Genomic DNA, 57,671 nt, shown 5'->3' on the forward strand with positions numbered 1-57,671 from the left:
TTTTATAAATACTCTCTGCATCTTTGACCGTAAACTCTTGTAGGTATATATCTCCACAATCTATTCTAAATATATTAGTCAAACTCTTTTCTTCCATTTTAATCCCCCTTACTTACGTTAAAGCGCCTTAATCTGCTTCGTAAGTTCTATAAACCGTTCATCGAGTTCTTTATATTCTTTGTCTTTAGAAGTTAAAAAGCTTAATTTCCCTAATACTTCTTGTCTTTCTGTTTCTAACGTTAAACGAATCTCTTCAATTTCATCTCTTGTTTTAATAGGTTTCTCTAGCTGCTTTTGTATCGTATTATTTGAAAACACAAGTTTCGTGTTAGTTGTTTTCTCTAGAAAATATCGATCGTGAGAAACTATAACTAGTGTTCCATTATACTCCGCTAATGTATTTTCAAGCTGTTCACGCGAAGGAAGATCAAGGTGATTCGTCGGTTCATCTAAAATAAGCACATCTTTTTCATCCAAAATATAAGCCATTAGCTTACATTTTACTCGTTCACCCATGCTCATATGTTCAATCGGCTCTTTCCATTGAGAAGCTTGGAATCCTAAATGTTTCATTAAATTTTGGACTTTTCCTCTTTCTTCAAACGTCTCTTTAAAAAATAAATCTTCTGGTGTTTTATCAAGTGGTAAATCAAATACTTCTTGTGTTAAATAACCGATGTTTGCAGATGGTGAAATCCATATATCCCCTTTAGCCATTTCTGTTCCCATAATCATCTTCAATAAGGTTGTTTTCCCGCAACCGTTTGGTCCAATAATCGCAACTTTCTCACCGTGCTGGATTGTAAAATTAACGTTTTCAAATAATATTTGTTTATTAAATCCTTTCCTCAATTGTTTCACTTCTAAAAAGCGTTTTCCTACTTTTTTATTCGCTTGAATAGAAAATTCAACAGCATACTCTTCTTTAACTCGTTCTACTTTCGATTTTTCAAGCTCTTTTTCAAGACGTTTTCGTTTTGACTTAACTTGTGCATCCGTTCGCTTCGCTTTTACACGATAAAACTCTTTAAAACCTTCTTGTTTTGTAGACTGTGCATGCGCTTTTTGTGACCATGAACTTAATTCTTTTATTTGTGATTCTACAAGTTCAATACGTTTTTGTTGTTTTTCATATTCACGCTGCTGCGTCAATCTTTTTTGCTCACGAACTTTCATATAACTTGTATAGTTCCCGCTATGGTCGATTAATTTTTTATCCTCAATTGACCATATTTTTGTTGCGACAACATCTAAAAAATATCGATCATGCGATACGACGATAACGGTACCTTTCATATTTTTTATTTGTTTAATGAGAAATTCCGTACTCATCTCATCTAAATGATTTGTCGGTTCGTCTAATATTAAGACATTAGGATTTTCAGCAAATCCTTTAGCTAGTCGAACTTTCAGCTTTTCACCACCACTTAACGTAAGAAAATCGTTCGTTGGCACGCCCCATTTCGCAAGAAGTTCTGCTTCTTTTGCAATCACATCATTACTAATAAAGGATTCTATTTCTTGTTCAACATATGCTGTTGTCACATCCATTTGCTGCCATTCAACAGTACCTTTTGATGGCTCAATCTTCCCATTTATTAATTGAAGCAACGTTGATTTACCGGCACCATTTTTACCAATTAATCCGATAACATCCCCTTGTTTTACTGTAACATTCATTTTCTCTAACAAAGTATTTTCCATTATTTCAACATAAACATCATTTAATTTTAAAAGTTCTTTCATATTACCGATCCCTTTCATTAAGGGAGAACAAAAAAATCCTCCCAAAGTAATTTTGGCAGGATTAGTCGTTACATTATTTATACCCAAATAAGCTATTACGCAAATCAAATAGCAATACCGTTGAATGGAATCGGGCAGACTAATCCTATTTTTTACAAATTGAAATTTATTTAATTTCAACATTTAAAAATAAGATTAGTTAATCATCGTCCACCCATCATTCCTTTCCGTCATTAGTAACCATATTATACCATAGTGGTATTGTATACGTAAATATTATTATATGTACTGCAAAAAAACTTTTCCCTCTTTGCACTTCATATCAATAAAACACAAACTACAATTTCATGTTCTTCTTGCTTTAGATTTCCCTATCTATAAACTTCTATATACTCCTCCTTATATAATTTTTATATAAATTTATCATCAATTATATATTATACATATTGAATTTCAGTTCTTATAATAAAGATATCATTTTTAAGGGGGCATTCTACAATGGAATTTAGCAAACTAGGAAACAGTGGATTAACAGTAAGTAAGATTGCATATGGGAACTGGATAAACCATGGTGGAAAAGTAAACGAAGATACTGCAAATGATTGCGTGAAAGCCGCACTAGATGTAGGAATTACAACGTTCGATACTGCTGATGTTTATTCGGACACGATAGCCGAGAAAGTATAGAACTATGTACAAAAGTATGTCATCCGACTGGAACTGGAAAAAATGATCGTGGATTATCGCGAAAACATATTATAGAAAATTGTAATGCATCATTAAAACGGTTGCAGACAGACTACATTGATGTCTATTATGCACATAGATTTGATACAACAACTCCCCTTGAAGAAACGATGTTAGCTTTTGGTGATCTTGTAAGACAAGGTAAAGTCCTTTACTTAGGCGTAAGTGAGTGGACATCAGAACAAATTACCCGCGGTGCAGCACTTGCACGAGAATTGAACATTCCACTTATCGCTAGCCAACCTCAATATTCGATGTTGTGGCGAGTTATTGAAACTGATGTAATACCAACATGTCAACGTGAGGGACTTGGTCAAGTTGTTTGGTCTCCCCTTGCACAAGGTATTCTCACAGGAAAATATCAACCTGGTAAACCCTTGCCGAATCAATCCCGTGCTAACTCTGATGCTGGTAAACCATTTTTCCAAAAACTCGTGCAACGTTGGATGAGTGATGATGTACTCACTGCAATTCAGAAACTTAATCCCATCGCGCACGAAACTAATCTTACCTTATCTCAACTCGTTGTTGCTTGGGTACTACAAAATCCAGCTGTTTCCTCCGCGATTATCGGTGCTTCAAATCCGGAGCAAATAAGAGAAAACGTAATTGCTTCTAGTGTTAAATTGCAACCTGAAATTATGGATCAGATTGATAGTGTACTAAAAGGTTTCATTGAGTATGATCCGAGCAAAACAGGTTGAAACATCAGTGAATTCTCCCTATAAAGAAGCTTTCCTTTCCAAATCCACACTGCCCATCCTATAAAGATGGGCTTTTATCTTTTAAATTCACATTGTGAAGTCGTATAAACCTCTCTAATAACTGTTAAAAAGTTCTCTAACACAACAGACTTTTCATCTAGTCTCCATCCAACATATAAATTTATTTTCGGGGTATTTTCTTGAATTTCTTTATATATGACTCCCGATTTTTTATAACTTTCCACTGATGATGGAACGACAGAAATCCCCATTCCTGCTGCAACTAAATTCACAATCGTTTGCATTTGAATCGCTTCTTGAACAATATTTAAACTTACTCCATGTTCCCAAAAGTAACTAATAATTAAATCGTAAAAATTTGTACCAAAATGACGTGGAAATAAAATAAATGGTTCATCCACTAATGATTTGATTGGAATTTTACGTAACGAAACGAAAGGGTGCTCTTCATGCAAAACCAGTTTTAAATATTCTACAGAACAAACTTCGGAAGTTAATATTTCATTATTCTGCTTGGAACGAATAAATCCAATATGAATTTGTTTTTCATAGAGCGCTTTTATTTGTTGATCTGTTGTCATTTCGCGTAATATGAGCTGGATTCTGGGGAACCGTTCTCGAAATTTTTTTAATACATTTATAACGGTTTCTGTAGAATCGACAAAACCGATTATTAAATGTCCTATCTTCCCTTCATTCGCAAGCTGTGTTTCTTTAATGGTTCTATCTACTTGAAGTAACGTTTGTCGTGCACCTTCTAGAAATATTTTTCCAGCATCGGTAAGTTCAACCATCCTTTTCGTTCGATGAAAAAGTTGAACTCCTAATTCTTCTTCTAATTTACGAATTTCTTGACTTAAAGGTGGTTGTGCCATCATAAGACGTTCTGCTGCACGGCTAAAGTTTAATTCTTCTGCCACCGTTATAAAATATCTCATTTTCCGAATATCCATTTCAAGCCCCCTATCATTCGCAACTTATAAAGGATTCTATTTTATTATTAAAAAGCGTTTATGTATGTAGTATTTCATTTATTCTTATCGGATTCGTTTTGCTTCTCTTACGTATATAATATTTCATTCTCCAATTTTATCAAGGGTACAAAACAAGGCTAAAAAACTTATCTCAAAAGTTTTTTAGCCTTGTTTACTTTTTACACATTACAAAATTTAATTCGTACAACGGTACCTTTATCAACTTCTGAATGGATTTCTACACTATGTCCTAATTGTTTTGTAATTTCATATACAAGATATAGCCCCATTCCAGTTGATTCTTTAAAATCTCTACCATTTTCTCCTGTAAAGAAAGGTTTAAATACTCTTGGCAAATCTTGCTTCGGTATCCCTACGCCACTATCAATAATTTCAAGTACAACTGTATTACCTTCCCTACCTGCTTTCACTTTAATCTTTTCTCTACTACCTGATGAGTATTTAATCGCATTCGATATAATTTGTCCAATTAAAAATTGCAACCATTTCGCATCACTTTCTACAGTAATACCTTTATCAATTTCAAGCTCTGGATATACAAAATTCCGGATAAAGAAGCGTTTATGTTCATGCACGGAATCATTTACTACTTTATGTAGTTGTACTCTTTCTACATAAAAATCTTGTGTGAATGCTTCTAAACGTGCGACATATAATGCCATCTCTAATCCCTTTTTCAACCGATCTGTTTCCTCATTAATACTTTCAAAACGTGAATCCACTTCATCCTGTGTAATTAATTCTATTACAGATAGAGGTGTTTTCATTTGATGAATCCACTGATTCATAAAGGTTAAATGATCATTATTTTTTCTCTCTTGTAATTGCAGCTGATTTTGATAATGACGATATTGTGCATCAAGCAGATCTTGAAGTGCAGTAGATAAAACTGCAAAATCAGATTTTTGAACAGATTCATCCAAAGATTGCAATGGATTTGCTAAACGTTCATAAAAAGAACGATGTGTAAAATAACGAAAAACTAAATAACTTACCATAAAAAAAGCACCTAAAAACATTGCATATAATGCCGTTGAAATATGATTATGCCCATCAAACCAATAAACTAGGAATATGGCTAGTAGTTGGATCGCTGTAAAACAAATGAGTGGTATATGATCACGTATAAACAGCTTTATCATTTTTCCATACCAGTATCCCAAGTAATATGCAACCTATATCCAACACTACGAATCGTTTCAATTGCTCCTTCAATTTGTAACGTTTTTAACTTTTTACGCACACGTGTGGTATTTACACTTAATGTATTGTCATCAACATAGGATTCACTATCCCATAATTTATTTAATAATACTTCTCTACTCACAACACGTGGATAATTTTTCATTAGCGTCTCTAATAAAATAGCTTCGTTTCTCGTTATATCAATCTCTTGACCCCTAAGTTTTAACACAAGTCTTTCTGGATATAAACAAAGACCTTGTTGCTCAACCATTCGTTCTTCTAGTTTCGGTGCATAGTCTCCGTAAGCACGTCTTAAATGACTACGAATTTTTGCCATTACAACTTCATAATGAAAAGGCTTCGGAATAAAATCATCGCCACCATTTTCTAACGCCATAACTTGATCCATCGTACCTTCACGGGCCGAGATAAATAAAATTGGACATGTGGAAACCGCACGAATTTGACGACACCAATAGTAACCGTCAAAGCTTGGTAAATTAATATCTAATAAAACTAGCTCTGGTTGTTCTTCTAAAAATATGTCTAACACATTTTGAAAATCCGATATAACAATTCCTTGGTAACCGTATTTCGCAACATAAGTTGATAATAGCTCCGCAATTTTCATATCATCTTCTACAATCATAATTTTAACCATTTCTGAACTCCTTTTTGATCCACAATCTCAAATATACTTATATAAATAAATACTACCTCTTTTCACAAAATCCGTAAAATAGAAAAAGAATACTTTTATACAAAAGTATCCTTTTTCTATTTTTTTTATTTAATATGAAATTGACTTAGAGAAAACCCTAACTTCTCCACATATTCCCTTCCTAGTTCCATCCGCGCTGTTTTCAGTGGATCCACAACTTGGCATACTTTTAAATTACCTGCTGCTGATAATAAAAGAGTTGCATCAGCTTTAGACATTTCTAATTCTTCATGTAAAAATGTCACCATATTACGTACAGCACGATTCGCTGCATTATCTAACAATTTCTCTGAAGCAATTGTCATTATTTTTTCTTTTTGGATCGCCATCGGTAGTGGCCATTTCTTTTCTTTTATAATTTGAACAGTTACAGTTACCTCACCAGCAACCTCTACTCCACTAACACCAATTTCACCATCACCCATCGCAGCGTGTAAATCACCTAATGCTAAAAGAGCACCAGGAACATTTACAGGTAATAATAACGTTGTTCCTTCTTTAATCTCTTTACAATCCATATTCCCGCCATGATCATGCGGTGTGCCACATGAAATACTCTCTTCTTTCGGTGCAGTACCAATCACACCAATCATTGGATTAATCGGAATTTGCAGTTCTTTTGAAAATGAAACATGTCCATTATGTATTGGGACAATTTTCACTATATTTTCATTTAACTTATCACCCATTACACCAAGGTTCGCACCTGTCGTTAAAACGCCTTGCCCTGCAATTTTAATTTTTTCAATCATTACGACTAAAATATCGCCAGGTTCTGCACCTTTAATATATACAGGTCCAGTTGCTGGATTAATTCGATTCCAATCTAACTCTTGAAACACAACATCTTCAGAATCAATTTGATTTTCAAAGCAATCATATGTTTCAAATACAAGACGGCTCCCAATTTCTACTTCAATACATGGATTATTTTCTGGTGACATTGCGTAAATGATATGTTCTTTATGAATACGATGCATAATACCTCTCCTTTTTCGTTTTTATCTTCTATATAATAGTTAGCTTTTATCTGTATAAGCTCCTTTTTAAAATTAGTAGTTATTTTCAAGAAAAATGCACTTAGCTCATTTTGAAACATACACTCTTTACTATAACAGGTAAAGAAAGGTGGTATTACAATGCCCCTTATTCCATACAACGAAAGTGACGTTGATTTATTAGCACGTTTAATCCGTGCTGAAGCTGAGGGTGAAGGCCGACAAGGTGAACAACTTGTTGGCTGCGTTGTCGTAAATCGTGTGTTTTGTGATTGTTTAGATTTTAAAGAGCTTCGATCTGTGCGTGATGCAGTATATCAAAGCCCTGGCGGATTCGAAGCTGTTCAATACGGTTACTTTTATCAACGTGCCCGTGAATCAGAAAAAGAAATCGCAAGAAAAGTTTTACAAGGTGAATGGCGCTGGCCAGCACGATGGGCTCTTTGGTATTTTCGTCCAGTTGGAGCTTGTCCACCCGAATGGTATAACCAGCCGTTTGCAGGACAATTTAAAAGCCATTGTTTTTATGAACCACGTGGTGATGAATGTCCGAAAATGTATTCAAGATAACTAAACTTAAACAACGCAAGTACTTATTTTTTTGAGTACTTGCGTTGTTTTACTGTAGTTTAGAAATCTAATAATGTGATGAATCTTCTGATGCCTACCACATGTATTAATAACGGTATACGTGGACCACTTGATTGATTCATAACGAGCCTATAAATAATGGTAAATAATTGTTTTTGATTTTCTTTCATTATTTTTTTATTTTCATGATGACAAATCGTATACAATTGCTCCATTAGTTTAGAATGATCGTTATTAGAACGAAGTATTTTACAAACTTCTACTAGCCATTTTTTCTGCCTTTCATCCAATGTGTTATAAAACTCCGTATTTTTCTCTTTATTTACCGCAATTAATTTTTTAGATTGAAAGTTTCTTATCCAATACTCAGCACGATTACTTATCGCTATCATTTCAGGTAATGCATAGCTCCTATCTATTTTCTCTAATATATCTTGTAAAATAGATGAATCAAAATTTAATAACGGTAAAGTTCCTGCTACTTGATTAAACTTTGGATATTCTTTAAATCGGCTATCTAGTCTAGAAAGTTTAATTGCATCAAATAAATCTTCATTTTTGAGTGTTTTATTTTCATAACTATCCTTCAATCTCTCATACTCTGTATAATTGCGAATTACATCTTCATCAAGTCCAATGTGAAAAGCTGCGCCGGGCCTATATTTTGCAAACATAAAAAGAATTACTTCTGGTACATACACTTTTAATAAGTCGCTAGGTGTAATACTATTCCCTGAAGAACTGGACATTTTTTCATGATGCCCTTTAATTCCAATAAAATCATAAGCAACGTATTGAGGGGCTTCACAATTGAATATTTTCCTTGCAATTTCTTTTGATACATTATAACTACCGGTTTCCGATGAATGATCTCTTCCGCCCGGTTCGAAAATAACATCCTCTATCATCCATCTCATCGGCCAATCGATTTTCCAATTCAGTTTCATTTGACTTGTATTTAATACGGATAATTTATTTTGATTTCCACATTCACAGTCATACCGAACTGTTTTTAATACTTCATCAAAATGGGTAATAGTTGTTGCATCTTTCCCGCAGCTCTCACAATATAACGTAACGGGATAAAAGTTTTCTCTATCTTCTTCTCGGTGTATTCCTGTTTTAAAACCCATTAAAATATCATATATTTCTTTTCTTTTATACAAAGACTCTAATATGTTTTCGTTATACCTTCCGCTTCCATATTCAGCATGTTGATATATGAATTCCACTTCAATCCCAAATGCTTGTAGCGATTTCTCAAACTCTTTTTCAAAATGCTCTGCATATGAGTTATGACACCCATGCGGATCAGGAATATCACAGTACGGCATACCAATGTATTGTGCAAAAGATAGATCAATATTTTTGGGAACTTTTCTAAACCTGTCGTAATCATCCCACGAAAAGATAAAACGAGTCTTCTTCCCTAAATCTTGAAGCGCCCTTACAACAAAATAAGTCGTTAATATTTCACGGAAATTCCCTATATGAACAGAACCAGATGGACTAATTCCAGATGCACAAACAAAGGTTTCTTTGTTTGGATTTTTTCTAATCAATTCATGTGCTACTTCATACGCCCAATGCATATGTTACTCACCTCAATTGTATTTTTGTTTTCACATTTTCAGTTTTATGCAATAAAAAAACTCCCACCCCCAAGATTATTCATCTTGAGGACGAGAGTTATTAACTTCGCGGTACCACCTCAGTTTGTTAATACGTCACCATATTAACCTCTTCAGGTACGGCAAAACATGCTTATACCCTATCTCTATAACGGGAGAACCCGTCGCACCATCCCTAAATGAATTAGTTCCTTGCGCAGCTCTAAGTCTTTTTTCATTAAGATTTTCACCTCTCCTTCTCAGCTACCGGAGCTCTCTGTATGTATTCATTCTTAACTACTCTTCTCTTCAATGCCATTTTGAATATTGATTTTTACATATGATAATTTATAACAAATACTTTGTCAAATTTTTCTGAACGAAAACAAATAGCATATAACTATCTAAAAAAATGTTTTATCGCTTCCAGTTGAATTTTATGACTACATTCATCACAACAATATTTCCCCTCCGGATCTCTCTTGAATTCCCTATATTTTCCGCTTCCTTCGTATACGCGAAATACATTTTTACATGAAAAATAGACAATTTCATAAAACATCATATGCATTTTCCTACCCATGGCTATACGCTATTTTCGAATTACTTGATAAGGCCCTCTTTTCTTACACTGGAAATCTTAATTTCATTTCAGTGAAAGGTTTACCTCTCTTCTTATCGAACTTTATATATAGCTTTAATGAATAGAGGTGAAACATATTGCACGGAAATATAGAATTAGTCGTTGATGCTAAGGCGAATTTAGGGGAAGGTCCTTGCTGGGATGAGAAGAAACAATTATTATACTGGGTTGATATTATCGGGAAAAAATTATGTCTTTATAATCCTGTTAAAAAAACAAACCGAGTGATCACTCTCGACCAACAAATCGGTTGTGTTGTTCCATATACGAACGATGAAGTTTTAGTAGCAATGGAACAAGGCTTTTATTCTCTTAATCTTGACACAAAAATACTTACACATATTTATGACCCTGAACCAGATTTATTAGAAAACCGCTTTAACGATGGAAAATGCGATCCGGCTGGCCGCTTTTGGGCAGGCACTACAGACTTATACGGTATTAATGCTGCTGGTTCCTTGTATTGTTTAAACAATAATTTCAACGTAGATAAAAAAGTTGCACATGTAAATACATCAAACGGCATAGCATGGTCTCCTGACGATACATACCTTTATTTTATTGATACACCTACCAAAAAAGTAGTCCGTTTTCATTATGATATACATACTGGTGTAATTAGCAATCCAACAGATGTTATCATCTTCCCTGAAAATGAAGGTATACCCGATGGTATGACAATTGATGTAGAAGGTTGTTTATGGATTACACATTGGGGAGGCTCGAAGATTAATAGATGGAATCCCTTTACTGGAAAACAGATTTTAAGTATTCCGATTCCTGCTTTATATGTAACGTCGTGTACATTTGGAGGATCTAATTTGACCGATTTATATATCACAACAGCCAGAACAAGAATGACGGATGCGGAATTAAAACTGTACCCACATGCTGGTGGTATATTTCGAATTCAAATGAATGTTAAAGGTTGTCCAACCTATTCATTTCGCCATGAAACTATTGGAGCTGAAACACTATGAACAGAATCGATTACATAAGACGAGAAGAGAAAAAGTATCACGATCTTTGCTATGAACAATATAAATTATTCGAAGCGGGATCTTGGCTTTATAAACCTGTTAAAACAGTTATGGACATGCTGAACTATTTTGAAGGACAGAAAGACCTACAAATACTTGACCTTGGCTCTGGTGTCGGTAGAAACAGTATTCCGATTGCACAAAAAATCACGAATAGTGGCGGCACTGTTACTTGTGTTGATCTACTCGATTCGGCTTTAATGAAGTTACAAGTTTATAGCAAAGAATATGGTGTATTTGAATACATAAAAACGGAACAAGCAGCAATTGAAAACTACTATATTGCTCCTAATACTTATGACTACATCGTTGCAGTATCAAGTTTAGAACATGTCAGATCAATAGACGATTTTAAAAAAGTGCTTCACTCTATGAAAAATGGGACAAAGAGTGGTGATATCAATTGTTTAATAGTTAACTCTAACATTCAAGAAATTGACTTGGAAACGAATCAAGAATTAGATGCCTTAATTGAAATTAACCTTTCTATGGAAGAAATGATACGGACACTAAAAGGCGTTTATACCGAATGGCAAGAAGTAAAAGTTGAAATAAAAAATTTAGCGTATAATATTGTACGAAACGGTACACACATTCAATTAAATACGAATGCGATTACTTTTGTCATGCAAAAATTGTAGTTTATATGAGTGGTGACAATTTTTTTAAGTCACCACTCGTATATTTATGTAAACATCATTCCATCGTAATTACAATTTTCCCTCTAGTATGCTGACTTTCACTCAAAATATGAGCTTCTCTAACTCCTTGTTCACTAAACGGAACAACCTTACTAATAATCGGTTTTATCTTTTCATCCTGGATCAAACTAGTTAATTCTTCTAATTGCTTTCCACTTGGTTTTAACCATAAGAACCCTGATTTTATGCCCTTTACTTCATGAAATGGTTCATGAACGATAGAAACTAGAACACCACCATATTTAATAATTTGAAAACTTTTTTCTTGTACTTCTCCGCCGATTGTATCTAACACAATATCATAATCTGATAGCAGCTCTTCAAATTTCTCTTTTTTATAATCAATAATGAGGTCAGCACCTAAAGACTTTAAAAACTCTTCATTTTTACTACTTGCAGTTGTAGCGACAAAGGCGCCAAATGATTTTGCGATTTGAATTGCAAAACTACCTACTCCGCCCGCTCCAGCATGAATTAATACTCGATCATTTTCTTTTATTTGTGCGTAATCAACAAGACTTTGCCAAGCTGTTAGTCCTGCAAGAGGTATAGACGCAGCTTCTTCAAAACTAATATTATTTGGCATATGTGCTACTAAATCTGATTTCACTGTAATGTATTCAGCATAGGAGCCTTTCCCTATATTTTCTGGTTTCGTAAACACTTTATCTCCTATTTTGAAATGGTCCACATCTTCTCCAACTTCTTCAATTACTCCAGCAACATCTAAACCTAATATTATTGGAAATGAAAATTGCAGCTTCTCTTGTAATTCTCCCTTTCTTATTTTCCAATCAACAGGATTGACAGATGTTGCTTGTATACGTATTAATACTTCATTACATTTAACAACTGGTTTAGGAACTTGTCTTTCTTGTAATTCTTCAACACTACCATATTGATCAATAACAATTGCTTTCATTTCCTCTCCCCCTTGTTGTTTATTGTAATAACAAACAATTATTTTTCAAAATTTTCCGCCTTGGATGACAATAAATATGTTAGGAGGTGATATTTATGCTACTCTACTAATTAAGCATCATGAGTGCAAAAAACATTTATTTCACTTAAATACAATCTAATTTACGCCTAAGAAACACCCAAAGTTATATTTCTCTTTATTTATTAATGACCTTTAAATGAAACGGAGAGTGTGCTATGAGTGAACAAGTTTTCAAAGTAAACGGTATCGATATATGTACAGAAAGCTTTGGCAATCCTAATAACCCAGCAATATTATTAATTATGGGAGCTACGTGTTCAATGGTTTATTGGGATGAAGAATTTTGTGAAAGGTTAGCTAGCACAGGAAGATTTGTCATTCGCTATGATAACCGTGATGTTGGTCGCTCTATTACATATGAGCCTGGGACTTTCAATTACACTGTAGCAGACATGGCTGAAGATGCAATCGGAGTACTCGATGCGTATCATATTGACAAGGCACACCTTTTTGGCATGTCATTAGGAGGTATGATTGCTCAAATTGCTGCAGTAAAACACCCAGAAAGAATTTTGACCTTAACATTACTAGCAACAAGCGTTATTGGATCTGATAACAATACTCGTGATTTGCCTCCAATGGATGAAAGAATTTTGACACATCATGCTAATGGTGCAAATTTAGATTGGACAAATAAAGATATTATAGCGAAATATTTAATTACAGGATCACGTCTACTCTGTGGATCAAAGCGTATATTTGATGAAGCAAGAACTTTAAAACAAGTAAAGCAAGAAATAGAACGTGCTAACAATCTATTAAGTATGTTTAATCACGCCCTCCTTACAGGTGATGATTCTTATGAAGGTATACTAAAGTCGTTACTAGTACCTACTTTAGTAATTCACGGTACGGACGATACAGCTCTTCCACTTGAACATGGACTCGCACTTATTGATGAAATTCCGAACTCAAAGCTATTATCCCTTGAAGGTACAGGGCACGAGATTCATCCCGATGACTGGGATAAAATTATTAAAGCAGTTTCAGAACATATATCCCGTATAAGATAAGAACAACTATTAGAAGGGGCACAAATTGTTTTGCCCCTTCTATTTATCCCGCTATTTGTGGGCAGTAAACACCCGATTGGTGAAGGCTAATAATCAGTGGGGGATGAACAAAACCCCCACTGATTATAGTTTCACTTTATAAAGATTACGATACAATATCAAAAACCCATCACTGCATTCGTATGTATAGTGATGGGCTCTACCTATATTTTTCTATGCTTAAAAAAATGGACAATCTAACTGGTCAACAGATTCCCACGATTTTTTTTTTACATTTTCGGTGGATTTACTATTTTCTAGTGGTACGTGTTTAAATGGATTCATTTCAACTTTTAATAGAGATGATGGTTCTATATATAAAGAAAAAACATGGCTATTTGGCAAGGTTTTTGATACATCAATATCTCCTACTTGTTTAAATAATTGCTGGGCCGCAAAGAAAAAGAAATTAGTTGGATTAGATTGTTTATTAAGCCAAGCAATCATTTCAGGCGATACTGATTTATTAATATTAATTTTCACTCGATCACCACGTTTATATCGCCTAGATCGCATACTTCCACCAACTAACTTATCGTTAAGTTTGTAAACCCTAACTCTTTTTGCTTATGCTCTCTATATTTTGGCGAACATGTATATACTAATAACCCGCGAGCATTGGTGAATAACGGGTTATCTACAAAGATCACATTTTTCAAGCGTCCTTTTTGTTTCAAAATCATTTTTAAGCTATTTTTAATAATAACTGCGCCCCCACCATAAATAAATACATATGGATCGTCTTTCATATCATCAATTTTGTTAATAATATCCGTTGCGACACGTGCTGCTAAACCTAAAAATGCTGGCTGCGATTCCTCAACTAACAATGCATTTCTTGGGTGCTTTTCATTTAAATAAATTTGGTTAAATTCTGTAATGCTATCAATTGTTTTCGTAGGATATTTCCGATTCCATCTCGTAATAATTTGTAGTAACGTTTCTTTTACACCGTACGATAATCCTTTACTTAATTGCGGACGGAAATTTACCCCTAATGAAACAACTTCTTCCGTTGTCCCCGCGCCAATATCAAAAGACAATAAAGTTTTATCTACAAAATCAATTTCTGAAACTTGATTTTGTTCACATTCTATTTTATGTTTCACAACATTTCCTTCCTCATCATATACAATCCCCCACGTCCCAGAAGCGCCTTCAGGTAGACATTTACAAAACTCAATAGAAACATTAATCGTAACATCGCGTCCATTTGGATAATGGAATATGACCTTGTGATTACCCATATACCGTTTCGCATTTTCAGCAGCAATTTCCTGTGTAATAAGTTGCATTGGAAGAGCAACAGATAAATCATAACGAATATTAATATGACTTGAAGTTGGACTTTGACGCATAGCACTTATCGCTAAACCTGAAAGGATTGTAATGACCATTAATTCATCAGTAGATTTATTTGATTTCTTCTCCACTTCAGTACCTTTTAATTGATCTTGAATCACTTTTTCTCCAACGATGTATCGTACATTATTTAACATTAGCGATGGAGAACTAATGGTCACATCAATGTGATTCTCTAATTCTGACGATGAAACTTCACCCTCATCTAACAACCCCGTAGACTCACCTATATATAAAGAATAAATACTCGGAATAAAAATAGGTTCCTGCCCTTTCACCATTAACTTCAAACCATTATTTCCTGCATCTGCACCCGCTTTTAAAAGAATAGACATAACTACCCCCTAAATTAATCTGACATCCCTTCCAAATATATGCGAGCCCATTCTTTTACATTCAAATGTATTGTAATTTTTTATTTATCTCAAAAATAAAACATCCTAAACATTCACTTCATATGTAAAAAACGTTTGACATGAAGCTTTTCCAATTTTATACTATGGATGTAAATAGTTTTTTACAAAAGTGGAGGTGCAATTATATATTGAATACTAAAAAAATTATTTTTGTAATCATAACTTTATCTTTAATCGTTATACTTGTACATGGCACATACAAATACATAACTGAAGGTTCAATTTTGGGCGGGACTATTTTCGCTGCTTCTTTAATACTTAGTAATTTAATAAATCATATTACATGGGGAGATCCAAACGGAGTATCGGAAGAAAGTCAAGATGAGATGGGACAACAAATTACCTATAAAAGCTTTAAAATCGCGTATTTTGTGCTTGTAGGTGTTATGTTCCTTATATTACTCTGCTCGGAAGGATTTTCTATGGGTTCCAATTTGGATGGTGTAAAAAACCTTCCACTCTTTATTGCACTCTGTTCTTCCTTTCTTATTTTCCCTATTGTTGAACTCATTGTCGCCAAACAATATAAATAAAAAAAGTGGTTTTCTGCATTTAGAAAACCACTTTTTTATGTTTAAATACCTTCTGTTATTGCTTTCAGCTTATTCACAGTCCGCCAGTTCCTTACTGTAGCTGGCGTATGTAATTTTTGAAACTGGTTCATTAGTTTAGAATTCCGAATACTTTTTTTGAAAAATAAATACACTACTCTTCCTTCGATATGGCAGTCTTCTATGTCACTTTTGTACATAAGTAACCGCTTACTGTCTTCTTCAGAAAGTGGATTAGCTAAAAAGGCCACATGTACACTTTCTCCTTCTAATAACGAATGGGTCTCGTAAGGACGCTTTTTAATAATATTAATAAATTCATCATTTGCTCGTAACATGACTGGAACATTGAAATCAAAAACGTTCTTAATTTCACATTCAATTCGTTCCTTTAAAAAACTTATCTCTTCTTCTGACTCAAACACTACATTTCCACTTTGAATATATGTTTTCACTCTTTTTAACCCTATTGATTCAAACACTATTTTCAAATCTGCCATTTTGATTACTTTATGTCCACCTACATTAATTCCCCGTAGTAGTGCAATATAAATTGTCATATGCTTACCCCTCACGTATTTACATGCTTAACAATCGAATTGTTTTGCACCTTCATGATTCTCGAATACTTACTTTAATACATCTAACATATCATGTACGGAAAATATCTCAAATTAAAAAACTTACTACATGATTTTTTTCAAGAGTAAGCTTTGTTATCTCATTATCTCGTTATAGGCAAATGTAATATGAATTGTTGTCCAATTGGTCCCATTCTTCTAAACCCTTTATCTTGAAATCCAACTTTCTCATATAACTTTTGTGCCGGAATGTTTTTTTCATTTACAGCAAGAATCACTTCATTTTTTACTGGATAATAATATTTTACAAAGTCTTGTAATAACGCCAATGATTTTTTAGCATATCCTTTATTTTGTTTATTGTGATTAACGGAAAAAGAAGTTAAAAGTAGGGCATCCTTATTTTCTGTAAACTCCTGTACCCTATCACCTGTTTGTAATATAAATACACCGACAGGTACTCCGTTATAGTCTAAAATAACAACTACATTTTTCGTTCGATCATTTTTCGCTTTCTCCAGTAATTCACCTGGATTCGCCGTAAATTGAACTTGTTCACTTGGTAAAGTAAATGATTGTATTATCTCTTTATATTGCTCCTTATACGGCACTAATTGTATTTCCCCTGTATGTATGTTCATGCTTAACTCTCCCATTCCTTCAAGTTATTAACTTAAACCTTGCTGTGTTTTAGAATGCACTTTTCCATCCAAAAATGTTATTTTAGCAAATGATTTTGGATCGTTTCCTTTCCAAGCAAAAATTTGCTTAATTCGTGTAGAATGTTCTTCCCCTTCTTCTATGAGTAAATCCCCTTCAAAACCGATTAAATCTTTCACTTCTAAATAAGTCATTCCTTCATTAATATTTGAGAAATGATTTATATTAATGGTCTCTTGCTTTTTATTTTCCGTTATAGTAGAAGACATAGCTGTTTTCTTCTTCACTTCTTTCCTCTGGTCACACGCTGTCATACTAAAACCTATGCATAAACTACCTAATATGAGTGCGCTTTTTTTAATCATAACGGCTGTCCCTCCCCTCATTATTAAACCATATATTCCCTTGAAAATAAACTGAATATTTAATCTTACAGAAAAACCCCGTACAATTTAGTACGGGGTTTTCACTATTTTTTCAAATGGTTATTTGACTGATCTTCTTGTTCTTTTCGTAGTTCTTGTTCTTCATCTTTTGGTAATTGTTTATCATTATCTTTAATCGGATTCGTTTCTCTATTTTCAATCATATCATTTGGAACTTGCGGCATTACTCGGCCAACAATTGCTGCTAATTCATCAAGTATACCTTCACCAGTTTTACCTTTTTTAATTTGCTTCCCTATTTGTTTTAGTCGTTCATACGTATCGAGATCTGCAACAACGACTGCATTTGCACCGTTTGGGTCATTCTTCAAACTCTCTGCAACAGAATACTTAATTGACTCAACGCGAGTTCGATCAAGTTTCGCTTTCACATCAATACCTACAACAGCATACTTCCCAACTACTACTGCTGTCGCATCGTTTACACCAGGTATACTTGCAGCTAAAGATGCCAGATGATCAGCTGCTTTTTCATTTGGCTTATTTGATTTATTTGTATACGTAACATTTTTCATCGAGACATTTTTTTGTTCTGGCTTTTCATTAGGATTGTCTTTTTTTCCAATGCTACATCCAGTAATAACGAAACAAAGCATTAACATATATATAATGATTTTCATTATTTTCACCACTTTATCATTGATGTTTAATCATAAATTTTCTCAACAGCTTGCATCTTCTTCACTTTTTCTTCTGCACCGCTATTTGCGTTAATAAAAATTTGGTACGTATCTTTCCCTAAAGTACCAATATATTCATAACAAAGTACTTCATTATGCAAGTCATTTACTACTACAGCTTTACGTTCTTCCATAACTTTTACATCGGGGTTAATTTTCTTTCTCGCCTCAGCAGCGGTTAGCTTCGCACTCGGAATCGTTCGTTTTTGATGTGATGCTAAATATTCCTTTGCGGAAAAACCAACAATCGACCCATCATCTAAAGCAATTTTCATTTGGATTGCTTCTGGATAAATACGCACTCCATTTTCACTTGCAACGTACGTAAACACACCGATATTATCATATTGAGAGCTATCAAACAGCTCCATATTTGTAAACTTGTGATCCTTTAAAAATGTTAATCCTTTACTTCCTGCATCATTTAAACTAATTTTTTGCTCTTTAATTTCTCGGTTGTTCATTACCCAAATTGGATATCCGCCTTTTCCAGTAATATCCATATAATACTCATTGTTCGTTGCTGGATCTTGAATTTTCACACTGTAAAATGATTCTTTTGCACCTTTTCCACTTTTCTCAACTTCTACTTTTTCATTCCCTTTTAAGTTTAAAAATGATTTCGCGATTTTTTCCGCTTCCTCTTTCGAAATCGCCTTTCCTTTTGCCTCAAATCCGCCTTTTTTATTCTTTTGTGCACTTGTAAAAGTCGGTCCAAAGTTTGTGGACGAGTATGAGGTTACATTCTTTTCTACCGTCTTTAATCCATCGATAATTGTGTTATCTGCTGGGTCTTGGTTTGACGCAAGAGCCATTTCTACATCCATCCAGCGAAGATTATTTTTCAATACAAGATGCTGCACTTTTCTCAGTTCATCTTGTATATTTGCTGCATTTGAATATAAACCTTGTAACGTTTTATATTCTTGATCATTTAACGGATCTTTTTCTAAATCACGAACCGCTGCACGATAACTAAAATCACCGATATTCGCAAGGAACTCTTCCGTTTTATTAAATGGCATTAATGTTAAAGGTAATTGTCCTACATCAGAACGAGCCTCTGCTGTTAAACGCCATACATCTACTAAAGCTGGCGATAATGAGGAACGTGAATTCATCGCCAGTGTTGTTCCAATTTTATCGTGTAATAAATCAACTTCATATGCTAAATCATGAAACGCACGCTGATAACTATTTTCCGCTCGAATTAATACTGCATTTTTCTCTTGATGCTCTTTATAGCCCCAATACCCTGTTCCGACTACACCTACTGTTAACAATACGATGATAATACCTCGTAACATGTTTCCACCTCCGCTCTATTTACAGAAAATATGCTTACCAATTTTTTTAATTTGTGGACGAGTCCAAATCCATTTACTTGTCGCAGTATCTGGGTTGAAATAATATAATGCATTCCCAGTTGGGTCCCATCCATTGATCGCATCTAATACGGCTTTTTTCGCATTTTCATTTGGCGTTAAATATATTTGTCCATCTGCTACTGCTGTAAATGCTCTCGGCTCAAAGATTACTCCTGAAACAGTATTTGGAAATGATGCACTTGTGACACGGTTTAAAATAACCGCAGCTACTGCAACTTGTCCTAAATACGGCTCACCACGGGATTCTCCGTATACAGCGTTTGCCATTAACTGAATGTCATTTTGAGAATAACCGTTTGGAACATTTGTCCCTGTACTTTTTGGCGGCTTATTTTCCTGTGTACCTCCACCACTGTTCCCTTTATTAGTTGTAGTATCTTTATTAGCGGTCGACTTATCATACTTCGTTGCCTTTACAAGCATTTGCTTCGTTTTAGCACCCGCTAAACCATCAACTGGTAATCCGAATTTTTGCTGAAAGTTTCGAAGTGCCCAATATGTACCCCATCCGAAAACACCATCAACTTTCCCCGTATAAAATCCGTTATATTTCAAACGAGTTTGCAGTTCAATGACATCTTCTCCAGAAGCTCCCCTTTGAATCACTTGATTAGAAAAGGCTTCTACATTTTTGGTTTGTATACTACTGACCATCAAAGATAGTCCCACAAATACAAGCAAAATCGCTATCTTGAAAACAGCTTTTTGACGCATGTATTTCCCTCCTTAATTACGGAAATGATTTCATGGTTATGTTTTGTAAAACCCTCGTTTTTATGTAAAGAAGACAAAAAAATCCAAACTTATATGCTTAAAGAAATATGTAAATAATATAAAAAAAGACAAAAGGAGCTTATTATGAGGCATTTCTTCGCACGCACAGCATTTATAATTTTTTTAATAACAACATGTTCAACTATATATACTGGTCCATCTATAGTTCACGCACAGCCACCCTATGCAAAATGGGGTAAACTGGCCGTTGAAAAAACGAAAGAACAATATCCGAAAGCAGAGATTATTGATTACCTTCATATAGGTAGAAAACCAAAAACTGTTCAAATAACAGTTGAAAAATTTAAGCTGTGGCTGCGTGAAGGTGGGAAAGAATATGGTGTTTTTGTTGATGTAGAATTCGATACGAAAACAGAGAAATTTTTAAAGATGTCCTTTCACAAAACAAATCGGTAGAACAAATAAACCCCTCTGTTTTACTTAAAACAGAGGGGTTTATTCATACACATTTAATAATGAAAGTTATTGTTTTAAACTTAAAGATCGATTCCCTAACATTTTCACCAATCCACAAATACCTCCAATAACAACTGCTATCCCTATACTATATAAAAACACTCTACCATATCCCCCTATTCTCGGATCTAAAAACGGATATGGGTACCAATTAACGAATGGACCTCGTATTAAGCTATAGACAACATATAAAAGCGGGAAAACAAGCCAACTCGCAGCCTGTTTCCATGTAATGGTCTTCGTAGGTGGATTTATAACCCAATCTAAAATCATCGCTAATGGCATGATGTAATGAAGCACAGTATTTACCCACGGTATTGGTGTTTGAAGTGACTCTTCTAATCCCCTTAATAACAAAAAATAAATAAGCCCTGTAGTCAGTATGTATACTGTAGCTGCACCTCGAAGAACTCCAAACTGCTCCGAACGTCCAAATAGGGTTGTCCCTAAACTACTTAATAGAAGAATTACCGCCACTAAAATGTTGCTTTCAATTGTGAAGTAACTAAAAAAATTAACTGGATTGAACGGTTTCACTTGTGCTCTTGTAACAAATTGAGTAACAAGTGCACTAAACGCTAAAAGACTTAAAAACAATCTTAATATCGCTATCATTTTTGCACTTCTCATAAAACACCTCCTGTCTCTTCTTATTTATGATTGGAATTCTCTTTTATATGCTCTATAAATAACTTTAATGGTACGAGGCCACGTTTAGGCATGTGACTACTAATTACTGCTACGATCTCTAACTGTGGAATGATAATAATGTATTGCCCTCCGTATCCCATAGCAAAATACACACAATACGGTATGTGAAATCTTTCGTTATTTAACACCCACCAGTGATATCCATATGCCCCGACATGTTCATACGTTTCAAATAGAGCTGTACTTGATTGCTCTAACCATTTCGATGATATAATTTCATTTCCCTTCGAATATCCATTCTGCAAACATAATTTTCCTAACTTTAATAAATCTATAGATTTCATTTTCATACCGAATCCCCCGACATATACACCTTGCGGGTCTTGTTGCCATTCATATTCCGTAATGTTTAATGGATCAAATAAATACTTTTTCGCGAACTGCTCCGTCGACATTCCAGTTGATTCTTGAATGATGTAACTAAGTAAGTGAGAAGAACCTGAATTATAATTCATTTTCGTACCCATTTCTTCAATGAACGGCTTTTCTAAAATGTATTGCACCCAATTGTCTGATTCCACAAAGTCATTTGGGAAAACAACCCCATTGCCGAATTCTTGCCAATCTTCTCCTGTTGTCATCGTTAATAAATGATACAGTGTTAATTCCTTTTTTTTCTCCGGTACATTGGGAATCCATGTTGTGATTGGTGTATGTATATTATTTATAAATCCTTTATCAATTGCGATACCAATTAATATAGATACGATACTTTTTGTAATCGAATTAATTTTAAATAAGTCATTTGCACAGTCTATCGTTTTATAGTACTCAGTCGTTAATTCCCCCTTTTGATAAACAAGAAATGTATTAACCTTTTTCTTTTCAAATTTATTTTGTAATTGCTCGAAATTCAAGAAATCTTCCTCCATCTAAACGGTTATGTAATATTTGTAGTTCATCTCGTTCTCTCTATTAAATCATATTTGTTATTAAAACAAAAAAATAAACTTGCCAGCATTTAATAGCTGACAAGTTTATTTTTATAATTTCGTTCGAACGTTCCAAAGCTCTGGGAAGAAGCATTGATCAAGCACTCGCTTTAAATAAGATACGCCAGAAGAGCCACCTGTTCCCATTTTATGACCAATAATTCGTTCTACCGTTTTCATATGACGGAAACGCCATTGTTGTAGCCAGTCTTCAATATCGATTAATTTCTCTGCAAGCTGATATAAATCCCAATATTTCTGCACGTCCGCATATACTTCTATCCAAGCCGCTTCTACAGTTGCATCCTCTTCGTAAGGCTGCGTAACATCACGATTTAACACATCTTTATGAATTGGAAATCCTTCTTTAACAAGGGCTTGTATCGCCACATCATACAAACTTGGTGCATGAAGTGCTTTATGAAGACGAGCATGTAATTCTGGGTCCTTTTCATAAATTTTTAATGCATGTGGTGTTTTATAACCAAGTGCATATTCAATCATTCGATATTGATACGATTGAAAACCTGAAGCCTGACCAAGTGAATCGCGGAACTCAATATATTCTGATGGCGTTAATGTCGCAAGAATATCCCAAGATTGAATAATTTGCGACTGAATTTTTGATACACGTGCTAACATTTTAAAGGCTGGTGGTAATTTATCTTGTTTAATAGATTCAATCGCTGCATTCAATTCATGTAAAATTAGTTTCATCCAAAGCTCACTCGCTTGATGGATGACGATAAATAACATTTCATCATGATGATCTGATAATCTTTGTTGACTAGATAATAAGCTATCTAGCTGTAAATACTCTCCGTACGTCATATTCTCCTTAAAATCCGTATGAATCCCTTTTTCCATAATTACCTTTTCATTTTCTTTCATATTAGCCAAACGCCCCTTTGTGTTCATTTCTACTTATATTGGTCTAATAACAGCTCGAACTGGACTCCCATCCGCATCTGTTAATGCAAGTGGTAATGCAATAAGTTCGTAATCGCCGTCTACTACGTGATCTAGTACGACATTTTCTAAAATATGAATTCCATGTTTAAATAATTGATGATGCGCTGCTAGTTCTTTATCATCTAAAGGATCAACAGATGGTACGTCCACCCCGATTAAACGAATTCCCTTTTCAGAAAGAAAGGCTGCAATATCTGCGCGTAAATGCGGGATTACATCTGGGAATTCATTTGCTTTACCATGTGAAGATGTACGTAATAACAATCGTTCTACACCTTCTAAATGAAAGTTTTCTAATTCCTTTTTCCCGATGCTTTCAAGATTAGAAACGTCAATGATCCGTGCTGGACCAACATAAACTTGAATATCTAAATCCAACACCTTCTTACCGTCATTATCAAAATGAAAAGGTGCATCAATATGAGTACCTGTATGGATACTCATCGTTAACTTTCCGACATTTACTGAACCACTGTCTTCTTTTGACCATGAAACTTCATACGAGAACGGTGTATCCCCTGGCCATGTCGCGATATCATTATTTAGCGGTTGTGAAATATCAATCCACTGCGATGTTTTCATGCTTACGCCACAACCTCTCGCTTATTTTCAAAGTTTTTATATTCTTCATTTTTCATAATGTTCTTTAAGATTTGTACAGAATTCCATACTTCCTCATACGTATTGTATAAAGCAACAGGCGCAAGTCTAACTCCATTTGGAGCTCTAAAGTCTGGAATAACCCCATTTGCTTTTAACGCTTTACATATACGTGCCGCCTCGGCATGTTCTAAATAAATATGCCCGCCTCGTTTTTCATCCTCTAATGGATTTCCAATTGTAAATTCAAAGCCTTTTAATTCATGTTCAATTAAATCAAGCATATATCTCGTAATATGTAATGATTTTTCACGTAACTTTTCAATACCAGCTTCTTTAAAAATTTCAAGAGAACCGATTAATGGTGCAGTACTTAATACGTGAGGTGTCCCTATTTGATAAGCTCCAGCATGGTCAGCCGCAGTTAATGAATGCTCCATATCAAATTGCTTATCTTTTCTAGAACTAAACCAACCAGATAATCCTGGGAGTCTATTAAAGTGTTTATTATTTACATAAAGGCCTGCAACACCACCAGGACCTGCATTTAAATATTTATAATTACACCATATAGCGAAATCAACATCCCACTCTTTGAAATGATGTGGAATAGATCCAATTGAATGACATAAATCAAATCCAATATGAATACCACGTTTATGGGCTTCAGTTGTTAATCGCTTCATATCAAGAATCTGTCCGCTTCTATATAGTACAGAAGGCAATAAAATTAAAGCGATATCATCAGTCATCGCATGAATGATATCTTCCTCATTTAATGTTCTACCATCTCTGCTCTTTACTCTCATTAGGTGCTCATCTGGATCTAATCCTTTTAAACGAATTTGACTTTGGAGCGCATATATATCTGACGGGAACGTTAATTCATCCGCAAGAATCTTTGTCCGAATCCCTTTTGGTTCATAAAAAGTTGCGATTACTTGATGAATATTCGTTGTCGTGGAGCCGGTTACAATCGTCTCTTCTGACAAAGCTCCAATAAGAGGTGCAGTCAATTCCCCTAGCTTTTCTGATAGGAAGAACCAAGGATGTTCTCCTTCAGTCCATCCATCAATTCCATACTCTTTCCATGAATCTAGCAATGTAAGTAACGATTTCTCTGCTCTTTTTGAAAGCAACCCTAAAGAGTTACCATCTAAATATATTGTTCCTTCTTTTTTATAAAATTCAGATTGAAAATCTTTCAGTTCATCATGTTTATCACATTCAAGCGCATACTCATAAGTTGGTTGAAATGGTTCTTTATACATGGTGTCACCTTCTTTTAATTTTCTTTTTATTCTAACTAATTGAAATATATCACTTGAATTGATATAACGTCAATGATATTATGTCAGTTGACTTTATATACGAACTTCTTTTACAATACAATTATATTTTCAGATATTTCAGTATAAAGAGGTGATTCCTTGAAAAATTCTACTCTTTCAACAAGAAAATACCGCTCCTTAGAAACAAAAAAGAAACTATTACAATCCGGTTATACTATTTTTATAAAAAACGGATTTCAGAAAACTACAATCACGCAAATTATTAAACATGCAGAAACTGGTTATGGAACAGCATATGTATATTTTAAAAACAAAGATGCTCTCCTCATCGTTTTGATGGAAGATGTTATGAATCGCTTTTATGATATTGCTGATCGCTCTTTTTTACCTCAAACAAAGGCCGAAGCACGAGATATGATTCAGAATCAAGTGCGCGCTTTTTTACAGTTAGCACAAGAAGAAAGAGCTATATTACAAGTTGTTGAAGAAGCAATAAGAACCTCAAAAGAAATACGTCAAAAATGGGATGAGATTCGCGAACGCTTTGTAACACGGATTATACAAGACATTACTCATTCCCAGGAAAATGAATTAGTACGAACTAAGTTAAATAAAGAGATTGTCGCATGCGGCTGGTTCTCTATGAATGAAACGTTTCTTTGGACAATCGTGCAAAATGATAAAGAACTAGAATTAGAAGAAATTGTACATACTTTAACGGTAATGTATACGACGGGGTTATATAAATAGCACATTATAACCTCAAAAAACCGTTACTCAATATGCTTAGTAACGGTTTATTTAAAATATTTTATTAACGATACAATAATACAAAAAAGTGATGTAAGTAATAGCAGAATCCCCATATTCTTATTCTCTTTTTCATCCTTCTTAACGTTGTGTATCCCCATACCGGCAAGCATAAAACCTAAAAGTAATTGTAAAATGAGCATACTTTGCTTCGAATCATCATTCCAACTGTAAATAGAATAGCCCATTATAATAAAAGCGAGTATGAATGTGATAATTCTAATCATAAAAACACCCCCTGTTTGATTCTATTGTTTTAACCTACTCACCATCCCAACAATAAACTTATACTCAGCTCTACTTTTTCTTACTTTCTTAAAGCCCTCTTTCGTATCAAAAATAAAACACGTTTTCCGAAACCAAATCCGTACATATAAAGACTCAAAATAAATTGGTTTAATAATTCCTCGTTCCTCGAATTCAGTTCCATCTTTATTTTCGGTTTCCGTTCGAATGAACCACCTATTCCCGATTCCAATTTCAATATACTTCACATGCTAACCCCCTTCAGGAAATCTTCTTTCTAATTATTCTATTATTTCCCTGGCAAGCGCACATTCCGACAGAACGTGAGCCCATAAAGAAAAAGTAGATTACAAAAATCTACTTTTATAGCCTAAATTTTTGCATTCGTTTATAAAACGTACTGCGCGGCACAGCTAATAGTTTTGCAGCTAATGAAACATTTCCGTTCGTCTTTTCTAGCGCTTCAATCATGCTATCACGCTGTATTTTTTCACGGAAATTTAATGTATGCTCCGTTTTATTTTCTGCTTGCAATTCAAGTTGATGTTGATTTCCCATCATTGTTTGTAATAAAAAAGAGATTTGTTTTTCGCATATTTCCCGTCCTTGCGACAAAATGTATATGCGTTCTAATACATTTAATAATTCTCGAATATTTCCGGGCCATGTATGCTGTGAAAATTGATTACAAATACTCTTTGGAAATACAACATTCCAATCCTTTCGTTCACAAAAATGTTGTATGAAGTACGGAATATCTTCTTTTCTTTCTATTAACGACGGAACATATAACGGATAAACATGTAAACGATAATATAAATCTTGACGGAATTTCCCTTCTTCTACTAATCTTAGTAAATCTTTATGTGTCGCAGTAATAATACGAATATTTACTGGTACCTCTTTTGAACTACCAATTGGGGTTACTGTTCGTTCTTGCAAAACACGCAATAATGCCACTTGCATCTCTGGCGGCACTTCACCAATTTCATCTAAAAATATTGTTCCTCCGTCTGCTTGTTCGAATTTCCCTTTATATCCTTGGCGCCGCGCACCTGTAAACGCACCTTCAGCATAACCGAATAATTCACTTTCCATTAATTCTTTCGGTAATGAACCGCAGTTAACAGCTATAAAAGGACCATTTTTTCTTGGACTATTTTCATGAATCGCTCTCGCTACATATTCTTTCCCTACACCTGTTTCACCACATACATATACACTAGCGTCAGTTGGTGAAACAAGCTTAATTTCTTCTAAAGTATGTTGAAATACGCTGCTTGTCCCAATAACTCCAGGGAAAGTAATTCCGTTTATAAACGGGTAAGTAGAAAATAAATTTTCTTGTTTATTTTCCTTTAAGTAAATACATTTCCCGATCATTCTATCATTACTATATACCGGTACCTCTAATTTAGGTTTCAATCCATTGTGCATTAAATCTTCAAGTTTCATTCGTGACCAATTACATACTCGTTCACGAACCCTCTTGCTCGCAGAAACGATAACATCACGATGGTTACAAATAACAACTTGTTCATCACTGTCAATTACATCTAAAAAACGATGGATTAAATGCAGTTCATTTTGATGTACTCGAATACTACATTCACGTTCAATCGCATGCGCGATCGAAGTTACCATTCCGAGCATATATGGATGTGAAAACTCAATTGGACAAGAGAAATCTAGAACACCAATTAATTTCCCGTCATCATTATGAATCGGAGAGGCCGCACAGCTCCAGCTATGAGATGCGACAGAATAATGCTCTGTACCACTTATCATAATAGCCTCTTCAATCTGTAACGCTGTTCCTATCGCATTTGTACCAACAGCTGCTTCCGTCCATTTCACACCTTCAATAAAATTAATATGTTTCGCTCGTTTCAACGTTTGCTGATTTCCACTTAATGATAGAACATAACCATCTGGATCAATTAATAATGCCATCATTTGCAGTTCATCAATGGTTTTTCTCATATTTTGTATTTGAGGTATTGCTATATCAAGGAAGATTTCACTCTTTTTCTTTTGATCCTGAAAAATATCAGAAGACAAAATTTTCTGACCTTTATTCATATGAGGATTCACATTTGCTTGTTTACATCGATGCCATGACTCTGAAATTCTTTCGTTTATACGGTTCGAATCAAGGACTCCTTCATCCATAAACTTTTTCCATGTATGTAAGTAAAACGGTGAAGCTAACATTGTATCATCTCCCCTATTAATTGTTTTGGAGATTTATAAAACATACTTTTATTATAAAACTGAATAAAAGCGTTTTCAATACAACTAGAAAGATGACACAAATATGTTAATAATTTGAATATCTTAATGAACTTCTTTATTCTTTTTTAGTAGAACTATATTTTGTATAATGGACGCAAAGAAAATACATAACCAAAACCACTTTTGTGGATTGCCGTTTATAAAGAAAACTATCACCGCTATTGCAAATAAAATGGTGGATGCTAAACTAAAATATAATTTTGTTTTAATTCCCATTATTCCTCACCCCTCTATCACTTTACAGTACATACTAACTCTTCATTTTTTAACTCTAATATGTACTCCTGTAAAACATATTCTTTCCCGCCATGTTTTTCATACCAATCATGTATTCTTTTAACATGTATCTTGTCGCTTCTAATTTTTGATTCAATTTCTTTATACTGTTCATAACTATCATATTCCCATATTGCAAATACTTCAGTCGTACCATCATTATTATCTTTCATCCAGCGTCCTATTAAACGAGAACCATATTTTATTTGATTAGGTAAATTAGTATCATTGAAATGATCATTAAATATTTCTATGAATTCATTTTTTACTACATAGTATTTCCTTCTGTAAAACATACTTCTTCAACTCTTTTATGAAAAGTATCAGTAAACCTTCCCATTACTACCGTATTATAATACTTACCATCCGACAGTTTTTTATCATTTTTTAGAATACCTTCTACCTCCAAACCTAATTTTTTATAAAGTTGGATGGCTTTTTCATTTGTCTCTAACACTTGCAATGATATCTTTTTCACTTCATTTTCATCAGCCCACTGAATAGATTGTTGCAATAGACTCTTACCCATTCCATATCCCCAAAACTCTCTTAAAATACAAACACCAAACTCTACTTTATGGGATAATCTCTTCAAATTTGATCCTTCACATCTCGAAAATCCTACGATTCGGTTGTGCACTTCTGCAACTAAAAAAAGATTCTTCATCTCTTCACTATCTGTTTTTACTATTTTTTGGAACCCTATCTTATCAATAAACCCCTCTCCAGCTTCTCTATCCATATTTTCAGTTTCGCCATCGATCTGAACTCTAATTTCTGATAACTGCTCAGCATCCGTTTGAACTGCAGAACGAACTGTATAAGTTAATCCATTTATATGAAACTCTTGTCCTTTTATAATCATTTCAAACTCCTTTTAAATGAGGTCTATTGACGCTATTACAATTTCTTTACCTTGTTTCTCAAATTGTTGAATCGTTTCTTTACTAGCCCCTTCATCTGTTATTATAAGGTCAATTTCTAACAGTGACTCTCCTTTTATAAAGCAGTCTATTCCAAGTTTATTATGAGGAGCTAAACAAATATTTCTTCTAGCAATTTTACTTACTGTTTTTCCAAAATAAGCAACTTCCGGTGTCGCAGTACTTATACCATTCAATGAAATACCGCCACCTGTAGAGAAATAAAGATCAATAGAGAATCTACTTATCAATTCAGAGGCCAGTGTATCTGTCATATTTCCTGATGGTTTCACTTTTCCACCAATTAAGTACGTATCAATGTTCTTATATTCTCGTAACTTACTAGCAATTTCTAAAGCATTCGTAATAACTATAAATGATGTTTCAGGTAAATACTTTAACATGGCATAATGAATGGAAGCCCCGCCAATAAAAACGGAATCTCCTTCTTGTATGTAGGATACAGCAACTTTCGCAATCGCATCTTCATCTATTGAACCATCACGATAACGTTTCGATGGTTCGGCAACTAAGTTTCTCACTCGCGTAAGTTCAACTGCACCTCCGTGCGTTCTTTTTAATAAACCATCCTTCTCCATAATAGACAAATCTCTTCTTATAGAATCAATAGACATATCAAAACTTTCCGCAAGATCCTTTGCGATTACTCTTCCATCTTTCTTAAGTAACTCTAAAATTTTCTCTCTACGCTCTTCAGTAAACATGTTCCCACCACCGTTATTGAAGATTCAGAAATTTAATCCTTCTCATTCAATTATATGCATGTTTTTTCTGTTTTACAATATTTTCAATTCTTATTTCTTCAGCTTTATACAGTTTTTCTCTCTATTTTTATCCCATTAACTTGAAAACGAAATAAATGTATATTTGCATATTCCACAAACATACTTCCATTTATCTTCCTATTGATGTAAAATTATTCCTATGTTTTACTTTTTAATACAGAAAGGGATTACTATGAAATCTATAATTAAAGTAACTTGTACAGCATTATTATTTACAGGAATAATGGCAGGATGTAGTGGAAATACTGCACCAAAACAAGAAAAGAGCGCTTTTGAAAAGAATGCAATGCACTATGGGGAAATATTTAAAAACGAATACTATAGAGCAACTGTTGAAAATGCTAAATTCGATAAAATAGACAAAGAGTGGCGTCTCACAGCTCGCGTTACTATAAATAATGCTCGTGCTGACGGACAAACGATAGATCTTTCAGAAATAAAATATTTCATAAAAGATGAAAAAACGGGTGAAAAATACGAAGGTGAATTTATACAAAATGAAAATGCTAAAAAGGTTCCATCTGAGTTTTCTTTAACTACCGACATTGTATTTAATATGAAAACTTCTCCAAAAGATTTAAATAATATGTATTTATACATAGATAGCAAAGCTGCGCCGTTAACAGATACATATTGGAAACTTGATAATTTAGCATCTAAATAAAAAACAGTCATATAAGACTGTTTTTTTGTTTGTAAAGTTATAAAGTTTACTAGTTACCTTTCTCAAACAATATATCTTTTGCACAAATCGTCACTTCTTCAAATGGGCAATCAAATAAAACACCCAATTCGAAACCTTCATTAGTAAGATCTATTTCATGATATAACCACCAAGCACCTTCAAAATTTTCCGGAATAGAACATTTCGTTACGCCTGTAAAAGTTACTTCCAGTTTGTCAAATTCACTGAAAGTACCACTGCAATCTAAAGTTATAATTAGCGTATCTTTTGATCTTCTCTCTACTGATTTGACTACACTGTCATGTAGTGAGTATTCATGTAGTTGAACGACATTCTGCGCGAGCTTCTCTTTTATAGCATTATAATTATCTATATAAGCTTGTTCTAAATCATTCATTCTTTTCTCATAATCTTCTGTCCAATCAAGCATAAGTTTCTTTAACTTTTCTGATGGGTATTCTGACTTAATTGTATTATCATGAATGTATGGATGTAGTGACTTAGGTAGAAACTTTAATAAATCTTCTTTCTTTTCTTCCACGTCTTCTCTCAAACTTTTCTTATAATCCATTCCTACCTTTTCGCTCTCTCGCAAAATCTCTTCCCATTCTTCTAATGTTTCTGAGAAAATTAAAAATCCAGATACTTGCATTTCTTTATACCAATCTTTATTGAAATACTGCAATGGCTTTCCTCCTAAAACATTTTAACATCCAACAAAAGCAATATATCTATTTATTATATCATTCCAATAGCTATTTTTTCTAAAGAATAAATGCAAAACTGTAAATATTCCGCCTATTATTTCTAAAACTTCAGAATATTTATAAAAATTCGAAATTAGAATACATTTTACATGTACAAAAATCTAAACAAAAAGGGATGGTTATATGTTGAAGAAATTAGTAGCAGGGACATTAGTAGCAGGTTTTGCATTAACTGGAGGATTAGGAGTAGTAAGTGCTGCAGAAAAAGATAATACAATTAAATCATTTGATTATTTAAAAGTTGATGAAAAGAATGTTAATTCATTCACAAAATTAAGCGATCAATCAAAAAAAGACATCCAAATTACTATGGTACTACCTAAGCAAAATGAAAATGGAGATTGGTTAGCTTATGGCTTTACTAGCAGAGAAACATTGAATGCTTTTATTGAAAAGGATAAAAAGGCACTTAAAAATCAAATTAACCCTTTAGGTAGTGGTGCTGGTAGTACCGATTTTTATGAGCATCAAAATAAAGGTGGACAGTATATTTATTGGAGCAGTGGCTTTAAAAACCTACCTTCTAGCTGGAACGACAGAATTTCTTCTGTAAGTACAGCTTCACCTTCTGCAAGTTATTCAACAACACTATGGGAACATTCTTCAACTCAAGGATATGGAAAAGGTGTCTCCTTTAGACACTCTGATTGGTATGGTCAAACTGCTAATTTAGCTGCAGATTGGAACGATATAACTTCAGCTATTGAAATTAAATAGTAACAGCGCATTTCAATTAAATAAGTGAAGAAGTTTCAAAATCACTATACTCTCATCGATTAAAAAAACATGAGAGTATAGTGATTTTTCTAGTATCTTTTTATACATATTGCTACTTAAATATTATTTACTAAAAAGACCAGTCATATTAGACTGGTCTTTTTACCTTCAAGCATGTACAGCATGTCCTACTGCCTGCAATAATGCCTCATGAATCGCTTCAGATAAAGTGGGATGCGCTGCAATATAATCTCGCATTATATCAGCTGTAACTTCTGTATGAATCATCACCGTTCCTTGTCCGATTAGTTCGGTTGCACGAGGACCGATAATAGAAATCCCTACAATTTCTTGATATTTAGGTTCCACAATAACTTTTACTTTCCCCGTTTGTTCTCCAATAATAAGCGCTTTTCCGTTCGCTGTAAATGCGAATTCTCCGATGAGGATGTCACCGTATTGCTCTCTTGCTCCTTTTTCTGTTAAACCGACACTAGCAATTTCTGGAGCTGTATAAATACAGCGAGGTACAGCATGATAGTTTACTTTCACATCTTCTCCGCTCGCGTGTAATGCCGCTGTCGTTCCTTCATGGAAGGCAACGTGAGCAAGCTGTATTCCACCAATCACATCACCCGCTGCGTAAATATGTGATCTGTTTGTTTGCATATGTTCATTCACAGAAATTCCTTTATTTGAAAATTGAATGCCTGCTTTTTCTAAAGCTAATTCTTGTACACGTGGTTTTCGACCTACAGAAACGAGAATGAATTCCGGGTTGGCTTCTTGGATACTTCCTTCATATTCAAATGAAGTCTGCTTCTTATAATTATTTAATCCTTTTAAAGCCGCTCCTGTAAATATTTTTACGCCATCATTTTCTAGTTTCTCCCTTAAAATTTGTGCGATATCTTCATCTTCACCAGGTAATAATTGCGATGCCATTTCAACAATCGTAACTTTTGTTCCAAGACGACTATAAATGCTTGCAAACTCGCAACCTATTACACCACCACCAACGATTAATAATGATTTTGGTATATTTTCTAGGGACATTGCATGACTACTATTTAAAATCCACTTCCCATCAAATGGAGCAAAAGGTAATTCAGTTGGTTCTGATCCTGCCGCTATAATAAACTGGTCTCCAACTACTACATCTTCTTTATCACCATGTGTAACTCGTACACGGTGATCCGTTTCAAATTTCGCTTTACCTTGTATAACTTTTATTTTATTTTTCTTCATTAAATATTGTATACCTTGTACGAGTTGCGTAACAATTTGTGATTTTTTCGTCTGTATTTGTTTCCAATCAATTGATATATTCTGCTTATCTACTAATACTCCAAAACGATTCGCATGATTAACAATATCGTATACTTCCGCACTTTCTAACAATGATTTCGTAGGCATACAACCGACATTTAAACAAGTCCCGCCAAGATCAGCTTTATCAATAAGAGTGACATCTTTTCCATTTTGAGCCGCGGTAATTGCCGCTACATAACCAGCAGGTCCGCCCCCAATAACAACTAAATTACTCATTTTCTCACCTTCTCTTTATAAAAGAATTGTTACAGGCTCTTCTAAATAACGTTTAATTGTGCGTAAAAATGCAGCTGCTGGTGCACCGTCTAGTACACGATGATCAAATGTTAAACTTAAAGGTAACATACTTCCTTTTCTTAATTTTTTCCCTTTATATACAGGAACATGTTCAATTGCACCTACACCTAAAATACCAGTTTCAGGTGTATTTAATACTGGCGTAAAATATTCAATACCGAAGCTACCTAAATTACTAATTGTAAATGTTGTCCCTTGCATATCATCACTACTTAAACTGCCTGCTCGTGCCTTTTGTGCCACATTTTTAATCTCTTTAGATAACTCTACTAAAGATAGATTATTAGCAAAGCGAATAGCTGGAACGACTAATCCTTTTTCTAACGCGACCGCCATACCTAAATGAACATGTTCAAATTGATGAATGGCATCATTTATATACGCGCTGTTCATTTCTTTATGCTCTCTAAGCGCTAATACAACAGCACGAGAAACGAAATCAGTAATAGTTAGTTTGTTATCGTATCGTTTTTGTACAACTTCCGCTATTTCTTTATGTAAAGCAACTAAATCTGTAACATTTACTTTCATCGTTAATGTTAATTGCGCACTATTTTGTAGGCTTGCATGCATACGGTTCGCAATTGCTTTTCGCATACCAGTAATAGGAATGACTTTACTTTCTTCTTGTTCAAGTACTTCTGGAATTGCTACTCTTTCTTCAAGCGCCTTTAATACATCTACCTTTGTAATTCTTCCGCCAGGTCCTGTACCAATTAATGATCTAATATCGAGATTTTCAGTTTTTGCAATTTTCTTTGCTACTGGAGATATTTTAACTCTTTGCTTCGTCACATCTATCGCATATGGTTCTGGATGTTGTACCTTTTTAGGTTCTGGATTAGATGCTTTTTCTTCTACAACATGTATGTTTTCATGAGCTTCTACTTTTTCGTTCGGTTTACCGATGTAGCAAATTACAGTACCTGGCGGCACTCCCTCATCTTCACTTACAGCTATATCAAGAACAGTTCCATCAGCTGGTGCTTCTATTTCAGTTTCGATTTTTTCCGAGTTAATACTAGCAATTAGTTCACCTTTTTCTACATTATCACCTGCTTTAATATTCCAACTCGTAATAATACCTTCTTTCATCGCCATACCTAACTTCGGCATTACAACTTCTACAGCCATGTTTCTCTCTCCCTTCTCATCGTTTCATTACACATGTAATAAAGATTGGTCTCCGATCATTTCTGATACAGTTTCAATTACTTTCTCCGGCGTTGGTAAATATAACTTTTCAAGTGGTGGCGAAAACGGAACTGGTGTATGTGGTGCTGTAATTCGTTTAATAGGTGCATCTAACAAATCGAATCCTTTATCCGCTACAATTGCCGCAATATCTGTTGCGATACTACATCTTGGATTTGCTTCGTCAATAACAATCAGGCGATTCGTTTTTTCAACAGATGCTAAAATCGTATCTTCATCCAGCGGTGATAAAGAACGTGGATCGATTACTTCTACTTCGAGTCCTTTTTCCGATAATTGCTTTGCAGCTGCAAGTGCTGTATGAACTTGTTTTCCAATTGCAACGATTGTTACATCGGAACCTTCACGTTTAATATCTGCTTTTCCTAAAGGAATTGTATAGTACCCTTCTGGTACTTCGCCTTTCATATTGTAAAGTGTTTTATCTTCAAAGAAGATTACTGGATCGTCATCTTCAATTGCCGCTAATAATAAGCCTTTTGCGTCATAAGGAGTGGAAGGAACGACAACTTTTATACCTGGAATGCTCGTAAATAACGCATATAAACTTTGTGAATGCTGTGCCGCTGCGCTAAATCCAGCACCGTGCATCGTACGTACTGTAACTGGCACTTTCGCTTTTCCACCGAACATATAGCGGAACTTTGCACCTTGGTTTAATACTTGATCAAGACAACTACCGATAAAATCATTAAACATTAATTCAGCTATCGGACGTAAACCTGTTGCAGCAGCTGCCATCGCCGCTCCCATATAACCCGCTTCTGAAATTGGAGTATCTAAAATACGATTTCGACCAAATTCTTGCACAAGTCCTTTCGTAACACCGAGTACACCGCCCCATGCTTCATCATCTTGCAAGTGATCCACTTGTGCACCGCCTGCAACATCTTCTCCGATTAAAATTACGTTTTCATCACGACGCATTGATATTTTCATCGCTTCATTAATTGCAGTTGACATACTTACTGTTCTAGTCATTATTTTTCACCCTCCTCTTATTTGTAAGAAACGTATACATCTTTTAATAATTCTTCATCTTCCGGATATGGACTGTTTTCACTAAATTCAATTGATTTTTGTACTGCTTCATCTACTGCCTTTTCCATATCCACAAGTTCGGATTCCGTTAATAAAGCTTCATGAATTAAATGCTTGCGGAAATGCACAATCGCATCTTTTTCATTTAAATGTTCTTCTTTTTCTTCTGAAGTTTTATATGTTTGCGCTTCACCTTCGAAATGACCGTAATTACGATATGTCATACATTCAATTATTGTTGGGCCACCGCCATTACGCGCACGTTCTACTGCTTCTTCCGCCGCTTTATACACTGCAAGTAAATCTTTTCCATCCACTTGAACACCTGGAATATTGTAAGCTTTCGCTCGATCTGCAATGGAATCACAACTTGACGCATATTCAAATGTTGTTGCTTCACCGTAACCGTTATTTTCTGCGATAAAAATAACTGGTAACTTCCAAATCGCTGCTAAATTAACCCCTTCATGGAATGTTCCTTCATTATTTGCTCCGTCACCGAAGAAGCAAACACTTACATCTTTCGTTCCTTTATATTTAGCTGTTAATGCCGAACCGCAAGCAAGTGGAAAACCTCCGCCTACAATCCCATTTGCACCCAGCATTCCTTTATCTAAATCGGCAATATGCATTGAACCACCTTTACCTTTACATAACCCTGTCGCTTTCCCAAAAAGTTCGGCCATCATGCCATTTAAATCACAACCTTTTGCGATACAATGGCCGTGACCTCTATGCGTACTTGTAATACTGTCACTATCTGTTAAGTGGGCACATACACCAACTGCTACTGCTTCTTCACCAGCGTATAAATGAACGAAACCTGGCAGAACGCCTTGCGCGAACAATTCATGCACCTTGTCTTCAAACTTACGAATCTCTAACATTTTTTCATACATCCAACGAGCTTGTTCTTTCGTAATTTCATTCCCTTTACTTTCAGTTGTTTTTAACATGTTCAGCCCTCCTATTTTCTTGTTCATCTTTTATATTGCAAGTACTGTGCCAAATTCTAATCCCTGATTTAATAGGTTTTCTCTTTTCTTTCATAATAAAAAAGTGGACAAAATGAGACATCTGTCTCGTTTTGTCCACTTTTGTTCACCTAATTTGAGAATTATTATCTTATTCATTATCAAAACTCTTCTGTAATTTCCGAATGTAAATAATTTGACCAATGTGATACGCGTTATGAGTCGTTACATTAGCTAATACTTCCCACCACTTCGCAGATACAGGAAATCCAATTACATCACTTTCAACCTTGTCTTCATTTATGAGACTTTGCCATTGTAACAGTTTCTCTAATAGTTTTTCTCTTAACTCTTCAAATGTTTGATTATCTGAAAGCATAAAACTTTTGTTATTATCACCAATAGCGGGCACAGCATTAACATTTGATTCTTTGTACCTAGTTTGCCACGTCGTATTCCAATACAGTAAATGTTGTACAATTTCAGCTATACTATTACACTCTTCATTCGGTTTCCAGAAAGCTTCTCTCTCAGATAAATCCTTAACTGCATCTGAAAATGGAATATACCAACTGGGATCATTCGCATTTGCTAATAACTGATCTGCTAATACGTCTTTAACATGGAACACTTTGCTTCCCCCCATTAAAAAGATTCATTTCAAGACAATACTCACTTCTCTATATACGCTGAGTTTGCCAGATCCCCTCTTTTTAGCCTTAATCCCAAACATATGCACATAAAGAAACCGAAAGCACCTAATCCATAAGCTGTTGTATATCCACTTTCCCCGATAATCCATCCTGCAAGTCCTGGTCCAAACATTTGACCAACTGCATAGAAAACGGATATAAAACTAATTGCCATTGAGACATATTTCGGAGATACTTGCTTTGAAGCAGCAACTTGAATTAATAAAAGGATACCTCCGAGGCTGGAACCCCAAATAATTGCCGACATGATAAAGCCAATGGTATGTCCAAATATAATTGGAATCATATCACCTATTACAGCTAATAAAAGTGCAATACATAACGTCTTCTTTATACCAATCCGATCCGAAATCACTCCCCAGACAGGAGCTCCTACAATTGAAAACATTCCTGCAATCGCATAAACAGTTCCCGAAATTGATGCCGAAATACCATTATTAATCATAAAACTAGTTTGATATAAATTTGGAATTAAATAAACAACGCCCACAATAAAATACATCCATGCAATGATGTATAACTCTTTCGTTTTCCATAAAAACGACTTATTATTCCTTTCCCCCTCATCTTCAGTAACTTCTGGATTTTTCAAAACAATTGAGGCAACGAATACAACAATACATGTAATAACGCCAAACAAAAGCCATGAACCACGCCAACTATACTCTGGAAATGTACGTACTATATAAGGAACAATTATTCCACTAAATAGCATGCCTATGCCAGCACCGCTTAATAACAGCCCCATTGCAGTTCCTCTTTTTTCTGGAAAACATCCTACTGTTATTGACATGAGTGGTGTATATACAAGGGCACTACCAGCTCCAGCACATAACATACAAATAGAGGCTATCCAAAATGAGGAGACAAATGCTAATCCTATTAAACTTATAACGACGAGCCAACTCCCTATTAATAAAACTGATTTTGCTCCAAAACGGATAGTAAGTATTCCAGATGTTCCGACTGTTAATAAATACCCTAAAAAGAGTATAGTTCCTAACATACCTGCTTGAGCTGTAGATAAATGGAGTCCTTCCTGCATAAACGGCAATATAATTCCATATGCCATACGTGCAAAACCCGTCGTTGTTATAATAAGAAACATTCCTGTTAATACAAATATCCAAAAATGACTTTCATTCCGTTCTTTCATTTAAATTCCTCCATAAAAAGTTATTTCCAATTGGATGTTGTTTGTAATTATAATGACCATTACAAAAAGCAACTACCAAATGACGGAGGAATTTACGGTATAGCGGATTATTCCTGTTTTACGTTAATAAATACGTAAAAGTTCTGATGGATTCATTCCATACTTTTTACGAAATAACTCTGAAAAATGACTGACATTATTGTATCCAACTGCAAATGCCGTTTCGGTCACATTACTATTTCCCGAACGCAGTAAATCTATCGCATGTTCCATACGCTTTTCTCGTAAATATGCAAATGTGGACATCCCAAATAATTCTTTAAACCCAATTTTTAATTTATAATCATTTAACTCTACTATTTTAGCTAATTCTAATAATGATGGGGGTGATTCCATTCGTTGAAGTAAAATTTCTTCAGCCTGTTTTATTTTATTCAAATCCTGTTTTGATAATTGACTCCTTTTATTTGCGTCACAATCATTAAGCAACACTCTCCCCAAATGTATAGAAAGCAATTCGAGCGCTTTACTTTCTAATTCTAGTTGACTAATACGATCCTTTTGGGGATGCTCTATCATTCTCTTAATAAGATTAGATGTTATAGAATCAATTGGATTTTGAAACTTTTTAAAAGATTGATTTCCTAATATAGAATGAAAATCAAGACTTTTTTCAATAGCATTATTCATCATGAAATGATTAAACAATTGTACAGGAATCCCAATCGCTAATGAATATAGAGGCGTTTCTTTTTCATATTCAAATACTACATCAAAATCATTCATAAAATATAAATAGCTATTTCCAGTCATTAATTCATACGAAGAATGACCAACTTGCACTTCTCCGAACCCTTGTAAACAAAAATTAAGCTCCACCATTGCTGCGTCCGATGCAAACTGAATGCGATGGTTATTATGAAATTGATAATTTGATAACACAATTTCCATACCTGAAAATGAAGTCCATCTTCGTATTTCACCCATACCTATTGTTTTGGGCATATTCATATGTTTTTCCTCTACAACTTGTAAACCATGAAAGTATTTATGAAAAATATCATGAAAACCGTTAGTCTTCATGAAATCCACACTCCTTTTATATAAAACTAAAATTTAATTGATAATTATTTTCAATTATAACAAATATCTTTATACAATAAATAGATTTTATTCCCATAACTCGTTATGATAAAAGAAAAAGAAAGCGAGCGAACAATGAATAAAAAAATCGCGATTATTACAGGGGCATCAAGTGGATTCGGACTTTTAACGACACTTGAACTTGCGAAAAAAGACTATTTTGTCATTGCTACAATGCGAAATCTTGAAAAACAAGTAGACTTAATATCTCAAGCTACTAAACTCCACTTACAACAAAATATAAAAGTTCAACAATTAGATGTAACAGATCAAAGTTCTATACATAACTTCCAATTATTTTTAAACGAAATAAACAGAATAGACATTCTCATAAATAATGCAGGATATGCAAATGGGGGCTTTATCGAAGAAATCCCAGTGGAGGAATACCGAAAACAATTTGAAACAAATCTTTTTGGAGCTATATCCATCACGCAACTTGTCTTACCATATATGAGAAAGCAGAAAAGCGGAAAAATCATTAATATAAGCAGTATTAGCGGGCAAGTAGGATTCCCTGGTTTATCCCCTTACGTTTCTTCAAAGTATGCATTAGAAGGCTGGAGTGAATCCCTTCGCTTAGAAGTAAAGCCTTTCGGAATAGACGTTGCCTTACTTGAACCTGGTTCTTATAACACGAACATATGGGAAGTTGGTAAACAATTAGCTGAAAACCAATCTGATACAACCTCTCCTTACAAAGAATATATGGATAAAATACAAAAGCACATAAACAATGGCAACGATACACTTGGTAATCCGATGGATGTTGCAAATAAAATCGTAGAAATTGCTGAAGCAAGGCGTACTACATTACGATACCCAATTGGGAAAGGTGTAAAATTTATGATCTTTGCGAAGAAGGTTCTTCCTTGGAGATTGTGGGAGTTTCTTGTATTGAGGAGCTTTAAGAAAATGTAAGTAACTTTATTTAAAAAATATGTAAGGGGTGCTAATTAAATGCTAGGTTTACCCTATGGTAAAGTGTTTTTAGTTCCGTGGTCCGAAGAGTGGGAATTTGAGTTTTCAAAAGAAAAACAATTAATTGAGGAACACATTGGAAAATATATTTTAGCGATACACCATATTGGAAGTACTTCCATCCCGCATTTAAGCGCAAAACCTATTATTGATATTGCGATGGAATTAAGAGATTCCAAAAGTGGTCTAAAATGTATTACAAACCTAGAACAATTAAATTATAAATATAGAAAAGATGTATTACCAGAAAGGTATTATTTCAATAAAGGTGAGCCAAGAACCCATCAAATTCATATGTATGAACAAGGGAATCCATATTTAATAGAACAATTAAAATTCAGAGATTACTTAATAGACAATAAAACCTCTCGTATGCAGTATGAACAGTTAAAGATTCAACTTTCAAAAGCTAACCCAAATGATAAGCATAAATATGCAGAGGATAAAACAAATTTCATTAAATCCATCTTGACTAAAATAAATGATTAAATTGCGAAGACCGAACTTCGTACACATAATAAGAAACCATTCATGTATAGATAAATGGTTTCTTATTAATTAGTTATTTCATTATTTATACCTTCAAAAATCATTTTATTATGCAGCAGATGGAAAGAAGTAAAATAGTATTGAAGTCATAAAAATAAACGTGAATATCCCAATTATCGAAAATATATATTCTTTCGATTCTCTATCATACTTCCATTCCATCAATGCTCTTAAGATTATCGTCCCCCCTAAATAAGTAAAAATGACATAAGCAATATTTACACGTTCGAATTTAAAGATAAATATAAAGCTAGTTATTAAATAAATAAAAAGTAGTCCTATTTCCAATTTTTTATGTAAACTATTTACATGTTTCTTATATCCCCAAAATCCGCTCTTTGGCATATTCAATTTTTTTCTTAAAAATCGATCCAAAAAGTAGCCCGCTATACAAAAAACAAAAATTATAATCCAAAATGTATAGGTTCTCAATATCATTCCTCCTATTACTTCATTGAATTGTTTAAAATAAAGTGGACTATATTAACGGTTATTGAACGAGTATTCTTGAATGATCTTCATTAAAAATGATCGCTTCTGCACGTAAGAAAGGTCTTTTCATTTCTTCTCTCCCTCTTACTTTAAATTTATACTATATTAAAGGAAGAAATATAGTATGAACCCTGTTATTATTAATGCTACAACTCCTAATAATGAAATCAAAAACTCACGCGATTCCTTATCATACTTCCACTCCATATATGATTGAAATCCATATAACGTAATAAAAAACAAAAGAGGTACATAGCCCATAAATATACGATTTGGAAGAAAAGTGCTTATAGCAATAACAACTATATAAGAGGAAATAATAATTCTATTTCCCCATTTATGTGTATCATTCACATATTGGTTATTCCATCCTTTTTGTTTCGGTATATTTAACTGTCTTCTCGCTATTCTTTCAAAAACCAATAAAGATAGCACCCATAAAATTAATAAGGATATTTTTGTAACTGACAGAAAACCCTCTCCTTTTTATTTTTTAACTTTAATTTTCTCCGGCTGATCACTCGGATACGTAGCATATGCATCATTTTCATAATCCCAACTAATAATGGTCGCACTATCTCGTCCTAATTGATGATGAACGTGTTCTAAAATATTGTGAACATTTTCTTTAAGATCTATATTATTTTTATTCATATCACTGTATAGGTTTAATGGCGTTTCATAACGGCGTTCCCCGCATTCTAATATCCCATCTGTCACCATTACAATTCGATTCTTTCCAGTACGTAGTTCACGAATTCCTGAAGAATAGCATGGAACGGGTAAATCAAACGTGTTTACATTACCAATCCATTCATAAAATTGACGTTGGTTTAATGTATATTGTCCTAATTTATGTAATTCATCATGAAATACATAAACTAGGCAATCACCAATAGATAGCCACCATATGTAATTTTCTTTTCTTACACATATTAAGCAAGCTGTTTCACCTTTTACTCTTTTGCACTTTTCTTTAAATGAGGAGGATTGAAAAATTGTAAGTATATGATTTTCAACAGATCGAAATACTGTTTCAATCGGTTCATTCATAATTACTTTTATATTTTCATATTCTGCTTGAATCGTACTTACTACTAAATCAACACTTTCTGCACTATTATGTCCGTCTAATATAACGGTGAATTCCCAATCACCATTCGACCAAACTAATGCACCGTCTTCATTCTTTTTTGCTCCGGCACTTATATTTCCGCCGTATTTACCAAGTACGATATCACCATATTGCTTGACTGAAACTTCGTCTAAACACATTTCTCTACTTCCAACCCATGAATATTGTGTATTATTTGTTGTATGCATACTCATTCACCATATACTTTCGTATTCTTTCGCATAGTTTTTTTATTTTCTCTGAATCTCCATAGGGTGCACCAGTCCAATTTGCTACTTCAGTCGGTGACCAAAACTCTTTTGGTGTATTTGGATAACGCGGTATAATGTGCATATGCATATGCGGTACACCATTTCCTGAAACGAAAGTGTAAATATGTTCTGCACCTTCGCTTTCTTTTAACGCTTTACTTATTCTACTTGTTATAAGTCCGAATGCTTTTGCCTCATTTTCAGTTAATTCAGCGAGACCAGGTACATGTCTTTTTATATCTATCATTACATAACCAAGATATATTTCTTCTGCATCCCAATGGACATGTCCAACGTAAACGAGTTCATCTTCGTAAATAGCTCCACCCGGAACTGTAATATTCCCTTTATGTTTTTCACAAATGAAGCAGTTTTGTTCTGCTTGATTGTTTATTGGCATATTCATCACCATCCTTTGCATATATAATATCATAAAAAAAGGAGAAATAGGTTTTATATTCCGAAAATTCAATCTCTTTAAATGAGAATTTTCACATTAAAATAATTTACAACTCATTATTTCTTCAAAAGCGTAATCCCCATTCCAACTGCAATCCCAATCGCTATTCCGATTGCTATATTATCAGTAAATACACCAGGAATTACACCGATTACAACACCTATAGCGACACCAATTGTCATAGCATCATTTCTTTTTTTATGTTTAGACAAAATTGCATCTCCTCTCATCATTTCTCCCTATATAATATCTATTTACATGAACGTTGCTGTTTCCTAATATATTTACTATTCCGCTTAAAAATTTCCAAAAAATGTACTTTATTACTTTTCCATTCCCCCTACATAATCCTCTTCGTTTGAAAGAATTTTCAAGTCACCATTACATATACATAGGCATTTACTATAAGAAAGATCAGTAATTTATTGAAGGAGGAACGATTCAAATGTATCCTCATTGGAATCCAAATATAAATCAACAATATGCTTACTCCCCCCATCCAGTAAGGAATACACTGCATTATGATTCGCAATACATGATGCAGCGCATCGCAAGCCTTGAAAGCCAATTAGCTAAATTAATCTCATTAATCGAAGAAAATAATCATTTAATTAAATCAATGGAACAACAGCAAAACCAAGTTTGTGCACCAGCTGGAGGTTCTGTTATTGTTCGGATGTAATTCGAATTCAAAAAACACACTTTGTAGTATAAAGTGTGTTTTTTGAATTATTTTCTTTTTGTATAAAACCCTTGCGTAATTCGATCTAATATAATCGCAATCACGACGATAGCTAGTCCAGCTTCAAATCCCATTCCGATATTTACTTGTGTTACAGAGCGATACACATCGACGCCAAGTCCTGGCGCTCCTACAAGTGAAGCTGTTACAACCATTGATAACGAAAGCATAATACTTTGATTCACGCCAGCCATGATCGTTCCGGTTGCGAGCGGTAATTGTACTTTAAATAATTTTTGTGATGCGGTAGAGCCAAATGCATTCGCAGCTTCAATTAAATCTTCTGGAACTTGTCTAATTCCTAAGTCTGTAAATCTGATTGTCGGTGGCATAGCAAAAATAACGGAAGCAATAATGCCTGGTACGACGCCTACTCCAAAAAATGTTATCGCGGGAATGAGATAGACGAATGCCGGCATTGTTTGCATAAAATCTAATGTCGGCTTTAAAAATTTTGAGAAACGTTCATTTTGAGATGCTAAAATGCCAATGGGAATTCCGATAATAATTGAAATAATAACTGACGTAAGTACGAGCGCTAATGTTTGCATCGTTTGTGCCCAGTAGTTAATATTTAAAATAAATAATAATCCGATGAGCGTAAAAATGACTAAAGATAATTTCCTCGTTGTGTACCAAATGAGGAAACATAAGATGATAATCATCACTATGGCTGGTATTATTGTTAAAAAATTAGTGAGTAAATCAACGAATCCACCGATAATATAGGAGAATCCTCGGAACAAGCCTTCAAAGTGCTCATATAAACTTGCAACAAATGAATCAACCCATTCGCCTAATGGAATGCGCGGAATATTATTCATCGTCTTTCACCTCTTCCTCGATGTTTCCTGCAAGAGCTTGAATGACACTTTCACGTTTAATAATTCCTCTTAACCTTTTCTTTTCATCAATTACCGGTAATGGATATTTCATCTCCGCCATTTTTGCATACGTTTCTTCCAGTAATGTATCTAAATACACGTGCGGGATATCGTTAAGTAATAAATCAGCAATTGGCCATTGTTTTTGTACCGCTTTACTTGCATCATCCGCAGTTAATATACCTAGAAATTCATACTTTTTGTTTACAACATATACCGTAGAAACACCTGCATTCCTCATAATTTGAAGTGCTACACGTGGTCCACGATCAATTAATAAAGTCTCCGGTCGTTTCAATATAGATTCCGCCGTAATTACTTTTCCTAAATTCACGTCCGCCACGAATTTCTCTACAAATTCATTGGCAGGACTCATCATAATTTCTTCCGGTGTTCCAATTTGGACAATTTCTCCATCTTTCATTAATGCGATACGATCACCAATTCGAAGAGCTTCATCTAAATCATGTGTAATAAATATAATTGTTTTTTCCATTTTATCTTGTAACTCTAACAATTCATCTTGCATTTCTTTTCGAATTAGTGGATCTAATGCACTAAATGACTCGTCCATTAGTAATACATCTGGATTATTCGTTAGTGCCCTTGCGATTCCAACACGCTGCTGCATACCACCACTAAGTTGGCTTGGGTAATTATCTTTATGATGATCTAGCCCTACTAACTGTAGCGATTCTAACGCCTTATTTTCTCTTTCCTCTACTGGAACTCCTTGAATTTCTAACCCGTACGCAACGTTTTGTATCACTGTACGGTGCGGAAATAAAGCGAACTTTTGAAACACCATGCTCATCTTCGTTCTTCTTACTCTTCGCAACTCTTCTTTTCCCATCGTCGCGATATCTTCACCATCTATGTATATATGCCCCGCTGTCGGTTTAATTAATTGATTTAGCATTCGAACCAATGTAGATTTCCCACTACCAGACAAACCCATAATAACGAAAATTTCTCCAGTGTATACTTCAAACGTTGCCTTTTTCACACCAACGTTCATTCCTGTCTCCTTTAAAATTTCCGATTTGCTTTTTCCTTCTTTTAATAAGGTAAGCGCTCGTTGCGGATGTTTCCCAAAAACTTTTGTTACATTTTCAACACGTACCTTTGTATTATCCATGTCACTACTCCTTTTCTACCCATCTATTTACATAGTGTTGCGATTTTACAGAGAAATATTACATAAAAATGACATATATAAGATTTCTTTAAAAATTCTTGTTTCCGTTCATAATAAGAAGGTTCACTTATAGATTAATTTATGAAAAGCAAAAGCTTCACAGGAGGTTTTGAATGCGAAAAAAAATATGGATTATAAGTCTGTTACTATTTATTAGTATGATTTTCACTTCTTGTAATGCAACAAATGCAAATTCGAAAGGAAAAATTAAACTTGGTGTAACAAGTTGGAAAGAAAATATCGCAACCGCAAATATGTGGAAAGTTTTATTAGAAGAAAAAGGCTATAAAGTTGAACTCATGTATTTAGAAAAAGCTGCGATATGGACTGGCGTCGCACGTGGTGATGTTGATGCGAATCTAGAAGTATGGCTTCCTGTTACGGATAAACCATTAAATGCCCGTTACAAAGATGACTTCGTCTTAAAATCAAAATGGTATGAAGGTACCGGGCTTGGTTTAGTCGTCCCTTCTTATGTGAAAAACGTTAACAGTATTGAAGATTTAAATGCACATAAAGATGAGCTAGATAATAAAATTGTTGGGATTGAACCTGGTAGTAGCCTAATGAATTTAACGAATAAAGCAATGAAGGCATATGATATAAAATTAAAACTTGTCCAATCTTCAGAAGCTGCGATGATGAGCGAACTCAAGAAGGCATATACGAAAAAGAAACCAATCGCTGTTACGCTTTGGAATCCGCATTGGGGCTTTTCAGAATTTGACTTAAAATATTTAAAAGACCCTAAGAAAGTATATGGTGAAAAAGATGACATTTATTACTCCGTTCGCAAAGGTTTCGAAAAAGATCATCCGGATATTGTGAAATACTTTGATCAATGGAAAATGAACGATGAACAACTAGGTACTTTAATGGTCATGCTAAATAAAACGAAAGATCCGGAAGAAGCCGCGCGAAAATGGATTAAAAAAAATCAAGCTTTAGTTGATGAATGGGTAAAAGAATGACAAAAACAGGCTAGGGAATTTATCATATTCTCTAGCCTGTTTCATGTTATTTTTTCTCAATAACTGCATCAACAATTCCATATTCCTTCGCTTCTACTGCCGTCATAAAATAATCTCTTTCTGTATCATGAGCTACCTTTTCTACTGGTTGCCCTGTTCGATCAGATATGATTTTGTTAATATCATGTTTTAACTTTAATATTCTTTTTGCTGTAATTTCAATCTCTGTTGCTTGCCCTTTTACACCGCCGAGCGGTTGATGAATCATGATTTCACTGTTAGGTAGCGCAAATCTTTTTCCCTTTGCGCCAGCTAATAGTAAAAGCGCACCAAATGATGCCGCAAAGCCCATACAAAGTGTTTGCACATCTGGTTTAATAAGGTTCATCGTATCTAATATTGCAAATCCCGCTGTCGTTGAACCGCCTGGACTATTGATATACAGGAATATATCTTTTCCTGCATCTTCCGCTTCTAAAAATAATAATTGTGCTACTACACTGCTTGCAACTTGATCGTTAATTTCTGAACCAATCATAATAATTCGGTCTTTTAATAATCTTGAATATATATCATAGGAGCGTTCTCCTAATTTCGTTTGTTCTACTACGTAAGGAATTGTATTCATATTAAATCCCTCCATCTATTTTATGCCGCACTAAGCATACAACTGTAAGAAGAAGGTTTTTTCATACTGAATAATAACACCGGTTGTATTGATGGTAACTTAGTAAAGTCTATTGTTGGGAGCAGTTTCGTCAACAATTCAGGTCTTTCTTCACGAATAGAAGTTACAACGATTTCAATATCATCCGTGTACTCCACTATTTCAATGCCTTCTTCACTTACAGTTTTCAGCCTATTTCTACTCCTAAATAACGATGCTTTCACTGCACCTTCTGATACCGAACATACTTTAGCAATATCCGCGATACTATACTGAAAAACATCCTTCAATAATAAAATTACAGATTGTTGCACATTTAACGAAGACAATACTTTCCCTACCATTTCATGCAAATCTGCAATTTTCCCATGTGGTTCTTCAAATGTATTTTGCTGTTCTAACTTTTCTTGAACGGATTTTGATTTCATTTGATCTAACCATTGATTTCGAGCAATTTTATACAGAAGCGTTATACAAATTTCCTTCTCACTATACTTTTGAAGAACTTTGCAAATTGCTTCTTGGGCAAGGTCTTCCCCATCCCATTTGTTTTTTGTCAAAAACGTACAGTATCTTTTTACCTCTGCATAATGTTCAATTAAAAAATTTATATTTGAATGATTCATATCGATATGATCCTTTAAAACTGGAGTTACTTTTGTGCACAAAATAACCACTCCTTTTCAGCGCTTACTTATTAAACGATTGAACAAAGAAAAAAGTTACGGGGCTTATAATTAATTTTATGTTTATGTTCATGAATACGGGTCATAAATATGTTATATAGCATTTTACATGAGGAGGAATCAATTTGCCAAAATTAACAGTTGAAGGTACCGGAACTTTTGATGTTGAAGAAGGGACAAAATTAGTATTAGCACTTGAAGATAACGGTGTACACATTCTTCATCGTTGCGGTGGTAAAGCAAGATGTACAACTTGTAGAGTTGAAGTCATTGCAGGTGATTTTTGTGAAGCTACAAATGATGAAAAACAAGCTATTACGGAAAAAGGAATTGAAGACCACTTACGATTATCGTGCCAAATGCGTGTACATAAAGATATTACTGTGCGCCCAATACTTACAGTTGAAAGTTCCGGTTTAGATGCTGGACCACGTCCGGCGGAGTAAAAGGATGAATTTAAAACAGCTAGCCGGTGAATATGCTGCTGGCTTTGTAAAAGATGGAATGAAGGTTGGACTTGGTACGGGTTCAACTGTATATTGGACAATACAAAAGTTAGGTGAACGTGTGCAAGAAGGTTTATCCATTCAAGCTGTACCAACGTCAAAAGAAACTGAAGTATTAGCTAAACAACTAGCTATTCCTTTAATCTCTTTAAATGAAATCGACATACTCGATCTTACAATCGATGGTGCAGATGAAATCAATAATGATTTACAATTAATAAAAGGTGGCGGTGGTGCATTACTTCGCGAAAAAATTGTCGCTACCTCCTCTGAAAAGCTTATAATTATTGCAGATGAATCCAAACTCGTTTCACATTTAGGTACCTTTCCACTTCCTATTGAAATCATCCCCTTCTCTTGGAAGCAAACTGAAAAGAGAATTCAATCTTTAGGATGCGAAACACGTTTACGTATGAAAGATGGCGGACCATTTATAACTGATAACGGCAATTTAATTATTGATTGTATTTTTCCAAACAAAATATTGAATCCAAATGATACACATACAGAGTTAAAGATGATTACCGGTGTAGTTGAAACAGGATTATTTATCAATATGACGAGCAAAGCGATCATCGGAACAAAAAACGGTATAAAAGAATATTAAGCATTTTAAAGGCTGACTTTTGCAAGTCAGTTTTTTCTTTTATAGTATTACATTATGATATACTATGAAAACACATTCATATCACACTAGAAAGGGCTGAACAATTTGCAATCCAAACTTATAACAGAACTTACAGATTTAGAAACTGCCTTTCACATTCGAAAAGAAGTATTCGTAAAAGAACAAGGTGTCCCACTTGAAGATGAATTCGATACATATGACCAAATTGGCGAGGCATGCAAACATATATTAGTTTATTATAATGAACTTCCTGTAGGAACTGGCCGTATACGATTCGTTGACGGAATGGGTAAACTAGAAAGAATTTGTATTTTAAAAGACTATCGCAAATACGGATTAGGCAAAGTAATCATTCAAAAGTTAGAAGAGATTGCTCGTAACAAAGAAGCAAACAAAGTTAAACTACACGGTCAAACACAAGCTGAAGGGTTTTATGAAAAATTAGGCTATCAAACTTCTTCCGACCTATTTATGGAAGATGGAATTCCACATATTCTTATGACGAAAGTGTTATCATAATAGAAAGGTTACTATATGATTCTACATTATGTATTCGTATAGTAACCTTTCTGTAGCGTATTCGTTTGAAAGTCTCTTTGATGAATATTCTAGATTAATACAAAAAGACGACGCTGAATACGTCGTCTTTTTTATAAGCAGAAAAGTTAATTCTCAAGCTTCCTTTTTTTGTATCAAAGCCCATCATCTTTCATTTCATTTTGAGGTAAAGCTTACACTGTTTTCCATAAGGATAAAGCAAAAATCCAGTTTGGATCCCCATGTCCTTCATAATTCTGGACTGCCTCATACACTTTTCCCTCGTGTAAAACTCTATCTCCCTTTTTATATGCTTTCTTTGCATTCCACGCTTCATATGAAGCGCTTTCAGTTTTTGTAGTAATTGTGAACGTATCACTTTGTACGGATTCATTTCCAACTACATCCACTGCTTTCACTGCATATTTATAAGTAGTATTAGCGAGTAAATTTTTATCCATATAAGAAGTCGTATTGGATGTTGCAATTTTTTTCATTGTTCCTTCTATTTCTCTATAAATATCGTAATAGTCTACACCAACGTTATCATCAGATGGACTCCACATTAGATCCACACTTGACGCTGTTGTTCCCATGCTATGTAATCCTTTTGGTTGTGTTGGTGCTTCTGTATCAGGAGCCTCAACTGTCGTTTTCACTGTAAGCGCTGTACTTTCTTTCGATACATTGCCAGCCGCGTCAATTGCTTTTACAGTATAAGTGTATTCTGTACTTGGTTTTAATTGTTTATTAATAAAATGAGTGCCTAGTACAGTGTCAATCATCTCTCCGTTACGGAAAACTTGATATCCTTTCACCCCTACATTATCCGTAGAAGTGTTCCATGTTAGTTCTATACTATTTGCTGTTACTTTTTGCGTCTGAAGTCCATTTGGAATACTTGGAGCTTCTGTGTCTGGTTTCACATCGTTGATGAGGTTAACATCAATTACATTATAGAATGCATTTACTGTATCAGCTATATCCCATACTGCTAAAATCACATGATATCCACTACGGTCAGTAGGTACATTGATTTTGTGAGTTAAATTATTTGAAGCTGCAGAACCATCATGTTGTACAGTGCCAATCGGCTCAAAGTCTGCTCTTGTTAGTGCTTTATTTGGATTCCATCCTTTTTTTGTAATATAGTAATGCCATTTGCTTGTTAAGTGAGGCGCTGTATACTTCCAAGTAAATGTATTTTCCCCACCAGTGATTGTATTTTTAAACCAACGATCCGCTGCTTGTTGATCTAAAATACCGCCAAATTTGCCACCTGCAGAAGCGATTTGCCCATCAACTGGGCCACCTTGTGGGAATCCTTTTGGAGCTTCTAAACTTTGTGGTTCATACATAACACTTCCGCAGTTTACATTTAGAGCACCATAAGTTGGACTACATAAAGCGGAACGGCTACCAGGCTTTTCAACAAAGCCGTGCGCGTATGCATTTTGAGGAATAAGTGTCGTGCCGATAATTCCAGCTGTTAATGCAACAGCTCCTATACTTTTTTTGTTCATTTTCAAGTTTTGTAGTTGTTTTAAAAATCGATTATTCATGTTCCTGTCCCCTTCTTGTTATACTTCGTAGTGTAATGTGGGCTTTGATGTAAAAGAATAACAAGAGTCAACCTTATTTCGTGTATACGTAAATATGCATACACCGTCGTAAAGAAACATTTCATTTCTTGTGATATATTTCACTTACTGAATATATCATGACATAGAAATCACCTAAATGTGTGCAGAAGTTGTGCAGAAACAGTGAAATTACTACTAACACGTAAAACTACATCCTAAATTTATAAAGTAAAAGTGAGCAATAGAAATTGTAGTACTTGTAATGAAAAATTTTAGGTATATATATGGATGAATTGCACCAAGTCGTCTTGAACCCTTCATCGTTAACTTAAAACGCATGGCAATGTGAGATCACATTATTTTAAAACAACGTGCCATCTCCATTTTCCATATATCTTTCTATCAATACTTTGAAATTACTTATCACTTGTAAACATTTCCGAATCCGTCAATATAGTTTCATAAAACTTATCATATTCTTCACTGTATTGAAGTTTTAACTTTTCTATTAAACTTGTATCTGGTGAAACAATGTCAATAACGTCTGTACTTATATACAATAAATAAGTATCGTTATAAAAAGAAATATACGCTTGCTGACCACCATTAACGACATACTTGCAATACTTATATACTTCATCTTCATGTACACCTTTAATCGTAGTAAATATGATTGTACTTTCAAGATCATCAACGTCTACTTTCGTTTCTGCCCAATTCTTAATCTTCATGAACCTTCCAATTTTTGTTTTCTCATTTATTCTCTTACTTTTACCATATGTTATGTAACCGGAAATAAATGAAACATCAATTGCATCAGGACTTTTAAAAAGTTCAGTCAAAATCCCTCTTAATCCTCTCAAATTACCCTCAAATAATTCTATATCGAATCTAATTCTATTTTTCGCCTCCACTTGAAAAAATGGTGTAGCTGTCATGTCAGCAAAATTTACATCTAGTATTTTCATTCTTTCCATTTCATCAATTCCTCGCTTCATATAACATAAAAGTGTCTATATCATTTAATATAGACACCCTTTCACATGTATAGTTTTAATAACAGCCTGTAAATTTAAAAATTTCATCAACTGCTTGCTTATACCCACCTGATTTTCGGAGAGACTCCTTCAAATTCAAAGTAGCTTCTTTACATGACGGATTATTTAATACTATTTCTACACTTTCACTTAGTTGATCCGCAGTTAATCCTTGCATTTGCAATTTAACTCCTGCCCCGAGACTCTCCACTTGCTTTGCGATTACTGGCTGATCTGCACTTTGCGGAATTACAACGAGTGGAACACCGTTATATATCCCTTCATGCGTACTGTTCATACCGCCGTGTGTAATAAATAGTTTCGTATATTTGAGAAGTTCAGTTTGTGGTACATAGTTTTTCACAATGAAGTTTTTAGGGATATTACCTACATCACTTATTTCCATTTTGTTGCCAATAGACATAACAATTGTATGCTTACTATTCTCGAACGCCTTCATACAAAGTTTATAAAAATCAAGCGCTTCATTAAAAACAGTACCTAATGAAATGTAAATCAGGCTTTTTTCTTCAATTGAAGTGTAATCAAAACCTTCATTTTTCACTTGTGTAGAGATAGATGGACCCACAAATTTGAATGTTTCATTAAATGTATCCCCAAAAGGTTGGAACTCCTTAATTGTATACACAATAGTAAGTGAAGCTGGATTACAGAAAACTTCATACGGTGAGTTTATATCAACACCATATTTTTCTGTAATTCCATTAGTTAAGTTTTCAAAATCATTATGTATTCTATCCTGAAATTCCAGTGGGATATTTTTAGAAAGATGGTCTAACATTTGTTTAAATGATTTTTCATCTTGTGCAAAAGATGTGCATGAATTTATGGCTGGAAGATTAAGAATTTGGGCAATTAAGCGTCCACAGCCAAACATCGAATCATGAATAATATAATCAAAATGTTCTCCTTCAATTTGTTCTAGAACACTCGGTATAATAACATCTGCTGTATGTAAAAGACCATTTATTCTTTCCTGTAAATAATTCCGACCACCGGAAAGAAATGCTTGTATAAATTTTTGATCATCAATCGTTCGTACAGTAGCACCTGTCTTCTCAATACGCTCCCTGAAAGCCTCTATTGAAAAATAAACTACCTCTTCACCGCGAGAAATCAGTTCTTCTACAACATGTAATGTTGGATTTATATGTCCTTCTGATCCAGCGTTAATGAATAAAACACGTGCCATTCAAAACACTCCTTAAATTTTAAAATTTCTATGTTGTAAAGAGTATGGATACTTTCCATACTCTTTACGGTGTTATATGTATCATTTTCCTGCTAAATTGACCTAGCAAGCCTAAAACCGAGATCATCTATATGAAACGTAGGATGACTACGACGGCGACAAGTGGCACCGCAACCTCTAGCTGCTTCAGCCCAACTACCACCACGAAAAATGCGGTATGACCCGTACACTGTTTCATCATACAAATCATAGCACCATTCCCAAACGTTCCCTAACATATCATAAAGTCCCCATGCATTCGGCTCTTTTTTACCGACGTCATGAATTTGCCCACTTGAATTTTCATTATACCACGCTATTTTCTGAAGTTCCCCATACGTATATCCCGTCGTACCTGCTTTACATGCATATTGCCACTCTGCCTCAGACGGTAATCGATAGCCATTTGAATGCAAGTTACAACTAACCTTTTTCCCATCATCTTGTATAGAATAATACTCTGTAAACCCTGCTATTTTAGACAGTAAATTACAAAAAGCAATTGCATCATGCCATGAAATATTTACAACAGGTTTATTACCATTTTCATTACCATTTAGTGCACGATTCGTAATTGCGTAATATAATTCCGCTGTTACAACATACTTTGCAAGAAGAAATGGTTTTATTTGAACTTGCCATTCTTTTTTTATTCGATCATCTCTTAATTCTACTTTTCCTGTTGGAATTTTCACCATATTAGAGTCAACCGGGCCAATGAATCTATTCAATCCTATCCCCCCATGTTACTTCTTTTTATAATCTAACTATTTATGGTATCGTGCTTCTCTAAAAATAGTCTTACTTCATTTGAAGATTTTAAAATAATAACATCTTTATCCTTACTCAATTGATTTAGCCCCTTTAAAATTGAAGGTCGTTTCGTTTTAGGATATTCCCATATCCATTTGAAAAATTGCAAGTCAAATCTTTCTTCACATCCAGCCCCCATATCCGGTCTTGTTTTATTCCGATATTGCACAATTCTTTTAAAAGCACGATAAACACAAATTGTTCTATGAATATCAAGAAAGATAATTGTATCAGCTGCGTTAATTCTTATGTCCATTGTCCCGCCATAATTCCCATCAATAATCCACTTTTCCCCTTTAACTAATTCATTTTGAACCGTTCTTTGCTCCTCTTTCGGTACACCCTCCCAATTTGGTTTCCAAAATAGTGCATCAAGATGATGCACCTTAATATTTAGCTTATTACCTAACTGCCTTGCTAATGTGGATTTTCCTGAACCACCAGAACCAATTAATATAATTTTTTTCATAAATACCCCTTTTTACATCTTTTATTTCTTCCGTAGCATAAACTCACAAAACATTCCAATCCCAACACCAATTGTATAAGCAACTAGATCACTCCATAAAAATCCGTAACCTAATACGAGTCCACCTAAAGTCGTTGCTCGAATGCTATCTATCCATTCCGCATGGTACAATTGACTAATTTCAATCCCGTAGCAAAATATCAAACTAATAAAAGCTAATTTCTTCGTTTCTATTTTAGGAAACAAAAATCCGAATCCAACGAAAATCATTAACGCCCATAAAGCATCACCTAAGTAATCATTTAATAAATCAGGTAACGCAAAAGCAAACTTTCTTGAACTAAGGCCTAAAATAATAACAACTATAGTAAACATTGCATATAGTAATCTATTTCGTTTCGTATTCATTTCAAAATCTCCTAATATATAATGTAAAACTGCAAATAGCTAGTAAAATATAATCATTTTACTAGCTATTTATATACGGTTTCACTTTGTATTCTTCGCTTTTATAATAAGGAAATGCGGGTTAGTGTTTAAATAATAATATGATTTCTCATCTACTTCCTTCATCTTTTCAATCGGTTTCGGCTCGACTAACTCTTCTAATACAAAATTACTCGTTGTTTCATTTATAATATCTTGAAGTGACCTTCTAAAGAAACTTACTTCAATTGTAATATTAGGTTTCCGCCAAGTATCTACTAACAATTGCGTTTTAAAATAATCTTCACACGGAAACTTTGTAAAATCCATAAATGGGTGATGAACGGAATACACAAATAAACCACCTGGTTTAAGGACGCGATGAAACTCTTGAAATACATTACTCCAA

68 protein-coding genes, 1 pseudogene and 1 other annotated feature (2 of these 70 running past the window's edge) are annotated in these 57,671 nt (G+C 34.3%); of the genes and pseudogenes, 17 read left to right on the forward strand and 52 right to left on the reverse strand.

Annotated elements, in window-relative coordinates:
- Together ABH957_RS12110 and abc-f are read right to left on the reverse strand one after the other, a co-directional pair.
- Positions 1-97, reverse strand: partial view of a GNAT family N-acetyltransferase gene (locus ABH957_RS12110; protein ID WP_404490922.1) — the start only. The gene continues 497 nt to the left of window position 1, outside the view; 97 of the gene's 594 nt are visible here — the first part of the coding sequence; the start codon lies at positions 95-97; its stop codon lies off the left edge, out of view.
- A gap of 20 nt (positions 98-117) precedes the next feature.
- The gene (abc-f, locus tag ABH957_RS12115) at positions 118-1,746 is read right to left on the reverse strand and encodes a ribosomal protection-like ABC-F family protein (protein ID WP_404447645.1); all 1,629 of its coding nucleotides are present in this window, start codon (positions 1,744-1,746) and stop codon (positions 118-120) included.
- 498 nt (positions 1,747-2,244) lie between these two features.
- On the opposite strand from abc-f, the pseudogene ABH957_RS12120 reads away from it, so the two are divergent.
- Positions 2,245-3,197: pseudogene (locus tag ABH957_RS12120) on the forward strand (aldo/keto reductase family protein).
- A gap of 74 nt (positions 3,198-3,271) precedes the next feature.
- Here ABH957_RS12120 and ABH957_RS12125 read toward each other — a convergent pair.
- The 4 genes from ABH957_RS12125 to ABH957_RS12140 form a co-directional block, all read right to left on the reverse strand.
- Complete coding sequence (locus ABH957_RS12125) at positions 3,272-4,171, reverse strand: LysR substrate-binding domain-containing protein (RefSeq protein ID WP_341091590.1); 900 nt, start codon at positions 4,169-4,171, stop codon at positions 3,272-3,274.
- A gap of 200 nt (positions 4,172-4,371) precedes the next feature.
- Positions 4,372-5,355 (reverse strand): sensor histidine kinase, encoded by a 984-nt coding sequence (locus tag ABH957_RS12130; RefSeq protein WP_404511310.1) that lies wholly within the window; start codon positions 5,353-5,355, stop codon positions 4,372-4,374.
- The gene (locus ABH957_RS12135; RefSeq protein ID WP_341091592.1) at positions 5,352-6,059 is read right to left on the reverse strand and encodes a response regulator transcription factor; all 708 of its coding nucleotides are present in this window, start codon (positions 6,057-6,059) and stop codon (positions 5,352-5,354) included. Before ABH957_RS12135 ends, ABH957_RS12130 begins: the two co-directional genes overlap by 4 nt.
- A gap of 125 nt (positions 6,060-6,184) precedes the next feature.
- On the reverse strand, positions 6,185-7,099 hold the full coding sequence (locus ABH957_RS12140; protein ID WP_341091594.1) for an acetamidase/formamidase family protein: 915 nt from the start codon (positions 7,097-7,099) through the stop codon (positions 6,185-6,187).
- 159 nt (positions 7,100-7,258) lie between these two features.
- On the opposite strand from ABH957_RS12140, the gene ABH957_RS12145 reads away from it, so the two are divergent.
- A complete protein-coding gene (locus ABH957_RS12145; protein WP_001128405.1) occupies positions 7,259-7,687 on the forward strand; it encodes a cell wall hydrolase in 429 nt (142 codons plus the stop codon).
- Positions 7,688-7,746: 59 nt separating this feature from the next.
- Here ABH957_RS12145 and lysS read toward each other — a convergent pair whose 3' ends face one another.
- Positions 7,747-9,300: a lysine--tRNA ligase gene (gene lysS, locus ABH957_RS12150; RefSeq protein WP_404511312.1), complete on the reverse strand. Its 1,554-nt coding sequence runs from the start codon at positions 9,298-9,300 to the stop codon at positions 7,747-7,749.
- 83 nt (positions 9,301-9,383) lie between these two features.
- Positions 9,384-9,640, reverse strand: a binding site (T-box leader).
- Positions 9,641-9,718: 78 nt separating this feature from the next.
- On the reverse strand, positions 9,719-9,889 hold the full coding sequence (locus tag ABH957_RS12155) for a DUF2197 domain-containing protein (RefSeq protein ID WP_341091598.1): 171 nt from the start codon (positions 9,887-9,889) through the stop codon (positions 9,719-9,721).
- 149 nt (positions 9,890-10,038) lie between these two features.
- Here ABH957_RS12155 and ABH957_RS12160 point away from each other — a divergent pair, with 149 nt between their 5' ends.
- Both ABH957_RS12160 and ABH957_RS12165 read left to right on the forward strand, forming a co-directional pair.
- The gene (locus ABH957_RS12160) at positions 10,039-10,941 is read left to right on the forward strand and encodes an SMP-30/gluconolactonase/LRE family protein (protein ID WP_404511314.1); all 903 of its coding nucleotides are present in this window, start codon (positions 10,039-10,041) and stop codon (positions 10,939-10,941) included.
- Positions 10,938-11,642: a class I SAM-dependent methyltransferase gene (locus ABH957_RS12165; RefSeq protein WP_404511316.1), complete on the forward strand. Its 705-nt coding sequence runs from the start codon at positions 10,938-10,940 to the stop codon at positions 11,640-11,642. Before ABH957_RS12160 ends, ABH957_RS12165 begins: the two co-directional genes overlap by 4 nt.
- A gap of 55 nt (positions 11,643-11,697) precedes the next feature.
- Here the strand turns inward: ABH957_RS12165 and ABH957_RS12170 are convergent, their stop codons facing one another.
- Entirely contained in the window at positions 11,698-12,624 is a 927-nt protein-coding gene (locus ABH957_RS12170) for an NADP-dependent oxidoreductase (RefSeq protein WP_404490916.1), read from the reverse strand.
- Between the two features lie 236 nt (positions 12,625-12,860).
- Between ABH957_RS12170 and mleBCA the strand changes: the two genes are divergently transcribed.
- Positions 12,861-13,718, forward strand: coding sequence for a BCA family alpha/beta fold macrolide esterase (mleBCA, locus tag ABH957_RS12175; protein WP_404447620.1), 858 nt, complete (start codon positions 12,861-12,863; stop codon positions 13,716-13,718).
- A 219-nt stretch (positions 13,719-13,937) separates the two neighbouring features.
- On the opposite strand, the gene ABH957_RS12180 is transcribed toward mleBCA, so the two are convergent.
- Together ABH957_RS12180 and ABH957_RS12185 are read right to left on the reverse strand one after the other, a co-directional pair.
- Positions 13,938-14,273 carry a hypothetical protein gene (locus ABH957_RS12180; protein ID WP_404447617.1) on the reverse strand — a complete coding sequence of 112 codons (336 nt, stop codon included), beginning with the start codon at positions 14,271-14,273 and terminating at the stop codon, positions 13,938-13,940.
- A gap of 11 nt (positions 14,274-14,284) precedes the next feature.
- Positions 14,285-15,454, reverse strand: coding sequence for a ParM/StbA family protein (locus tag ABH957_RS12185; protein WP_002013097.1), 1,170 nt, complete (start codon positions 15,452-15,454; stop codon positions 14,285-14,287).
- A gap of 209 nt (positions 15,455-15,663) precedes the next feature.
- On the opposite strand from ABH957_RS12185, the gene ABH957_RS12190 reads away from it, so the two are divergent.
- Positions 15,664-16,068, forward strand: coding sequence for a hypothetical protein (locus ABH957_RS12190; protein WP_215575837.1), 405 nt, complete (start codon positions 15,664-15,666; stop codon positions 16,066-16,068).
- A gap of 41 nt (positions 16,069-16,109) precedes the next feature.
- On the opposite strand, the gene ABH957_RS12195 is transcribed toward ABH957_RS12190, so the two are convergent.
- The 6 genes from ABH957_RS12195 to sleB all read right to left on the reverse strand — a co-directional run bounded on the left by ABH957_RS12195 (position 16,110) and on the right by sleB (position 20,555).
- Positions 16,110-16,646 carry a DUF1697 domain-containing protein gene (locus tag ABH957_RS12195; RefSeq protein ID WP_404511318.1) on the reverse strand — a complete coding sequence of 179 codons (537 nt, stop codon included), beginning with the start codon at positions 16,644-16,646 and terminating at the stop codon, positions 16,110-16,112.
- Between the two features lie 164 nt (positions 16,647-16,810).
- The gene (locus tag ABH957_RS12200) at positions 16,811-17,308 is read right to left on the reverse strand and encodes a GNAT family N-acetyltransferase (RefSeq protein WP_113936332.1); all 498 of its coding nucleotides are present in this window, start codon (positions 17,306-17,308) and stop codon (positions 16,811-16,813) included.
- A 27-nt stretch (positions 17,309-17,335) separates the two neighbouring features.
- On the reverse strand, positions 17,336-17,692 hold the full coding sequence (locus ABH957_RS12205) for a hypothetical protein (protein WP_404511320.1): 357 nt from the start codon (positions 17,690-17,692) through the stop codon (positions 17,336-17,338).
- Positions 17,693-17,796: 104 nt separating this feature from the next.
- A complete protein-coding gene (locus tag ABH957_RS12210) occupies positions 17,797-18,393 on the reverse strand; it encodes a YhcN/YlaJ family sporulation lipoprotein (protein ID WP_215599564.1) in 597 nt (198 codons plus the stop codon).
- Between the two features lie 26 nt (positions 18,394-18,419).
- Complete coding sequence (gene ypeB / locus ABH957_RS12215) at positions 18,420-19,760, reverse strand: germination protein YpeB (protein ID WP_404453646.1); 1,341 nt, start codon at positions 19,758-19,760, stop codon at positions 18,420-18,422.
- 15 nt (positions 19,761-19,775) lie between these two features.
- A complete protein-coding gene (gene sleB, locus ABH957_RS12220; protein ID WP_113936330.1) occupies positions 19,776-20,555 on the reverse strand; it encodes a spore cortex-lytic enzyme in 780 nt (259 codons plus the stop codon).
- A 144-nt stretch (positions 20,556-20,699) separates the two neighbouring features.
- Between sleB and ABH957_RS12225 the strand changes: the two genes are divergently transcribed.
- Positions 20,700-21,032, forward strand: coding sequence for a DUF3889 domain-containing protein (locus ABH957_RS12225; RefSeq protein ID WP_002147449.1), 333 nt, complete (start codon positions 20,700-20,702; stop codon positions 21,030-21,032).
- Between the two features lie 66 nt (positions 21,033-21,098).
- Here ABH957_RS12225 and ABH957_RS12230 read toward each other — a convergent pair whose 3' ends face one another.
- The 5 genes from ABH957_RS12230 to kynU all read right to left on the reverse strand — a co-directional run bounded on the left by ABH957_RS12230 (position 21,099) and on the right by kynU (position 25,578).
- Complete coding sequence (locus ABH957_RS12230) at positions 21,099-21,722, reverse strand: Pr6Pr family membrane protein (protein WP_215575840.1); 624 nt, start codon at positions 21,720-21,722, stop codon at positions 21,099-21,101.
- A 20-nt stretch (positions 21,723-21,742) separates the two neighbouring features.
- Positions 21,743-22,660 carry a serine hydrolase domain-containing protein gene (locus ABH957_RS12235; RefSeq protein WP_404511322.1) on the reverse strand — a complete coding sequence of 306 codons (918 nt, stop codon included), beginning with the start codon at positions 22,658-22,660 and terminating at the stop codon, positions 21,743-21,745.
- A gap of 126 nt (positions 22,661-22,786) precedes the next feature.
- The gene (gene kynA, locus ABH957_RS12240) at positions 22,787-23,626 is read right to left on the reverse strand and encodes a tryptophan 2,3-dioxygenase (RefSeq protein ID WP_000661975.1); all 840 of its coding nucleotides are present in this window, start codon (positions 23,624-23,626) and stop codon (positions 22,787-22,789) included.
- Between the two features lie 33 nt (positions 23,627-23,659).
- The gene (kynB, locus tag ABH957_RS12245; protein ID WP_002032714.1) at positions 23,660-24,289 is read right to left on the reverse strand and encodes an arylformamidase; all 630 of its coding nucleotides are present in this window, start codon (positions 24,287-24,289) and stop codon (positions 23,660-23,662) included.
- A 2-nt stretch (positions 24,290-24,291) separates the two neighbouring features.
- Positions 24,292-25,578, reverse strand: a complete 1,287-nt coding sequence (gene kynU / locus ABH957_RS12250) for a kynureninase (RefSeq protein ID WP_404511324.1) — start codon at positions 25,576-25,578, stop codon at positions 24,292-24,294.
- A gap of 159 nt (positions 25,579-25,737) precedes the next feature.
- On the opposite strand from kynU, the gene ABH957_RS12255 reads away from it, so the two are divergent.
- Positions 25,738-26,349 carry a TetR/AcrR family transcriptional regulator gene (locus ABH957_RS12255; RefSeq protein WP_404448823.1) on the forward strand — a complete coding sequence of 204 codons (612 nt, stop codon included), beginning with the start codon at positions 25,738-25,740 and terminating at the stop codon, positions 26,347-26,349.
- 47 nt (positions 26,350-26,396) lie between these two features.
- Here ABH957_RS12255 and ABH957_RS12260 read toward each other — a convergent pair whose 3' ends face one another.
- The 6 genes from ABH957_RS12260 to ABH957_RS12285 all read right to left on the reverse strand — a co-directional run bounded on the left by ABH957_RS12260 (position 26,397) and on the right by ABH957_RS12285 (position 30,874).
- Complete coding sequence (locus ABH957_RS12260; protein WP_002136675.1) at positions 26,397-26,636, reverse strand: DUF3953 domain-containing protein; 240 nt, start codon at positions 26,634-26,636, stop codon at positions 26,397-26,399.
- A 21-nt stretch (positions 26,637-26,657) separates the two neighbouring features.
- A complete protein-coding gene (locus ABH957_RS12265) occupies positions 26,658-26,903 on the reverse strand; it encodes a DUF3977 family protein (protein ID WP_000873838.1) in 246 nt (81 codons plus the stop codon).
- A 115-nt stretch (positions 26,904-27,018) separates the two neighbouring features.
- Positions 27,019-28,869 carry a sigma-54-dependent Fis family transcriptional regulator gene (locus ABH957_RS12270; protein ID WP_113936325.1) on the reverse strand — a complete coding sequence of 617 codons (1,851 nt, stop codon included), beginning with the start codon at positions 28,867-28,869 and terminating at the stop codon, positions 27,019-27,021.
- A 314-nt stretch (positions 28,870-29,183) separates the two neighbouring features.
- Positions 29,184-29,522: an NIPSNAP family protein gene (locus ABH957_RS12275; protein WP_002127705.1), complete on the reverse strand. Its 339-nt coding sequence runs from the start codon at positions 29,520-29,522 to the stop codon at positions 29,184-29,186.
- Positions 29,495-30,091, reverse strand: a complete 597-nt coding sequence (locus ABH957_RS12280) for a GNAT family N-acetyltransferase (protein ID WP_404511326.1) — start codon at positions 30,089-30,091, stop codon at positions 29,495-29,497. The genes ABH957_RS12275 and ABH957_RS12280 overlap by 28 nt, the downstream gene beginning before the upstream one ends.
- Positions 30,092-30,103: 12 nt before the next feature.
- Positions 30,104-30,874 (reverse strand): DeoR/GlpR family DNA-binding transcription regulator, encoded by a 771-nt coding sequence (locus ABH957_RS12285; protein WP_113936323.1) that lies wholly within the window; start codon positions 30,872-30,874, stop codon positions 30,104-30,106.
- Positions 30,875-31,127: 253 nt separating this feature from the next.
- Between ABH957_RS12285 and ABH957_RS12290 the strand changes: the two genes are divergently transcribed.
- The gene (locus ABH957_RS12290; protein WP_060751402.1) at positions 31,128-31,619 is read left to right on the forward strand and encodes a hypothetical protein; all 492 of its coding nucleotides are present in this window, start codon (positions 31,128-31,130) and stop codon (positions 31,617-31,619) included.
- A 49-nt stretch (positions 31,620-31,668) separates the two neighbouring features.
- On the opposite strand, the gene ABH957_RS12295 is transcribed toward ABH957_RS12290, so the two are convergent.
- The gene (locus tag ABH957_RS12295) at positions 31,669-32,325 is read right to left on the reverse strand and encodes a DUF4085 family protein (protein ID WP_404448817.1); all 657 of its coding nucleotides are present in this window, start codon (positions 32,323-32,325) and stop codon (positions 31,669-31,671) included.
- A gap of 205 nt (positions 32,326-32,530) precedes the next feature.
- Between ABH957_RS12295 and ABH957_RS12300 the strand changes: the two genes are divergently transcribed.
- On the forward strand, positions 32,531-33,124 hold the full coding sequence (locus ABH957_RS12300) for a hypothetical protein (RefSeq protein ID WP_000914462.1): 594 nt from the start codon (positions 32,531-32,533) through the stop codon (positions 33,122-33,124).
- Between the two features lie 168 nt (positions 33,125-33,292).
- Here the strand turns inward: ABH957_RS12300 and lpdA are convergent, their stop codons facing one another.
- The 7 genes from lpdA to ABH957_RS12335 form a co-directional block, all read right to left on the reverse strand.
- The gene (lpdA, locus tag ABH957_RS12305; RefSeq protein ID WP_404511328.1) at positions 33,293-34,672 is read right to left on the reverse strand and encodes a dihydrolipoyl dehydrogenase; all 1,380 of its coding nucleotides are present in this window, start codon (positions 34,670-34,672) and stop codon (positions 33,293-33,295) included.
- 15 nt (positions 34,673-34,687) lie between these two features.
- Entirely contained in the window at positions 34,688-35,887 is a 1,200-nt protein-coding gene (locus ABH957_RS12310; protein ID WP_404448813.1) for a dihydrolipoamide acetyltransferase family protein, read from the reverse strand.
- Between the two features lie 27 nt (positions 35,888-35,914).
- On the reverse strand, positions 35,915-36,949 hold the full coding sequence (gene acoB / locus ABH957_RS12315) for an acetoin:2,6-dichlorophenolindophenol oxidoreductase subunit beta (RefSeq protein ID WP_002168235.1): 1,035 nt from the start codon (positions 36,947-36,949) through the stop codon (positions 35,915-35,917).
- Positions 36,950-36,966: 17 nt separating this feature from the next.
- Positions 36,967-37,965 carry an acetoin:2,6-dichlorophenolindophenol oxidoreductase subunit alpha gene (gene acoA / locus ABH957_RS12320; RefSeq protein ID WP_404511330.1) on the reverse strand — a complete coding sequence of 333 codons (999 nt, stop codon included), beginning with the start codon at positions 37,963-37,965 and terminating at the stop codon, positions 36,967-36,969.
- A 169-nt stretch (positions 37,966-38,134) separates the two neighbouring features.
- Positions 38,135-38,614, reverse strand: a complete 480-nt coding sequence (locus ABH957_RS12325) for a DinB family protein (RefSeq protein ID WP_002085139.1) — start codon at positions 38,612-38,614, stop codon at positions 38,135-38,137.
- Positions 38,615-38,655: 41 nt separating this feature from the next.
- Positions 38,656-39,852, reverse strand: a complete 1,197-nt coding sequence (locus ABH957_RS12330) for an MFS transporter (RefSeq protein WP_404511332.1) — start codon at positions 39,850-39,852, stop codon at positions 38,656-38,658.
- A 123-nt stretch (positions 39,853-39,975) separates the two neighbouring features.
- Positions 39,976-40,935 (reverse strand): helix-turn-helix domain-containing protein, encoded by a 960-nt coding sequence (locus tag ABH957_RS12335; protein ID WP_404511334.1) that lies wholly within the window; start codon positions 40,933-40,935, stop codon positions 39,976-39,978.
- Positions 40,936-41,070: 135 nt separating this feature from the next.
- Between ABH957_RS12335 and ABH957_RS12340 the strand changes: the two genes are divergently transcribed.
- Together ABH957_RS12340 and ABH957_RS12345 are read left to right on the forward strand one after the other, a co-directional pair.
- Entirely contained in the window at positions 41,071-41,916 is an 846-nt protein-coding gene (locus tag ABH957_RS12340; RefSeq protein WP_404453633.1) for an oxidoreductase, read from the forward strand.
- A gap of 39 nt (positions 41,917-41,955) precedes the next feature.
- Positions 41,956-42,465 (forward strand): GrpB family protein, encoded by a 510-nt coding sequence (locus ABH957_RS12345; protein ID WP_404453630.1) that lies wholly within the window; start codon positions 41,956-41,958, stop codon positions 42,463-42,465.
- A 108-nt stretch (positions 42,466-42,573) separates the two neighbouring features.
- Here ABH957_RS12345 and ABH957_RS12350 read toward each other — a convergent pair whose 3' ends face one another.
- From ABH957_RS12350 to ABH957_RS12370, 5 genes are all read right to left on the reverse strand, one after another.
- Positions 42,574-42,957, reverse strand: coding sequence for a DUF4181 domain-containing protein (locus ABH957_RS12350; protein ID WP_404453627.1), 384 nt, complete (start codon positions 42,955-42,957; stop codon positions 42,574-42,576).
- 165 nt (positions 42,958-43,122) lie between these two features.
- Positions 43,123-43,440: a DUF4181 domain-containing protein gene (locus ABH957_RS12355; RefSeq protein WP_082180372.1), complete on the reverse strand. Its 318-nt coding sequence runs from the start codon at positions 43,438-43,440 to the stop codon at positions 43,123-43,125.
- A gap of 63 nt (positions 43,441-43,503) precedes the next feature.
- Entirely contained in the window at positions 43,504-44,346 is an 843-nt protein-coding gene (locus ABH957_RS12360; RefSeq protein ID WP_404511336.1) for a PP2C family serine/threonine-protein phosphatase, read from the reverse strand.
- A complete protein-coding gene (locus tag ABH957_RS12365; RefSeq protein WP_404511376.1) occupies positions 44,324-44,815 on the reverse strand; it encodes an HIT family protein in 492 nt (163 codons plus the stop codon). Before ABH957_RS12365 ends, ABH957_RS12360 begins: the two co-directional genes overlap by 23 nt.
- 104 nt (positions 44,816-44,919) lie before the next feature.
- Positions 44,920-45,093 (reverse strand): glycine zipper domain-containing protein, encoded by a 174-nt coding sequence (locus ABH957_RS12370; RefSeq protein WP_016095574.1) that lies wholly within the window; start codon positions 45,091-45,093, stop codon positions 44,920-44,922.
- A 215-nt stretch (positions 45,094-45,308) separates the two neighbouring features.
- On the opposite strand from ABH957_RS12370, the gene ABH957_RS12375 reads away from it, so the two are divergent.
- On the forward strand, positions 45,309-45,545 hold the full coding sequence (locus ABH957_RS12375; RefSeq protein WP_002110275.1) for a hypothetical protein: 237 nt from the start codon (positions 45,309-45,311) through the stop codon (positions 45,543-45,545).
- A gap of 47 nt (positions 45,546-45,592) precedes the next feature.
- On the opposite strand, the gene ABH957_RS12380 is transcribed toward ABH957_RS12375, so the two are convergent.
- Positions 45,593-46,429: an ABC transporter permease gene (locus ABH957_RS12380; RefSeq protein WP_002127727.1), complete on the reverse strand. Its 837-nt coding sequence runs from the start codon at positions 46,427-46,429 to the stop codon at positions 45,593-45,595.
- Positions 46,422-47,627, reverse strand: a complete 1,206-nt coding sequence (locus ABH957_RS12385) for a quaternary amine ABC transporter ATP-binding protein (protein WP_000370622.1) — start codon at positions 47,625-47,627, stop codon at positions 46,422-46,424. Before ABH957_RS12385 ends, ABH957_RS12380 begins: the two co-directional genes overlap by 8 nt.
- Positions 47,628-47,800: 173 nt before the next feature.
- Between ABH957_RS12385 and ABH957_RS12390 the strand changes: the two genes are divergently transcribed.
- Positions 47,801-48,658 carry a glycine betaine ABC transporter substrate-binding protein gene (locus tag ABH957_RS12390; RefSeq protein ID WP_215583671.1) on the forward strand — a complete coding sequence of 286 codons (858 nt, stop codon included), beginning with the start codon at positions 47,801-47,803 and terminating at the stop codon, positions 48,656-48,658.
- A 46-nt stretch (positions 48,659-48,704) separates the two neighbouring features.
- Here ABH957_RS12390 and clpP read toward each other — a convergent pair whose 3' ends face one another.
- Positions 48,705-49,286: an ATP-dependent Clp endopeptidase proteolytic subunit ClpP gene (gene clpP / locus ABH957_RS12395; protein ID WP_404448794.1), complete on the reverse strand. Its 582-nt coding sequence runs from the start codon at positions 49,284-49,286 to the stop codon at positions 48,705-48,707.
- Positions 49,287-49,306: 20 nt separating this feature from the next.
- Positions 49,307-49,993: an RNA polymerase subunit sigma-70 gene (locus ABH957_RS12400; protein WP_340952548.1), complete on the reverse strand. Its 687-nt coding sequence runs from the start codon at positions 49,991-49,993 to the stop codon at positions 49,307-49,309.
- A 143-nt stretch (positions 49,994-50,136) separates the two neighbouring features.
- Between ABH957_RS12400 and ABH957_RS12405 the strand changes: the two genes are divergently transcribed.
- The 3 genes from ABH957_RS12405 (at position 50,137) to ABH957_RS12415 (ending at position 51,664) form a co-directional block, all read left to right on the forward strand.
- Complete coding sequence (locus ABH957_RS12405; RefSeq protein ID WP_002147392.1) at positions 50,137-50,457, forward strand: 2Fe-2S iron-sulfur cluster-binding protein; 321 nt, start codon at positions 50,137-50,139, stop codon at positions 50,455-50,457.
- Between the two features lie 4 nt (positions 50,458-50,461).
- Positions 50,462-51,124: a ribose 5-phosphate isomerase A gene (rpiA, locus tag ABH957_RS12410; protein ID WP_098168322.1), complete on the forward strand. Its 663-nt coding sequence runs from the start codon at positions 50,462-50,464 to the stop codon at positions 51,122-51,124.
- Positions 51,125-51,229: 105 nt separating this feature from the next.
- Positions 51,230-51,664, forward strand: coding sequence for a GNAT family N-acetyltransferase (locus tag ABH957_RS12415; RefSeq protein ID WP_404448788.1), 435 nt, complete (start codon positions 51,230-51,232; stop codon positions 51,662-51,664).
- 212 nt (positions 51,665-51,876) lie between these two features.
- Here ABH957_RS12415 and ABH957_RS12420 read toward each other — a convergent pair whose 3' ends face one another.
- The 7 genes from ABH957_RS12420 to ABH957_RS12450 form a co-directional block, all read right to left on the reverse strand.
- Positions 51,877-53,244, reverse strand: coding sequence for a lytic polysaccharide monooxygenase (locus ABH957_RS12420; RefSeq protein ID WP_404511338.1), 1,368 nt, complete (start codon positions 53,242-53,244; stop codon positions 51,877-51,879).
- Positions 53,245-53,681: 437 nt separating this feature from the next.
- The gene (locus ABH957_RS12425; protein ID WP_340953931.1) at positions 53,682-54,242 is read right to left on the reverse strand and encodes a phosphatase; all 561 of its coding nucleotides are present in this window, start codon (positions 54,240-54,242) and stop codon (positions 53,682-53,684) included.
- A 76-nt stretch (positions 54,243-54,318) separates the two neighbouring features.
- Entirely contained in the window at positions 54,319-55,515 is a 1,197-nt protein-coding gene (locus ABH957_RS12430) for a macrolide family glycosyltransferase (protein ID WP_340952557.1), read from the reverse strand.
- Between the two features lie 92 nt (positions 55,516-55,607).
- Positions 55,608-56,285 carry a formylglycine-generating enzyme family protein gene (locus tag ABH957_RS12435; RefSeq protein WP_033734055.1) on the reverse strand — a complete coding sequence of 226 codons (678 nt, stop codon included), beginning with the start codon at positions 56,283-56,285 and terminating at the stop codon, positions 55,608-55,610.
- A gap of 32 nt (positions 56,286-56,317) precedes the next feature.
- Positions 56,318-56,836 (reverse strand): DNA topology modulation protein, encoded by a 519-nt coding sequence (locus tag ABH957_RS12440; RefSeq protein ID WP_404453616.1) that lies wholly within the window; start codon positions 56,834-56,836, stop codon positions 56,318-56,320.
- A gap of 21 nt (positions 56,837-56,857) precedes the next feature.
- Positions 56,858-57,244: a ribosomal maturation YjgA family protein gene (locus ABH957_RS12445; RefSeq protein ID WP_404448781.1), complete on the reverse strand. Its 387-nt coding sequence runs from the start codon at positions 57,242-57,244 to the stop codon at positions 56,858-56,860.
- Positions 57,245-57,325: 81 nt separating this feature from the next.
- A protein-coding gene (locus tag ABH957_RS12450; RefSeq protein WP_033734052.1) for a class I SAM-dependent methyltransferase crosses the window boundary here: on the reverse strand, positions 57,326-57,671 show its 3' end. The gene runs 365 nt beyond the window's last position; only the last 346 of its 711 coding nucleotides appear in the window; the start codon falls outside the window, past its right edge; the stop codon is at positions 57,326-57,328.

Source organism: Bacillus sp. RC242, assembly GCF_044908245.1.
GTDB lineage: Bacteria > Bacillota > Bacilli > Bacillales > Bacillaceae_G > Bacillus_A > Bacillus_A mycoides.

Coding starts and splice junctions, on each gene's coding strand:
- kynB (WP_002032714.1), bottom strand. CDS start 24,289: ATGAAAACATCGCAGTGGATTGATATTTCACAACCGCTAAATAATGAT.
- ABH957_RS12360 (WP_404511336.1), bottom strand. CDS start 44,346: ATGAGTATGCATACAACAAATAATACACAATATTCATGGGTTGGAAGT.
- ABH957_RS12145 (WP_001128405.1), top strand. CDS start 7,259: ATGCCCCTTATTCCATACAACGAAAGTGACGTTGATTTATTAGCACGT.
- ABH957_RS12125 (WP_341091590.1), bottom strand. CDS start 4,171: ATGGATATTCGGAAAATGAGATATTTTATAACGGTGGCAGAAGAATTA.
- ABH957_RS12200 (WP_113936332.1), bottom strand. CDS start 17,308: ATGAACATACATACAGGGGAAATACAATTAGTGCCGTATAAGGAGCAA.
- ABH957_RS12260 (WP_002136675.1), bottom strand. CDS start 26,636: ATGATTAGAATTATCACATTCATACTCGCTTTTATTATAATGGGCTAT.
- ABH957_RS12330 (WP_404511332.1), bottom strand. CDS start 39,852: ATGAAAGAACGGAATGAAAGTCATTTTTGGATATTTGTATTAACAGGA.
- acoA (WP_404511330.1), bottom strand. CDS start 37,965: ATGTTAAAAACAACTGAAAGTAAAGGGAATGAAATTACGAAAGAACAA.
- ABH957_RS12210 (WP_215599564.1), bottom strand. CDS start 18,393: ATGAAAATCATTATATATATGTTAATGCTTTGTTTCGTTATTACTGGA.
- sleB (WP_113936330.1), bottom strand. CDS start 20,555: ATGCGTCAAAAAGCTGTTTTCAAGATAGCGATTTTGCTTGTATTTGTG.
- ABH957_RS12385 (WP_000370622.1), bottom strand. CDS start 47,627: ATGGATAATACAAAGGTACGTGTTGAAAATGTAACAAAAGTTTTTGGG.
- abc-f (WP_404447645.1), bottom strand. CDS start 1,746: ATGAAAGAACTTTTAAAATTAAATGATGTTTATGTTGAAATAATGGAA.
- ABH957_RS12380 (WP_002127727.1), bottom strand. CDS start 46,429: ATGAATAATATTCCGCGCATTCCATTAGGCGAATGGGTTGATTCATTT.
- ABH957_RS12375 (WP_002110275.1), top strand. CDS start 45,309: ATGTATCCTCATTGGAATCCAAATATAAATCAACAATATGCTTACTCC.
- ABH957_RS12140 (WP_341091594.1), bottom strand. CDS start 7,099: ATGCATCGTATTCATAAAGAACATATCATTTACGCAATGTCACCAGAA.
- ABH957_RS12280 (WP_404511326.1), bottom strand. CDS start 30,091: ATGATTATAAAAGGACAAGAGTTTCATATAAATGGATTAACTTATACA.
- ABH957_RS12300 (WP_000914462.1), top strand. CDS start 32,531: ATGTTGAAGAAATTAGTAGCAGGGACATTAGTAGCAGGTTTTGCATTA.
- clpP (WP_404448794.1), bottom strand. CDS start 49,286: ATGAATACAATTCCTTACGTAGTAGAACAAACGAAATTAGGAGAACGC.
- ABH957_RS12430 (WP_340952557.1), bottom strand. CDS start 55,515: ATGGCACGTGTTTTATTCATTAACGCTGGATCAGAAGGACATATAAAT.
- ABH957_RS12445 (WP_404448781.1), bottom strand. CDS start 57,244: ATGAATACGAAACGAAATAGATTACTATATGCAATGTTTACTATAGTT.
- ABH957_RS12370 (WP_016095574.1), bottom strand. CDS start 45,093: ATGAGAGGAGATGCAATTTTGTCTAAACATAAAAAAAGAAATGATGCT.
- ABH957_RS12420 (WP_404511338.1), bottom strand. CDS start 53,244: ATGAATAATCGATTTTTAAAACAACTACAAAACTTGAAAATGAACAAA.
- ABH957_RS12270 (WP_113936325.1), bottom strand. CDS start 28,869: ATGTTAGCTTCACCGTTTTACTTACATACATGGAAAAAGTTTATGGAT.
- acoB (WP_002168235.1), bottom strand. CDS start 36,949: ATGACTAGAACAGTAAGTATGTCAACTGCAATTAATGAAGCGATGAAA.
- ABH957_RS12365 (WP_404511376.1), bottom strand. CDS start 44,815: ATGGTGATGAATATGCCAATAAACAATCAAGCAGAACAAAACTGCTTC.
- ABH957_RS12135 (WP_341091592.1), bottom strand. CDS start 6,059: ATGGTTAAAATTATGATTGTAGAAGATGATATGAAAATTGCGGAGCTA.
- ABH957_RS12195 (WP_404511318.1), bottom strand. CDS start 16,646: ATGACAATTTATATTGCACTACTACGGGGAATTAATGTAGGTGGACAT.
- ABH957_RS12130 (WP_404511310.1), bottom strand. CDS start 5,355: ATGATAAAGCTGTTTATACGTGATCATATACCACTCATTTGTTTTACA.
- ABH957_RS12285 (WP_113936323.1), bottom strand. CDS start 30,874: ATGTTTACTGAAGAGCGTAGAGAGAAAATTTTAGAGTTACTTAAGAAA.
- ABH957_RS12345 (WP_404453630.1), top strand. CDS start 41,956: ATGCTAGGTTTACCCTATGGTAAAGTGTTTTTAGTTCCGTGGTCCGAA.
- ABH957_RS12275 (WP_002127705.1), bottom strand. CDS start 29,522: ATGTTTTACAGAAGGAAATACTATGTAGTAAAAAATGAATTCATAGAA.
- ABH957_RS12290 (WP_060751402.1), top strand. CDS start 31,128: ATGAAATCTATAATTAAAGTAACTTGTACAGCATTATTATTTACAGGA.
- ABH957_RS12390 (WP_215583671.1), top strand. CDS start 47,801: ATGCGAAAAAAAATATGGATTATAAGTCTGTTACTATTTATTAGTATG.
- kynU (WP_404511324.1), bottom strand. CDS start 25,578: ATGTATAAAGAACCATTTCAACCAACTTATGAGTATGCGCTTGAATGT.
- ABH957_RS12340 (WP_404453633.1), top strand. CDS start 41,071: ATGAATAAAAAAATCGCGATTATTACAGGGGCATCAAGTGGATTCGGA.
- mleBCA (WP_404447620.1), top strand. CDS start 12,861: ATGAGTGAACAAGTTTTCAAAGTAAACGGTATCGATATATGTACAGAA.
- ypeB (WP_404453646.1), bottom strand. CDS start 19,760: ATGTTACGAGGTATTATCATCGTATTGTTAACAGTAGGTGTAGTCGGA.
- rpiA (WP_098168322.1), top strand. CDS start 50,462: ATGAATTTAAAACAGCTAGCCGGTGAATATGCTGCTGGCTTTGTAAAA.
- lysS (WP_404511312.1), bottom strand. CDS start 9,300: ATGCATTGGGCGTATGAAGTAGCACATGAATTGATTAGAAAAAATCCA.
- ABH957_RS12335 (WP_404511334.1), bottom strand. CDS start 40,935: ATGAAGACTAACGGTTTTCATGATATTTTTCATAAATACTTTCATGGT.
- kynA (WP_000661975.1), bottom strand. CDS start 23,626: ATGAAAGAAAATGAAAAGGTAATTATGGAAAAAGGGATTCATACGGAT.
- ABH957_RS12205 (WP_404511320.1), bottom strand. CDS start 17,692: ATGATTAAAAAAAGCGCACTCATATTAGGTAGTTTATGCATAGGTTTT.
- ABH957_RS12155 (WP_341091598.1), bottom strand. CDS start 9,889: ATGCATATGATGTTTTATGAAATTGTCTATTTTTCATGTAAAAATGTA.
- ABH957_RS12185 (WP_002013097.1), bottom strand. CDS start 15,454: ATGTCTATTCTTTTAAAAGCGGGTGCAGATGCAGGAAATAATGGTTTG.
- ABH957_RS12425 (WP_340953931.1), bottom strand. CDS start 54,242: ATGGAAAGAATGAAAATACTAGATGTAAATTTTGCTGACATGACAGCT.
- lpdA (WP_404511328.1), bottom strand. CDS start 34,672: ATGAGTAATTTAGTTGTTATTGGGGGCGGACCTGCTGGTTATGTAGCG.
- ABH957_RS12230 (WP_215575840.1), bottom strand. CDS start 21,722: ATGAGAAGTGCAAAAATGATAGCGATATTAAGATTGTTTTTAAGTCTT.
- ABH957_RS12440 (WP_404453616.1), bottom strand. CDS start 56,836: ATGAAAAAAATTATATTAATTGGTTCTGGTGGTTCAGGAAAATCCACA.
- ABH957_RS12180 (WP_404447617.1), bottom strand. CDS start 14,273: ATGCGATCTAGGCGATATAAACGTGGTGATCGAGTGAAAATTAATATT.
- ABH957_RS12310 (WP_404448813.1), bottom strand. CDS start 35,887: ATGGCTGTAGAAGTTGTAATGCCGAAGTTAGGTATGGCGATGAAAGAA.
- ABH957_RS12165 (WP_404511316.1), top strand. CDS start 10,938: ATGAACAGAATCGATTACATAAGACGAGAAGAGAAAAAGTATCACGAT.
- ABH957_RS12225 (WP_002147449.1), top strand. CDS start 20,700: ATGAGGCATTTCTTCGCACGCACAGCATTTATAATTTTTTTAATAACA.
- ABH957_RS12170 (WP_404490916.1), bottom strand. CDS start 12,624: ATGAAAGCAATTGTTATTGATCAATATGGTAGTGTTGAAGAATTACAA.